At 74.1% G+C, this 44221-nt stretch carries 37 protein-coding genes and 2 pseudogenes; 12 read left to right on the forward strand and 27 right to left on the reverse strand.

Translation table 11 applies throughout. The features are described 5' to 3' along the window. A pseudogene (locus tag ACI2LW_RS00975) lies at positions 1 to 923 on the forward strand (hypothetical protein); the annotation flags it as partial. Here the strand turns inward: ACI2LW_RS00975 and ACI2LW_RS00980 are convergent. From ACI2LW_RS00980 to ACI2LW_RS01065, 18 genes are all read right to left on the reverse strand, one after another. Further along, positions 878 to 3193, reverse strand: a complete 2316-nt coding sequence (locus tag ACI2LW_RS00980; protein ID WP_404728983.1) for a beta-ketoacyl synthase N-terminal-like domain-containing protein — start codon at positions 3191 to 3193, stop codon at positions 878 to 880. The pseudogene ACI2LW_RS00975 and the gene ACI2LW_RS00980 overlap by 46 nt on opposite strands. After that, complete coding sequence (locus ACI2LW_RS00985) at positions 3193 to 4227, reverse strand: aminomethyl transferase family protein (protein ID WP_404728984.1); 1035 nt, start codon at positions 4225 to 4227, stop codon at positions 3193 to 3195. The genes ACI2LW_RS00980 and ACI2LW_RS00985 overlap by 1 nt, the downstream gene beginning before the upstream one ends. Positions 4228 to 4379: 152 nt before the next feature. Beyond that, on the reverse strand, positions 4380 to 6398 hold the full coding sequence (locus ACI2LW_RS00990; RefSeq protein ID WP_404728985.1) for a GNAT family N-acetyltransferase: 2019 nt from the start codon (positions 6396 to 6398) through the stop codon (positions 4380 to 4382). Positions 6399 to 6443: 45 nt separating this feature from the next. Next, on the reverse strand, positions 6444 to 6953 hold the full coding sequence (gene fabZ / locus ACI2LW_RS00995; protein ID WP_404728986.1) for a 3-hydroxyacyl-ACP dehydratase FabZ: 510 nt from the start codon (positions 6951 to 6953) through the stop codon (positions 6444 to 6446). A 2-nt stretch (positions 6954 to 6955) separates the two neighbouring features. Further along, positions 6956 to 7246 (reverse strand): phosphopantetheine-binding protein, encoded by a 291-nt coding sequence (locus ACI2LW_RS01000; RefSeq protein ID WP_247464076.1) that lies wholly within the window; start codon positions 7244 to 7246, stop codon positions 6956 to 6958. Positions 7247 to 7319: 73 nt separating this feature from the next. Then, positions 7320 to 8081, reverse strand: a complete 762-nt coding sequence (fabG, locus tag ACI2LW_RS01005) for a 3-oxoacyl-ACP reductase FabG (RefSeq protein ID WP_404728987.1) — start codon at positions 8079 to 8081, stop codon at positions 7320 to 7322. Beyond that, positions 8078 to 9106: a 2,3-diaminopropionate biosynthesis protein SbnB gene (gene sbnB, locus ACI2LW_RS01010; protein WP_404728988.1), complete on the reverse strand. Its 1029-nt coding sequence runs from the start codon at positions 9104 to 9106 to the stop codon at positions 8078 to 8080. The genes fabG and sbnB overlap by 4 nt, the downstream gene beginning before the upstream one ends. Beyond that, the gene (sbnA, locus tag ACI2LW_RS01015) at positions 9103 to 10161 is read right to left on the reverse strand and encodes a 2,3-diaminopropionate biosynthesis protein SbnA (RefSeq protein WP_404728989.1); all 1059 of its coding nucleotides are present in this window, start codon (positions 10159 to 10161) and stop codon (positions 9103 to 9105) included. The genes sbnB and sbnA overlap by 4 nt, the downstream gene beginning before the upstream one ends. Continuing rightward, positions 10158 to 12500, reverse strand: coding sequence for a lantibiotic dehydratase (locus ACI2LW_RS01020; protein ID WP_404728990.1), 2343 nt, complete (start codon positions 12498 to 12500; stop codon positions 10158 to 10160). The genes sbnA and ACI2LW_RS01020 overlap by 4 nt, the downstream gene beginning before the upstream one ends. Further along, positions 12500 to 13693, reverse strand: coding sequence for a PLP-dependent aminotransferase family protein (locus tag ACI2LW_RS01025; RefSeq protein WP_404728991.1), 1194 nt, complete (start codon positions 13691 to 13693; stop codon positions 12500 to 12502). Before ACI2LW_RS01025 ends, ACI2LW_RS01020 begins: the two co-directional genes overlap by 1 nt. Positions 13694 to 13698: 5 nt before the next feature. Further along, on the reverse strand, positions 13699 to 13977 hold the full coding sequence (locus ACI2LW_RS01030) for an acyl carrier protein (protein WP_404728992.1): 279 nt from the start codon (positions 13975 to 13977) through the stop codon (positions 13699 to 13701). Further along, on the reverse strand, positions 13958 to 15478 hold the full coding sequence (locus ACI2LW_RS01035; RefSeq protein WP_404728993.1) for a class I adenylate-forming enzyme family protein: 1521 nt from the start codon (positions 15476 to 15478) through the stop codon (positions 13958 to 13960). The genes ACI2LW_RS01030 and ACI2LW_RS01035 overlap by 20 nt, the downstream gene beginning before the upstream one ends. After that, positions 15465 to 16589: an ACP S-malonyltransferase gene (locus ACI2LW_RS01040; RefSeq protein WP_404728994.1), complete on the reverse strand. Its 1125-nt coding sequence runs from the start codon at positions 16587 to 16589 to the stop codon at positions 15465 to 15467. Before ACI2LW_RS01040 ends, ACI2LW_RS01035 begins: the two co-directional genes overlap by 14 nt. A 319-nt stretch (positions 16590 to 16908) precedes the next feature. Continuing rightward, positions 16909 to 17715, reverse strand: a complete 807-nt coding sequence (locus tag ACI2LW_RS01045) for an ABC transporter permease (RefSeq protein ID WP_404728995.1) — start codon at positions 17713 to 17715, stop codon at positions 16909 to 16911. Continuing rightward, positions 17712 to 18671, reverse strand: a complete 960-nt coding sequence (locus tag ACI2LW_RS01050) for an ABC transporter ATP-binding protein (protein ID WP_404728996.1) — start codon at positions 18669 to 18671, stop codon at positions 17712 to 17714. The genes ACI2LW_RS01045 and ACI2LW_RS01050 overlap by 4 nt, the downstream gene beginning before the upstream one ends. Before the next feature lie 457 nt (positions 18672 to 19128). Then, a complete protein-coding gene (locus ACI2LW_RS01055; RefSeq protein ID WP_404728997.1) occupies positions 19129 to 20028 on the reverse strand; it encodes a hypothetical protein in 900 nt (299 codons plus the stop codon). A gap of 165 nt (positions 20029 to 20193) precedes the next feature. Next, positions 20194 to 21477 (reverse strand): DUF6745 domain-containing protein, encoded by a 1284-nt coding sequence (locus ACI2LW_RS01060; RefSeq protein ID WP_404728998.1) that lies wholly within the window; start codon positions 21475 to 21477, stop codon positions 20194 to 20196. Between the two features lie 20 nt (positions 21478 to 21497). Beyond that, complete coding sequence (locus tag ACI2LW_RS01065; RefSeq protein ID WP_404728999.1) at positions 21498 to 21824, reverse strand: hypothetical protein; 327 nt, start codon at positions 21822 to 21824, stop codon at positions 21498 to 21500. Positions 21825 to 22026: 202 nt separating this feature from the next. Between ACI2LW_RS01065 and ACI2LW_RS01070 the strand changes: the two genes are divergently transcribed. The 5 genes from ACI2LW_RS01070 to ACI2LW_RS01090 are packed head-to-tail and all read left to right on the forward strand — an operon-like array spanning position 22027 to position 27460. Continuing rightward, the gene (locus ACI2LW_RS01070; protein WP_404729000.1) at positions 22027 to 22983 is read left to right on the forward strand and encodes an STM4015 family protein; all 957 of its coding nucleotides are present in this window, start codon (positions 22027 to 22029) and stop codon (positions 22981 to 22983) included. Between the two features lie 10 nt (positions 22984 to 22993). After that, a complete protein-coding gene (locus ACI2LW_RS01075; protein WP_404729001.1) occupies positions 22994 to 24163 on the forward strand; it encodes an STM4014 family protein in 1170 nt (389 codons plus the stop codon). A 50-nt stretch (positions 24164 to 24213) separates the two neighbouring features. Beyond that, entirely contained in the window at positions 24214 to 25029 is an 816-nt protein-coding gene (locus tag ACI2LW_RS01080; protein WP_404729485.1) for an STM4013/SEN3800 family hydrolase, read from the forward strand. Next, positions 25026 to 26450 (forward strand): STM4012 family radical SAM protein, encoded by a 1425-nt coding sequence (locus tag ACI2LW_RS01085; RefSeq protein WP_404729002.1) that lies wholly within the window; start codon positions 25026 to 25028, stop codon positions 26448 to 26450. Before ACI2LW_RS01080 ends, ACI2LW_RS01085 begins: the two co-directional genes overlap by 4 nt. Before the next feature lie 11 nt (positions 26451 to 26461). Then, on the forward strand, positions 26462 to 27460 hold the full coding sequence (locus ACI2LW_RS01090; protein ID WP_404729003.1) for an STM4011 family radical SAM protein: 999 nt from the start codon (positions 26462 to 26464) through the stop codon (positions 27458 to 27460). A gap of 158 nt (positions 27461 to 27618) precedes the next feature. Here ACI2LW_RS01090 and ACI2LW_RS01095 read toward each other — a convergent pair. From ACI2LW_RS01095 to ACI2LW_RS01105, 3 genes and pseudogenes are all read right to left on the reverse strand, one after another. Beyond that, positions 27619 to 29607 (reverse strand): annotated as a pseudogene (locus tag ACI2LW_RS01095) (DEAD/DEAH box helicase); the annotation flags it as partial. A gap of 10 nt (positions 29608 to 29617) precedes the next feature. Further along, positions 29618 to 31033, reverse strand: a complete 1416-nt coding sequence (locus ACI2LW_RS01100) for a M1 family metallopeptidase (protein ID WP_404729004.1) — start codon at positions 31031 to 31033, stop codon at positions 29618 to 29620. Positions 31034 to 31966: 933 nt separating this feature from the next. Beyond that, positions 31967 to 32140, reverse strand: coding sequence for a hypothetical protein (locus ACI2LW_RS01105; protein WP_404729005.1), 174 nt, complete (start codon positions 32138 to 32140; stop codon positions 31967 to 31969). Positions 32141 to 32186: 46 nt separating this feature from the next. On the opposite strand from ACI2LW_RS01105, the gene ACI2LW_RS01110 reads away from it, so the two are divergent. Then, a complete protein-coding gene (locus ACI2LW_RS01110) occupies positions 32187 to 32696 on the forward strand; it encodes a hypothetical protein (protein ID WP_404729006.1) in 510 nt (169 codons plus the stop codon). 407 nt (positions 32697 to 33103) lie between these two features. Here the strand turns inward: ACI2LW_RS01110 and ychF are convergent, their stop codons facing one another. Next, a complete protein-coding gene (gene ychF / locus ACI2LW_RS01115; RefSeq protein ID WP_404729007.1) occupies positions 33104 to 34192 on the reverse strand; it encodes a redox-regulated ATPase YchF in 1089 nt (362 codons plus the stop codon). A gap of 422 nt (positions 34193 to 34614) precedes the next feature. Here ychF and ACI2LW_RS01120 point away from each other — a divergent pair, with 422 nt between their 5' ends. Further along, positions 34615 to 35016 carry a DUF6542 domain-containing protein gene (locus ACI2LW_RS01120; protein ID WP_404729008.1) on the forward strand — a complete coding sequence of 134 codons (402 nt, stop codon included), beginning with the start codon at positions 34615 to 34617 and terminating at the stop codon, positions 35014 to 35016. A 306-nt stretch (positions 35017 to 35322) separates the two neighbouring features. Here the strand turns inward: ACI2LW_RS01120 and ppgK are convergent, their stop codons facing one another. Beyond that, positions 35323 to 36069 carry a polyphosphate--glucose phosphotransferase gene (ppgK, locus tag ACI2LW_RS01125; protein ID WP_404729009.1) on the reverse strand — a complete coding sequence of 249 codons (747 nt, stop codon included), beginning with the start codon at positions 36067 to 36069 and terminating at the stop codon, positions 35323 to 35325. 56 nt (positions 36070 to 36125) lie between these two features. Next, positions 36126 to 37136, reverse strand: coding sequence for a 4-hydroxy-3-methylbut-2-enyl diphosphate reductase (locus tag ACI2LW_RS01130; protein ID WP_404729010.1), 1011 nt, complete (start codon positions 37134 to 37136; stop codon positions 36126 to 36128). A 95-nt stretch (positions 37137 to 37231) separates the two neighbouring features. Between ACI2LW_RS01130 and xseA the strand changes: the two genes are divergently transcribed. Next, entirely contained in the window at positions 37232 to 38509 is a 1278-nt protein-coding gene (gene xseA / locus ACI2LW_RS01135; RefSeq protein WP_404729011.1) for an exodeoxyribonuclease VII large subunit, read from the forward strand. A 17-nt stretch (positions 38510 to 38526) separates the two neighbouring features. Then, a complete protein-coding gene (locus ACI2LW_RS01140; RefSeq protein ID WP_404729012.1) occupies positions 38527 to 38793 on the forward strand; it encodes an exodeoxyribonuclease VII small subunit in 267 nt (88 codons plus the stop codon). 95 nt (positions 38794 to 38888) lie between these two features. Here ACI2LW_RS01140 and ACI2LW_RS01145 read toward each other — a convergent pair whose 3' ends face one another. Continuing rightward, positions 38889 to 39413, reverse strand: coding sequence for a DUF4245 domain-containing protein (locus ACI2LW_RS01145; RefSeq protein ID WP_404729013.1), 525 nt, complete (start codon positions 39411 to 39413; stop codon positions 38889 to 38891). 127 nt (positions 39414 to 39540) lie between these two features. Here ACI2LW_RS01145 and glpX point away from each other — a divergent pair, with 127 nt between their 5' ends. Further along, entirely contained in the window at positions 39541 to 40575 is a 1035-nt protein-coding gene (gene glpX, locus ACI2LW_RS01150; protein WP_404729014.1) for a class II fructose-bisphosphatase, read from the forward strand. A gap of 78 nt (positions 40576 to 40653) precedes the next feature. Here the strand turns inward: glpX and ACI2LW_RS01155 are convergent, their stop codons facing one another. Together ACI2LW_RS01155 and ACI2LW_RS01160 are read right to left on the reverse strand one after the other, a co-directional pair. After that, positions 40654 to 41028 (reverse strand): WhiB family transcriptional regulator, encoded by a 375-nt coding sequence (locus ACI2LW_RS01155; RefSeq protein WP_404729015.1) that lies wholly within the window; start codon positions 41026 to 41028, stop codon positions 40654 to 40656. Between the two features lie 99 nt (positions 41029 to 41127). Further along, entirely contained in the window at positions 41128 to 41826 is a 699-nt protein-coding gene (locus ACI2LW_RS01160) for a DUF1707 domain-containing protein (protein WP_404729016.1), read from the reverse strand. A 170-nt stretch (positions 41827 to 41996) separates the two neighbouring features. On the opposite strand from ACI2LW_RS01160, the gene ACI2LW_RS01165 reads away from it, so the two are divergent. Continuing rightward, positions 41997 to 43664, forward strand: coding sequence for a fumarate hydratase (locus tag ACI2LW_RS01165; protein ID WP_404729017.1), 1668 nt, complete (start codon positions 41997 to 41999; stop codon positions 43662 to 43664). The last annotated feature ends 557 nt before the right edge of the window (positions 43665 to 44221 follow it).

Genomic DNA, 44221 nt, shown 5'->3' on the forward strand with positions numbered 1-44221 from the left:
TTGGGACCACCGAGGGCCCCATCGCCGGCGGCGGGACCGCCGGAGGTCCGGTCACCGCGGGTTCGGTCGCCGGTGGCGCCGGGGATCCGGTCACCGAGTGCCGGACCACCGGCTCGATCGCCGCAGGCCCCAGCGCCGGCGGCAGGCCCGCCGGAGGACCGAGTGCCGTGCGCCCGAGCCTCGGCGACGGGACCGCCGAGAGCCCGGTCACCGCGGGTGGGACCACCGAGGGCCCGGTCACCGCCATTGGGACCACCGAGGGCCCCATCGCCGGCGGCGGGACCGCCGGAGGTCCGGTCACCGCGGGTTCGGTCGCCGGTGGCGCCGGGGATCCGGTCACCATGTGCCGGACCACCGGCTCGATCGCCGCCGGCCCCAGCGCCGGCGGCAGGCCCGCCGGAGGACCGAGTGCCGTGCGCCCGAGGCTCGGCGGCGGAACCGCCGAGAACCCGCTCACCGCGGGTGGGACCACCGAGGGCCCCATCGCCGGTGACGGGGCCGCCGGCGGGCCGAGGGCCGGCGGCGGGGCCGTCGGGGGCCGGGCCGGCCAGGGCCCGGTCGTCGGCAGCCGGGCCGCCGAGGCCCGAGCCGTCGCCGGGTCGGCCACCGACGGCCCCCTCCCCCGCGGCCGCACCAGCCGGAGGCAGGCCGCCGGCAACCCCCTCACCCGCAACCGCACCACCCACGGCCAAGCCACCGGCAGCACCCTCGCCGGCGACCTGGCCCGGGCCGCCCAAGGGCGGGGTGGCCAGGGGCGGTTGCTCGGCCGGCGGGTGGGGTTCGCGGCGTCGCGCGGGGCGAGCGGCCCCGGTGCCGGCCGCCGTGCGGGGCGGCGTCACCGTGCCGGCGCCGAGCAGGAGTCCCCTCAGGCCGCCCATCACGCCTCCGTGTCGAACACGGCCGCCGCGTACGAGCCGCCGTAGGCGAAGCTGGACAGCAGCAGCCGGCCGAGCGGCCGGCCGTCGCCGAGCGCGGCGACCAGGCCGAGGGCGCCCGCGCTGCCGTAGGTCTCCCCCAGCAGCGCCTTCGGCGCGAGCACGGGGCGGCCGTCGAGGCCGGCCAGGCGCAGGGCGCGGGACTGGGCGAGGTCCACCAGGCTGTAGCCGGAGGCCGCGGACACCACGGTGTCGATCCCGTCGGGGCCGGTCCCGGCCTCGGCCATCGCCGCGCGCAGCGCACGCGCCCAGGCCTCGCCGTCCCGGCCGAGGCGGCCGATGCCGGCCGGTTCGCCGGAGGCGCCGTAGCCGCGGACGCGGGCGAGGACGTCCGCGCCCCGGGCGGCGGCCGACTCCCGGCTCTCCAGCAGGATCGCCGCGGCGCCCTCGCTGAGCACCATGCCGGTACGGCCGCCGGGGACCACCCTCGCGTCGCGGGCGTAGCCGGGGAGCCCGGCCTGGGTGGCCAGGGCCTGCTCGGGGAACTCGTCGGCGATCACGACCATGATCCGGTCGGCGGCGCCGCGCGCGATGACGCGGGCGGCCAGCTGCAGCGCCAGCACCGAGCTGGTGCCGCCGTTGGCGATGGTGGCGGTGTAGCCGCGGTAGCGGTGCAGCATCGCCACGTGCCCGGCGGCGGCGTTGACGACCGTGTTGGCGAACAGGGCGGGGTTGGCGCCGTTGATGCCCTGCCGCAGGACGCCCTTGTGGAACTGGAGGACCGAGGTGACCGGGCCGTAGCCGGTGGCGAAGACGATGCCGGTGCCCTCGGCCTCGGCCCGGGTGGGCTTGCCGTGCCGGCCGTACAGGTCGGCGACGGCGGCGGCGGCGAGCAGGCTGAGCGGGTCCATGCGGCGGGCGCGGCTGGGGTTGATGCCCCGGGCGGCGGCCCGGACGTCGATCCGGCCGACGGGCACCGGCCCGATGCCCTCGACGTGCTCGCTGCCGGTGAAGCAGGGTCGTTCCTCGGCCAGGGCGGCGAGCAGGCCGGCGGTGTCGCGGGCGGCGCCCGCCAGGCCCGCCGCGCCGGTCACCACCACGTCGTGCACGGACTCGGTGCGGCGGCGGGCCGAGCCGGGCCGGCCCGGCCGGTTGAGCACCACGGAGGCGTTGTTGCCGCCGAAGGCGAAGGAGTTGGACAGCACCACGTCGGGGGAGGCCGGGCGTCCGGTGTCCGGGACGATGTCCAGGCCGAACGGCTGCTCCACGCCCCTGGTGTTGATGGTCGGCGGCAGCGTCCCGCGGTCGATCGCCAGGGTGCTGACGACCGCCTCCACCGCGCCGGCCGCGCCGAGGGTGTGGCCGATGATCGACTTGGTGGAGCTGGCGGGCGGCACGGACGAGCCGAACAGCAGCTTGACCGCCTTGGGTTCGGAGGCGTCGTTGGCCGGGGTGCCGGTGCCGTGCAGATTGAGGTAGTCGACGTCCTCGGGGCCGTATCCGGCCGTGCGCAGCGCCTGTGCCATGGCGGCGCAGGCGCCCTTGCCGCTGGGGTCGGGGGCGGTCTGGTGGTAGCCGTCGCAGGACAGGCCGTACCCGCCCAGCTCGGCCAGCGCCCGGGCGCCGCGCGCGGCGGCCCGCTCCGCCGATTCCAGGACCATGAACCCGGCGCCCTCGCCGAGGGTCAGCCCGCTGGAGGCCGACATCGGCGAGCAGGGCTCGCCGTCCAGCGCGCCCAGCGCGCTGAAGCCGTACGCCGACAGGGAGGCCAGCGGGTCCACGCCGCCGCAGATGACGTAGTCGACGTCCTGCTTCCACAGCAGCTCGGCCGCGTAGCCGAGGGCGACTGCGCTGGCGGCGCAGGCGTTGGAGAGGACCACGCGCGGGCCGCGCAGGTCGAACTCGGCGGCGATGTAGTCGCCGACGCAGGGCAGCTGGGAGGCCGCCGCGGCCTCGGCGTCCAGCCTGCCCTCGTGGACCAGGCCGGCGTGCACGCCCTCCAGCGTCGGCATGGCGCCGAGGCTGGAGCCGACCACCACCGCGACCCGGTCGCGGTCGACGGCGTCGAGGTCCAGGCCGCTGGTGCGCAGGGCCTCGCGGATGGCGGTGGCGGCCAGTGCGTAGCAGCGGTCGAGGCCGGCGGGCTGCTCGGCGGTGACCATGCCCGCCCACTCGGTCAGCAGCTCGGAGGTGTCGAAGAGGGTGTTGGTGCGGATGCCCGAGGTGCCGGTGGTGATGGACGACCAGCCCTTCTCGGCGTCGTCCCCGGCCCCGGTGATCAGCCCCAGGCCGGTGAGGGCGATTCTCGGTGTGGTCATCAGGAGATCCTCGTGGTGAGCGAGCGGGCGATGACGCGGGGCAGGGTGACCGTGCGCAGCGGACGCTCGGCGCCCTGCTCGTCGCCGGCCGCCAGCTCCAGGCCCGGGACCCAGAAGGGGGCGTCCAGCAGGGCGAGGACCAGCTCCTCCTCCGGGTTGGCGGAGGGCGCCTGCCACAGCACGGTGCCGACGGCCTGCCCGGCGGCGGTGACCTTCGCGCCGGCGGCGAACCGGCTCTCGGCGGGGGCGGCCAGCGCCCCCAGCCGGGCGGTGCCGGTGGTCGGCTGCTCCAGGCCGTCGGAGCCGTGGAACTCGCCGACGCGGTTCCAGTCGATCATCCAGGACAGGTCGGCCTCGTTCACCGTCAGTCCGGCGAAGCCGGCCGCGTAGACCGCCATGCCGGCCTCTGCCTGCACACGGGCCAGGCCCTCGGGACCGACCGGCGCCCCGCCCTGCTCGGCGACGGCGGCCAGGACGGCCTCATGGGCGGCGCCGGGGGCGTTGCTCAGCAGCAGGTAGCCGTACTCCCCGGTGGTGCCGACGCGGGCCAGGTGGGCCAGGGCGGCCGGCTCGCCGGGCAGCGCGGCCTCGGTGACGGCGTGCAGGGTCAGCCCGGAGATGTCGAAGTCCACGAAGCCGGCGGCCACGGACCAGGCGGTGGGGCCCTCGAAGGCGCCGGCGCCCCAGCCCTCCGGCTCGACCTCGACGGTGACGTCCTCCGGGACCTCCAGCTCGGCGAAGTAGCCGCGCAGTTCGTCCGCGGTCACGGCGGTGCGGGGCAGCAGCCAGGCGTCGTCGCCGATCTCGAAGTGCAGCAGGATCGCGAAGGGGGTGCCGTCGGCGTTCAGCGCGAGCGCCTCGCGGACGGTGTCCGGCTCGACGAACTCGCCGGACTTGGCCAGGAAGCGGTCGAGGAAGGTGATCCGCTCGTCTCCGGTGACGCGGACCAGGGGCGCGGTGATCCGGTAGGCGCCGACGGTGGTGCGGACGGTGGTGTAGTCGTCCGTCTCGGTGCGGAGCGGGGCGGTGGTCATGGTGACGAGGTCCTTTCGGTAGGTGTCGCGGTATGGGTGCGGTATGTGCGTCGTGACGGATGTGCCGCGCGCTTCGGCGCGGTGTGCCGGGGCACCGTGTACCTGGGTGCCATGTGCCCGGGCACCGTGTGCCGGAGCTCCATGTGCGGCGGTCACACGCCCGGTGCGTGGCCCACGGACAGGTGCCAGGCGGTGTCCCCGCCCGCCGGTGCCACGCAGCCGACGAGCAGGCCGGACGGGGTGGTGCGCAGGACGATCTCCGCCTCGGCGGCGGGGACCGCGGGCCGGCAGGTCAGCCAGCTGCCGTCGGCGAGCCGGACGGCGGCCGCCGCGGCCCAGAGCTGCCGGAAGTCCGCGGAGTCCAGCTCCCACCGGCTGCCGGCGGAGTCGACGGCGACGGTGGTGCGGCGGGCGGTGTGCGGGGTGAGCCAGAGGACCGTCTCCTCCTCCGCCACGCCGGCGGGCGAGGAGAGGGCGACCCGGACGGGTGCGGCGGTGTCGCCGGGCGCGTCGAGCTCCCAGGCGATCCCCTCCTGCGGCCCGTACAGGCCGAGCGGGTGCTTGTGCTCCCAGGCGCCGGTGGAACGCACCCCCCAGCCGAGGCCGGTGGCGCGGCTGTGCCGGGCAGGCTCCGCGGTGACCCACAGGCCCGCGCTCCAGCGGGGGTTGTTGCCGAACGCCCGGACGCGCGGGTGGGGACTGCGCAGGACCTTGACCATGCCCTCCTTCCAGGAGGTGACGCCGGCCGCGGCGGCGTCCAGCTGGACGCGGCGGGGGCCTTCGAGGGGCCGTACCGCCGGCGCCGTACGTCCTCCGGGGGCGGTGCGGCGGTGGAACTCGGTGCGCAGCCGGGCCACGCCGTCCGGGCCGGGTTCGAGGCCGCGTTCCAGCAGCCCGCTGTGGATCAGCCGGACCGGTTCGCGCACCGGCGTCCGGACGGTCCACCCGGTGCCCGTCCAGGCCGGCTCGCTGCCGGGCGGGAGAACCCGTGCGGCGGCGACCACCTCGGAGGCGTCGCGGACGCCGAGGCCGAGGCCGAGGGGCCCGGGCTCCTCCCCGTCCAGGGCGAGGGTGCCCTGGCGGAGGCCGACCGTCTGGAAGAGGCGGCCGGGGCGGCGGGTGAAGGCGAAGTCCTGGCTCAGCACACCCCCGTCGAGGGTGACCGTGCCGACGACCTCGTCCTCGCCGCACCGCTCGGTGATCCGCACCCCGCCGGGCACGGGGACCAGCTCCAGGTCGCGGGGCTCGCCCTCGCGCCAGCCGGCCGGGCGGTCGGCGCGGCAGGCGGGCCAGGTGGAGACGAACACCGGACCGTGGTGGCCGTCGGCCAGCACCCGAACGGTGCCCTCGTCGCCGTCCACCTCGACCGCCAGGCCGCCGGAGGCGAACCGGTGCGGCGCCGGCCGGCGCGCGGCCCGGATCCGGTACGGCGGTTCGGCCACCCGCAGCTCGCGGCTGTCGCCGCCGGGCCCGGCCAGCTCCGCCCGCCGTACGGCGCCCCGGTCGACGTCGACGCTTGCGGTGAGCCGGAACTCCCCCACCGCCAGGCAGTAGTCGACCGTGCGGACGCCGTCGACCACGCGGACGTCGGAGCGCAGTTCGTCGTCGCGCGACTCGGTGACGGTGCCGAAGCTGTTGAGCCCCCCGAGGGCCGCCCTGACCTCCGGCCCGAGGTCGGCGAAGACGCTGCGCAGGATCAGCGGGATGTAGTTGTGCAGTTCGACGTTGCCGTCCTCGCCGGGCACGGTCTGCCCGACGGAGACGCAGCCCACGCGCCGGTACAGCCGGAACGCCACGGTGTTGGCCGGGTTGACGGTGAGCCGCAGCACGAGGCAGCCGGAGCGCACCATCCACTCCACGGCCTCGGTGAACAGCCGTCCGGTGATCACGCCGTTGCGGTAGGCGGGGGCGACGAAGAACATGTCGGCGATGAGCTCCCCGGCGCGGGCGGAGCGCCGGCCGGTGTTGTGGAACAGGCCGAAGGTGCCCACCACACGCCCGCCGTCGACCGCCACCAGGAACGTCGCGGTGTCCCGCTCGGCCAGTTCGCGCCGCAGTTCGTCCCCGGTGATGCCGCCGGCCACCGGGTTGGGGTTGTCGCGGTGGCGGTTGTAGAGCTCCGCGATGTCGTGCGCGTCGCCCTGCTCGTACGGGCGGATCGTGATGGACATTCCACACCTCCTTCTGCTGGGTGCGTACGGGATTGCGGGCGGCGGCTAGGACTTGCGGCCCGTGGTGACGATGAGCGAGCCGGCGGCGGCCAGTTCACCGCCGGCACTGGCCCGCACCTGGACCTGCCGCAGGCCGCCCAGGCGCTGGCCGAGCTTGGCGTCGAGGGTGAGCTGGTCGCCGGGGACCACCAGCCGGGAGAACTTCATGGAGCTGATGGAGCCGAGGTAGCCGACGCTCCGCGCGGGGTCGGCGTCGCCGGACGGCTCGGGGGACTCCAGCAGTTCGGCCACGTACACCACGGCCACCAGCTGGGCCATGGCCTCGACGATCATCACGCCGGGCATGATCGAGTGGTCGGGGTAGTGGCCGGCGAAGAAGGGCTCGTTGACCGAGACGCTCTTCACCCCGCGGCCGGACACGCCGGGCACGACGTCGTAGGCGCGGTCGATCATCAGCATGGGCCAGCGGTGCGGCAGCATCCGCTTGATGTCGTCCGAGGAGTAGCTCAGCTTCTTCTTCGCGGCCCGGGCCGGGGCATCGGGGGTGACCGTCATGCTCACACCTCGCGGGCTTCGACGAAGTCGACCAGGGCGTTGATGGAGCCGAAGGCCTCGAAGTCGTCGTCGCTGATCAGCACGTCGTACTCGTTGTTGACCATGACGACGATCTCGAGGGTGTCCAGCGAGTCCATCTCCAGGCCGCGGCCGAACAGCGGCTGGTTGTCGGAGACGACGGCCGGCTCCACGTCCAGCCCGAGCCGGTCGATGATCATCGACTTGACCTTCATGTTCTTCTCCAGGCGCGCTTCGGCCTGGCTGCGGATGTCCTCGTAGGTGGCGGTGGACATGGGTGTTCCTTTCGACGAGTGGGTGAGAGAGAAGACGGCGAGGTGACACATCGTCAGGCAGGGAAGTGCGTGGCTAGTTGGGGATCATCCCGCCGTCGACGGTGAGCACCTTGCCGGTGATGTAGGACGCGGCGGGGCTGGCCAGGAAGGCGGCGGCCTGGGCGACCTCGGCGGGCGTGCCCATGCGGCCCATGGGGATCGCCTGGAGGGCCTCCTTCATCTGCGCCGGCGGCACCTTCTTGACCATGTCGGTGTCGATGAAGCCCGGCGCGACCACGTTGACGCGGATGCCGCGCGGGGCGACCTCGTACGACAGGGTCTTGGCCAGGGAGATCACGCCGCCCTTGCTGGCCGCGTAGTTGGCCTGGCCGGCCCGGCCCGCGATGCCGCTGGTGGAGGCGATGAGGACGATCGCGCCGCCGCTCGCGTACATCTGCTTGGTCGCCTCGCGGGCGGTGTAGAAGGTGCCGGTCAGGTTGGTGCCGATGACCTCCTGCCACTTGGCGCCGCTCATGGCGGCCAGATGGCCGTCGGCGGTCACGCCGGAGTTGAGGACGGCGACGTCCAGGGAGCGCCAGGCCGCCTTGAGCTCCTTGTACATGGCGGCCACCTGGGCCTCGTCGGAGATGTCGGCCCGCAGCGGCAGGGCCTCGCGGCCCAGGGCGCGGATCCGCTCGGCGACCTCCTCGGCCTTGGTGTCGTTGGAGCGGTAGTTGAGGGCGACGTCGCAGCCGTGCTCCGCGAGCGTCAGCGCGATCGCCGCGCCGATGCCGCGGGAGGCGCCGGTGACCAGGGCCTTGGTGCCCGGGGCGAACAGGGTTCCCGGCGTGCTCACGCCGCACCTCCCAGCAAGGCGGCGGTCACCCGGTGGCTGCCCGGGTCGAAGCCCGCGGCCTCGGTGCCCAGGCCGGCCTCGGTGGCGGCCCGCAGGACCGCCTGCGCGACCGCGAGGTCCAGGACGCCCAGGCCGAACGGCGAGAAGACGACGGTGCGGCCGGTGGCCGGCGGCTCGGTGCAGCCGAGCACGGACGCGATCTCCGCGTGCACGAACTCCCGGTGCCCGGCCTCCTGTTCGGCCTTGTGCAGGGAGGTCTGCTCGCGTACGGCGTGCTCGATGTCGTCGACCACGTTGTACGCCTGGAGCACGGAGGCCGTGCTCAGGTCGCGCAGCGACAGGTGCAGGATCACCTGGCCGGCGGGCCGGGCGGGGTACCCGGCCAGGTCCAGCCAGTACGTGGAGTCGGTGGTCGCGATGGACACCGTCTCGGCGGCGAGCGCGTCGCCGACGTCTCCGGCGCGGAAGGCGATCCTCGGGTACTCGGACTCCAGTTCGGCGGCGAGGACGTCGGCGCGGCCCGGCACGACGTCCTGGAGCACGACCGTCTCCAGCTCCGGGTGGGTCAGGGTGAGGAAGGCGAGGACCCGCTGGTTGATCGTGCCGCAGCCGATCAGGCCGGCGGTGCGCACCCGCCGCCCGCCGTGCAGGGCGCCGGCGGCGAGGGCGGCGCTCGCGGCGGTGCGCGAGGCGGAGATACGGCTGCCCTCCATCAGGGCCGTCGGGTAGCCGGTGTGCAGGTCGTTGAGGATCTGCACCGAGGAGGCCCGCTGCAGGCCCCGCTCGACGTTCGCCGGGAAGGACGAGATCCACTTCAGTCCCATCACCGGCTCCGGGCCGCCCAGGTAGGCGGGCAGGGAGATGATGCGGGAGCCGGCCGGGGCCGGCGGGCGCAGGAAGCTGGAGAAGGGCACCTGCGAGTGGCCCTGGCCGTGCAGCACGTAGGCGGTGCGTACGGCGTCGAGGACGACGGGGTCGAGACCCTTCAGGGCGGCGTCGACGTCGTCCCGTCCGAGGATCCTCACGGCTCACTCCTTTCGTGGTCGGGGTCCGGCTGGGGGTGGGATTCCTGGAAACGGCTCTCGACCCAGGCGTCGCTGTAGATCGTGTCGAGGTAGCGGTCGCCGCCGTCCGGGAGCACCGCCACGCAGGTGGCGCCCGGCTCCAGCCACTCCGCGGCGCCCTCGAGCGCGGCGATCACGGCGCCGGAGGAGCCGCCCGCGAGGATGGACTCCTGGGCGAGCAGCCGGCGGCAGCCGCGCACGCAGTCGAGGTCGGTGACCTTGACGACCCGGTCGGCCAGGTGCGGCCGCAGCAGCGGCGGTACGACGGCGGCGCCGTGCCCGGGGATGGTGCGCCGGTGCGCCCGCTCCCACGGCTCCGGCGGGCCGAAGATCACGCTGCCCACCGCGTCCACCGCGACGACCCGGGTGGCCAGTCCCTGCTCGCGGGCGTACTCGGCGCAGCCGCGCAGCGTGCCGGTGGTGCCGGCCGCCAGGAACAGGTAGTCGGGGCCGCCCGGCAGCGCCTCGCAGATCTCGCGCATGGTGTGGTGGTGCGCGCGGGCGTTGTGCTCGTTGGCGTACTGGTTGGGCCAGTAGGCGTCCGGGACGCTCTCCAGCAGGGCGCGGACACGGGCGATCCGGGCCGGCAGGTACTCGCCGGTGGCCGGGTCGCGGTCGACGACCTCGACCCTGGCGCCGTAGGCCCGCATGATGGCGGTGTTCTGCGCGGTGGTGCGCGGGTCGACCACGCAGATCAGGCTGAGCCGGTAGAAGTTGCACAGCTGGGCGAGGGCGATGCCGAGGTTGCCCGAGGAGGACTCCACGACGGTGGAGACACCGGGGACGAGCTTGCCGGCCTTGATGGCGTGCTCGATCATCGACTTGGCGGCGCGGTCCTTGATGCTGCCGCCCGGGTTGAAGCGCTCGCACTTGGCGTACACCTGGAACCGCGCGGGCGGGAACAGCCGGTCGAGGGCGACGAGCGGGGTGGAGCCGATGGTGGCGACGATGTCGGGGTCCCGGGAGCGGGTGGCGTCGAGCGCCACTGCCGCCCCGTCGGAGGCGAGGACGGTCATTCCGGCACCTTTCTGCTGATCTGGAGCCGCAGTTCGCTGACGTAGCGCTCGCCGTCCGCGTCGGTCAGCCAGGAGTCGTCCGGGGCCGGCAGCGGTTCGCCGAGCGTCACGGCGGCCCCGGGGTCCAGGCGCCGCGCGGTGCGGACGAGGTTGGCGAAGGAGAGCACGAGGGTCGGGCTGGTGAAGTCCACGAGGGACGGCTTGGTCTCCTCGGGGAACTTCACGAACAGCTGGTCGGGCAGGGCGTGTTCGCTCACCCAGCGGCGTACGGCGAGGTAGTCCCGCTCCCGGTCGGCCTTGTCCGGCAGGGCGATCTGGGCGACCGGCAGCCGCCAGGTCTCCCGGAACAGGACCAGGTCGTCCAGCAGCACGCGCGGGGCGTGCTCCCGGTCGAGCCCGATCTTGAAGGCGTCGGCGGCGATGATGGAGACGGGCACCGCGAGCAGCTCGGCGAGGGACCAGCGGCGGCCGTCGGGGGTGGTCGCGGTGACCGTGCCGTCCGTCTCGGCGAGCGTGATCGCCGCCGCCGGGTCGACGCGGGTCCGGTCGTCGTAGGGCGCCCGGGTGAACCCGATCAGCCGGTCCCCCGCCCCGATCGGCGCGGGCACCATGCGGCCGCTGTTGCGCTTCCACTCCACCGGCAGCAGCGGCACGAGCCGGGGCGCGTCGATCGCCGCGTTGACCTTGTCCCGCAGCGAGCCGCTGTCGCAGGTCCAGTCGAGGAAGGGCAGGTCCAGGGTGGCGAGGCAGGCGTGCAGTTCGCCGAGTACGACGGTGTACGCGCCGGCGTCGAACGCCTCCGGGGAGGCGGCCACCACCTGGAGGTCCGGGCTGTGCACGGCCAGGTGCGGGGAGCGCACCGGGCCGGTGGCGAAGACCGCGCGGGCCCGCCCCTCGACGTCCGCCGTCCTCAGCCGCACCGGCAGGGAGGCCGGGGCCGCCGGGTCCAGGTCGAGCACCTGCCGCCACTTCTCGGCCAGTTCGCGGGTGGCGGTGTGCACGGGGGTGGCCCGCTCGCCCCAGAACAGGCCGAGCACCTGCGGCCACACGTCGGCGAGGGCGACCTGTCCGCCGGGGCGGCGGGCCGCGGCCCGGCGCACGAGCGCGGCGACCTCCGTCTCCACCAGCTCGGCGAGCCGGTTGCCGAACCAGTCGGCCGCGTCCGCGACCAGGGCCAGCGGGCGGGCGATCGCGTCGAGGAAGTCCCCGCCGAGGTCCACGCGGCAGTCGCGCAGGCTGTCCTGGTAGCACAGCGTGCGGCCGGCGTAGGCCTTGCCCTCCTCGCGGGAGGCCGCCTGTCCCGTCGTGGTGACGAAGAAGTCGTCGAGCCGGTCCAGGGCCGCGACCAGTTCCTCGGCGCTGCCGGCGCGGTCGATCTGCGCGCGCAGCCGGTCCAGTTCGGTGAGGACCGCCTCGCAGCGGACGAACAGCTCCGGGTCGCCGATGCCGGCCACCCGGCGCCGCAGCACCTGCTCGGCGCGGACGTCGACGGGGATGTTGGCGTCCCAGGTCAGCACCCGCTGGGCGAGCAGCCGGGTGAGGACCTTCTCCACGCGCCGCCGGGCCGTCGCCGCCTCCCAGCCGGCCGTGGCCGTCAGCTCGTCGGTGATGGCCTGGCCGCCGCGGTCGCCGTCGGCCAGGCGCAGCACGGCCACGTCGTCCTCGCGCAGCCGCAGGGTGCGGCCGCCCGGCAGGAGGAGCCGGTCGCCGTCGAGGTGGACGTCGGGCCGCAGCACCGGCGGGAACCACCAGCGGGCGCCGGGCTGCGCCGTCATCCAGTCGGCGAGGGCGGCCACCGTCCAGCGTTCGAAGAAGGTACGGCTGCCCGCGGTGAGCGAGGGGCCGTGGCTGAGGTCCAGGGCGCGCCGCCGCTGCCCTACGGAGATCCACGCGCCGGGCCCGAAGAAGCCGATGGTGTCGGCCTTCGCGCAGTACCGCAGCCAGTACATGGCCAGGGTGCGTTCGCGCTGCCGGCGTTTGGACTCCTTGCCCTTGCGGGCGGCGAGCGAGTCGAGGATGCGGTAGACGGTGCGGTTCTGCCAGGCGATGGCGGTGCGCACCCGGTCGTCGGTGGCGAGGCGGGCGAGCCGCTCGGACTCGGCGTCGGTGTCGGCGCGGTAGGCGGCGCGGAAGGCGTCGCGGGCCGCGTCGCCGGTGTCCGCCAGGGCCGCCGCGCGGGCCGCCCGCGCACCGCCGAGCAGCTTCAGCCCGGAGACCGGGAAGCCCGCGCTGCGCAGCAGGCCGACTCCCCACACCTGCCAGTGGCTGTCGCCCAGCCGGTACGCCGGCGCGAACGCCGACCCGTCGAGGCCCTGCCGGGTGTCCAGTGTCGTGGTCATCAGGCCGCTCCGCGCAGCGGGGAGGCGGGCGCGGACAGCGCGGCGGCCAGACGCGTCACGCCCTCGGCGATCCGTTTGCGCGGCACGTTGCTGAAGCACAGCCGCAGTGCGTCGGCGTGCCCGCCGTCGATGCCGAAGTGGCTGCCGGGCACGTAGGACACCCCGTGCTCGGCGGCGGCAGCGGCGAAGCGGGAGGTGTCCACGCCGTCGCGGTGCCGCAGCCAGAGGTAGAAGCCGCCTCCGGGCCGCTCCCACTGCCAGGGTCCCCCGGTGCCCAGTTCGGCCTCGAGCGCGTCGGCCATCAGGGCGCAGCGCTCCCGGTAGCTGCGGCGGTAGGCGTCGAGCAGGTCGTCCCAGCCGGCCCGGGTGTGGAACGCGGCGAGCGCCGCCTGGGCCAGCGCGGACGGCGACAGGGCCATGACCTCGGTGGTACGGCGCAGGGTCCGCGCGACCGGTTCGGGCGCCGCGATCCAGCCGCAGCGCAGGCCGGGCGCGAAGACCTTGGAGAAGGTGCCCAGGTACACCACGCGCTCGGGGTCGAGGGCGTGCAGGGCGGTGGTGGTCGTGCCGTCGAAGGAGAGCAGCCCGTAGGGGTTGTCCTCGACGATCAGCAGGTCCAGCTCGCGGGCCGCGGTGAGCAGTTCGTGGCGGCGGGCCACGGACAGGGTGGCGCCGGTCGGGTTCTGGAAGGTGGGGTTGCAGTACAGCAGCCGTACCGTGCGGCCGGCGGCGCGCAGGTCCGCGACCGTCCGCCGCAGCGCGGCCGGGTCCAGTCCGCCGGCGTCCTCCGGCGCGGCGTGCGGGGTCAGTCCGGCGGTGCGGAAGGCCGCCGCGGCGCCCGGGTAGGCGGGGGTCTGCACCAGGACCGTCTCGCCGGGCACGGCGAGGCCGAGGCCCACGGCCATCAGGCCCATCTGGGAGCCGCCGGTGGGCACCAGGTGGGCGGCTTCGGCGGTGGTGCCCTCACGGCCCATCAGGTCGGTGATGGCCGGGACGAGGGTGCCCGCCACGTGCGGGGTCGTGTACTGGAGGGTGAGCCTGCCGCCGAGCCGGACGAGCCGGGAGAGCTGGGCGGAGATCGTCTCCAGGGGCAGGACGTCCAGGTCGGGCAGTCCGCCGGCGAACGAGATGACGTCACCGCCCCGTTCGAACAGCCGCGGCATCTCCACCGCGGGGCGCATGTCGGTCCACATGGCGGTCAGCTCCCGGCTCTGGCCGGCAGCGCGGCGGCCAGCTGTTCCTGGACGGAGCGCCACAGCCCGGCGGAGGAGGTGAGCGAGGGGTCGCCGATCACCTCGGGGTCGATCTCGATGCCGTACTGCTCCTCGACCGCCATCACCAGGGCGATGGTGTGCAGCGAGTCGACGCCGAGGTCCACGAGCGGGGTCTCCGGGTCGGTGACGGTCACGGCGCAGACCCGCTCGACGAGCTGGTCGAACTGCGACTGGGCCGGCTGGTCAGACTGCGACTGGTTCATGGGTGGTCCTCGTCGGGTCGGAGGGGAAGGTCGGGGTGTGCGGCGCCGGCGGCTCCACCAGCCGCCGGGCGGCCGCGCGGTCTGGCTTGCCGTTCCTGGTGAGCGGCACGGTGTCGATGAGGGTGATCCGGTCGGGCAGCCGGGCCCGGTCGAGCCGCAGGGCCAGGTGGGCGCGGATCTCCTCCGGGGCGAGGGCGGACTGCACGGCCAGGTGCAGCGGTCCGTCCTCGGGTTCGGGGCGCAGGGCGACCGCGGCGGTCACGCCGGGGATGCGTTCGGCGGCGTCCTCGATCTCGGTGAGGCCGAGGCGGATGCCGCGCCGTTTGATCATGTCGTCGTCGCGGCCGGTGAAGTAGAGCCGGCCGTCCTCGTCGAGCCGGCCCTGGTCGCCGGTGCGCAGTTCGAGCGTGCCGTCGGGCAGGCGGACGTAGCGCCGCTGCTCCTCCAGGGGCACTCCCCAGTAGCCGGCCATGACGGTGGCGCCCCGGACGACGATCTCGCCGGTCTGTCCCGGGGGCAGGGTGGTGCCGTCGGGGCCGATGATGCGGACCTGGTCGCCGGGGATGGGCCGGCCCACGGAGTCGGGGTGGGCGGCGTACTCGGCGGGGTCCAGGATGGAGATGCGCTTGCACTCGGTCATGCCGTACATGGAGGCGAAGACCGATCCGGGGAAGGCGTCGAGGAGTTCGGCGGTCACCGCGCGGCCCGGGCGGGCCCCGGTGTTGGTGAACAGCCGGACCCGGGTGGGCCGCCGGTGCTTGCGCTGGAGCAGGGTGAGGATCTGGGCGAGCGAGGGGACCAGCGGGACGACGGTCACGCCGTGCTGTTCGATCACCCGCAGCAGGCCGACGTCGCCGGCGCGTTCGGCCAGCACCAGGGTGCCGCCGGTCAGCGCGCACAGCAGCGCCTGGTAGAGGCCGTAGTCGAAGGAGAGGGGCAGCCGGCACAGCACCACGTCGTCGGCGCGGTAGCCGAGGCAGGCGTTGATGGCGTCCAGGGAGGCCAGCATCTGCCGGTGCGGGCAGATCACGCCCTTGGGGCGGCCGGTGGTGCCGGAGGTGTAGATCAGCACGGCCACGGCGTCGTCGCCGGTGCGGGCCGTGAAGTCGTCGGCGGGGGTGCCGAGGACCTCCTGCCAGGCGCGGGCCGGCTCGACGGTGCGCCGGGCCCGCCGGCCGGCGCCGGGCGGGCAGATGGCGAGGGCCGCGGAGCAGTCGCCGACGATGTGGTCGAGCTGGATGTCCGTCAGGCCGGGGTGCACGGGAACGAAGACCGCGCCGATGCGCAGGGTGGCGTAGAAGAGGGCGAGAAACGAGCGGTCGTTGCCGCCGGCGTGGACGACCCGGTCCCCGGGCGTGACGCCCTGGGCGCGCAGCCAGCCGGCGGCCCGGTCCACGGCCAGGCCGAGTTCGCGGTAGGTGACGGGGCCGTCGGAGTCGACGACGGCCGGGTGGTCGCCGCGGTCGGCGCGGCGGTGGGCGAGGAGGTCAGACACCGGCATGGGCGGGTTCCTCCTTCCGGGCGGCCGGGGCGGCCGGGGCCGCCGGGGCCTCGGTGTCCGCAGCGGGGGTGGTCGGGGCGGTGGCGGTCGGAGTGACGGGGGTCGGGGCGGTGTGAGTCGGGGCGGTGGCGGTCGGGGTGGCGAGGGTCGGGGCGGTGTGAGTCGGGGCGGTGGCGGTCGGGGTGGCGAGGGTCGGGGCGGTGGTGGTGAGCCGGGCGTGGACCTTGCCGATGTCGCGGGCGGAGCCCACGGGCAGGACGGCGAGCTCGGGGTGTTGGCGGCGGAGGATGGCGGTGAGGGTCTTGGCCGGGGGCAGGGACACGGTCAGCCCGGGCGCGAGCCGGGCGAGGCCGAGCAGGCACAGGTTCCAGCGCACCGGCCGTACCACCTGCTCGACCAGCCGGCGGCGGATCACCTCGGGGGTGGCGAGCACCTCGCCGTCCGCGTTGGACAGCAGCAGCCCGCGGGGCGGTGCGAAGCGGGTGGCCTCGGCCGCGGCGGCGAAGGCCTGCCGCGCGGACTCCATGTACGGGGTGTGGAAGGCGCCGGCGACCGCCAGCGGCTTGACGGTGGCGCCGGGCGGGGGCGCGGCGGCCAGCCGTTCGAGGTCCGCCGTGAGCCCGGCGGCGACGATCTGGCCGGGGCCGTTGAACGTGGCGGCGGTCAGGCCGAGTCCGGCGATCCGGGCCAGCACCTCGGCCTCGGTCCCGCCGACCACGGCCGCCATCGAGGTGGGCGCCTCGGCGCAGGCGGCGGCCATCGCACGGCCGCGGATCGCCGCCAGCCGTACGGCGTCCACGGGTGTGAGGACGCCGGCGTACACGGCCGCGGTGAGTTCGCCGACGGAGTGGCCGGCCGCCACCACGGTCCGGCCGGCCGCGGCCGGGGCCAGCGCCTCGTGCGCCAGCACGCCCTGGGCCACCAGCAGGGGCTGGGTGTGCTCGGTCCGGGCGATCTCGGCGGCCGGGGCCCGGGTGCCGAGGTGGACCAGGTCCACGTCCGCGGCCTCCGACCAGGCCCGTACGCGCTCGGCGTACACCGGGTCGCGCAGCCAGCCGGCCAGCATGCCGGGGGTCTGGGAACCCTGGCCCGGCGCGATAATTGCGAACATATGTCCTATCCCCCTTTCGTGTCGAGTACCTGTCGCGCGGCGCTGGGCCGGAGGGCGGCGGTACGGCGGTGCGGTGTGAGCGGTGCGAACGGTGCGGTGTGGGGGGAGGCGGGCGGTGCGGGCGGTGCGGTGGTGGGGGCGGTGCGGTGGTGAGGTGAGCGGTGGGCGGTACGGGCCCGGACGGGTGCGGGTCCCGACGCGTGCGGGCGCGGACGGGTGCGGGACCCGATGACGTGCGGGCGCGGACGGGTGCGGGACCCGATGACGTGCGGGCGCGGACGGGTGCGGGACCCGATGGGCGCGCGGCCCCGGGCGGCCGTTACTGCCGGCCGGTGCTCTTCGCGAACCGGCGGACCGCCATGAAGGAGAAGCCGGCGAACCAGGCGACGATGTTGACCACCGCGCCCGTCAGGCTGCAGTGCTCGCCGCTGAAGGTGTAGCCCTCGGTGAGCCAGTAGCGGGCGAGGGTGGAGACGCCGTACATCGGCGTGTACCGCGAGATCTCCAGCATGGTGCCGCTGAGCGGGATGAAGAGGTTGCCGAGGAAGGCGAGCGCGGTCATGGTCAGGCCGGGCATGTGCATCACGACCTCGGGCTTCAGGGCGAGACCCAGCGCGATGCCGAGCGCGGCGAACACCCCCGCCCCCAGCCAGGCCACCAGCAGGGACGTCACCCACACCTTGGCGTCGGCGTGCGCCCCCGTGACGGCGCCGAGGACCCCGACGATGGCGACCGGCACGGCCGCCATGACCACCGAGCACACCACCTTGACGAGCAGGTACCCGGGCGGGGCGAGCGGCGTCAGCGCGATGGTGCGCATCCAGCCGGCGGACTTCTCCACCGAGATGGTGGCGGCCGAACTGGTCGCGGCCATCGCCGCGCCGTACACGGCGAGGCCGATCATCATCCAGGCGGCGAAGTTGCCGTGCGGCACGGACCCGTGGGCCGGCGCGGTGCGGAACAGGGCGAGGTAGAGGACCGCCGGGAGGAGCAGGGTGAAGATCGTCGTCTGGCGGTTGAAGCGGCGGCGCAGCTCGTAGCGGACGAAGGTCGGGTTGACGCCGCTGAAGGCCGAGGTGCGCGGGGTGCGGGCGGGGGCGGCGGCCGGCGCGGTCGCGGTGGTCATCGCGGGCCCTCCTGGGCGGTGGTACGGCCCTGGTGGGTGAGGGCCATGAAGGCCTCCTCCAGGCTGCGCGGGGCGACCTCGATCTCGGTGGCCGAGGTCCGCGTCACCAGCAGCCGCAGCAGGGCGTCGGAGTCGGTGGCGTCGAAGTAGTGGCGCTCGCCGCGGACCGTGCAGGAGCGCACCTGCGGGGAGGCGGCCACGGCCTGGGCGTCGTGCGGGCTGATCAGGGCGGAGACGGTACGTCCGCTGATGGCGGCGCGCAGGGACGAGGCCGAACCGTCGGCGACCACCCGGCCGCGGTCCACCATCACCACACGGTCGGCGAACTGGTCGGCCTCCTCCATGTAGTGGGTGGCGAACATGACGGTCATGCCGCGCTCGGCGTCCTCCCGGACGGTGGCCCAGAACTCCCGGCGGGCGGCGACGTCCATGCCGGCCGTCGGCTCGTCCAGCACCAGGAACTCCGGGTCCGACAGCAGCGCGACGGCGAACCGCAGCCGCTGCTGCTCACCGCCGGAGCACTCGGCGACCCGCCGGTGGCGCAGTGCGGTGATGCCGGCCCGGGCCATGACCTGCTCGACGTCGGCGCCGGAGTGCAGCGAGCCGAGCATGCGCACGGTCGCCTCGACCGTCAGGTCGGGCAGCAGCCCGCCCGACTGCAGCACCGCGGCCACCTGCCCGGCGCGCACCGCGAGCTGCGGCGCCCGGCCGAACAGCTCCACCTGGCCGGAGTCGGGACGGGTGAGTCCCAGCAGCATGTCGATGGTGGTCGTCTTGCCGGCGCCGTTCGGCCCGAGGAAGGCCACGACCTCGCCGCGCCGGATCCGCAGATCGAGCCCGTCGACGGCGGTGAACTCCTCGCCCTTGGCGTTGGTGAAGCGCTTGACGACCGAGCTGAGCACGGCGGCATCCGGGGACGTCACCTCCCTCGCTGCCGGCCGGGATTGCGTGTCCATCAGCATCTTGAGTCCTCACCATGTCCGTGGCCGCTTGGCGGGCCGTGTATCTGGCGAGAACCAATCTCCCGTGCCGCACTATCGCCGCGGCCCGGCGCCGCTACGGGCCGGCTATCGAAGACCTATCGGGGGCCGCGCGGCCTACGCGTTCCGGGCCGCCCGACGCCTCGGGGGCGGCCACCGCCGCCCGGGCCGGCGCCCGCCGCGCACGGCGGGTACGCCCTCGCCCGCGCCGCCGCTCTGACCGAAAACCCGCGGCGCACACGCGGCGCACCCCGGCGCGTCATGGGGGCTCCCGGGTGCGCCATGGGTGCGCCAGGGTGCTCCCGGGCGCGGGCGCACGCGGGGATCGTAGGGGGCCCGCACGTCGGGGGGTGGTTCCTGCTCGCGGCCCGGGACGGCGCGTCCGTGGCCTCGCGGGTACGGTTCGGCACGTCCGCGACCTCGCGGGTGCGGCTCAGGGAGCGTCCGCCACCTCGCGGGTGCGGCTGAGCGCGTCCGCGACCTCGCGGGTGCGGGGATGGGCGGCGCCCTGGACGCGGGCCATGTCGGCGAGGAGGGCGGTGAGTACGGCGGTCGCCTCGGCCTCGCGGCCGACGTGGTGCAGCAGTTCGGGCCGCTGCTGACGGGTGCGCAGCGCGCGGGGGTGATCGGGGCCGAGGACCCGGTCGACGGCGGGCTGGAGCGCGGCCAGTTCCGTCGACGCCGCGGCCGCGTCGCCGGCCGGCCCGTGCCAGTAGGCGAGGTTGACCCGGTACGTCAGCGTGGTCGGATGGTCGGCGCCGAGCGCCCGCTCCGCCTCCCGCGCCGCGAGCGCGAACTCCTCGACCGCCCGCCCGCGTTCCCCGGCCGGCCCCTGCCAGTAGGCGAGGTTGACCCGGTACGTCAGCGTGGTCGGATGGTCGGCGCCGAGCGCCCGCTCCGCGTCCCGCGCCGCGAGCGCGAACTCCTCGACCGCGCGCCCGCGTTCCCCGGCCGGCCCCTGCCAGTAGGCGAGGTTGTGGCGGGCCACCAGGGTGTCCTGGTGCAGCCGGCCGAGGGCGGCCTCCAGCCCGGCCACCGCCCTGGCGTGCGCGTCGACCGCGGCGGTGTCACCGGCCTCGCCGGACCAGCGCCCGAGGTCGGCGAGGGCGTTCAGGGTGACCGGGTGCGCGGGGCCGAGCCGCCGCTCCAGCGCCACGACGAGCCCGGTGCAGGCGTCCCGCGCGCCGGCCGCGTCCCCGGTCAGACCACGGCACAGGGCCGCGAGGCCGCGTGCGTCGGTGACCAGCGGGTGGTCGGGGCCCAGCTCCCGCGCCGCCCGGGCGGCGGGTTCCGTCAGCCGGTCCCGGGCGGTGGCCGCGGCGCCCGCCTCCATCTCGCAACGGGCCCCGTGCAGCCGCGCCCTGATCGTGAACCTCCCCTTCCTGCTGTGACCGCCCGGGCCGGCCCGGCGGCCAGGACCGTCCCGACGCCGCGGCGGCCCGGGGGCGCGCGGCCCGGCGGCCCCGCGACCCAGCGGCCTTGCCGCCCGGCGGCCCGCTCAGGTCTCCCTCTGCGGCACGTACTCCGCCTCGGACAGTCCGAAGGTCCAGGCGACGCCCTCCTTGGCCGTCCGGGTCCGGGGCGGCACGCGCAGCCAGTAGGTGCGATGGGTGCCGTCCGGCTCGGGCGTGGAGTTGACCACCTCGACCATCACCAGCGGCTCGTCCCCCTCCAGTTCGATCCGCCACAGCACCCCGGCCTCGTCGCGCTGCACGGGCTCCGCGCCGGACTCCTCCAGATACCGCTCGTAGCCGTAGTGCTCGAGCATCACGCGGCGCAGCTCGGCGTTCTCCTCCTCGCGTATGCGCCGCGGGGTGAGGGCCGCGAGACCGCCGAGGAACTCGCCGGGCACCGGCATGCCGTGCCAGGCGTGCAGCGCGAAGCCGTCCGGGAAGGCGAGCGCGGGTCCGTCCCCGCGGTGCAGCCGCCCGGCCTCGTCACGGCGCAGTTCCACGGGGCGTTCCGCGACGATCGCCGTCCTCTCGTACGGCCACCACCAGCCGGCCGCGCGGGCGACCGCGGCGATGCCCCGCAGTTCCTCCCAGCCGTCCCGGCCGTCGAAGGCGGCCAGCCAGGCGGCGTCGTGCTGGCCGAGGACCGCGTCGAGGAGCACGAGCCGCACCGCCTCCTCATCCGCCGCGCCCGGCCCGCTCGCCGTACCCGCTCGGTCCACCGCGCCCGGCCCGCTCGCCGTACCAGCCGCATCCCCCGTCTGCGCACCGTCCCCGGTACGCGTCTCGTCCCCTGCACGCGTCCCGTCCCCCGGCGCGGCGGCCACTGTCTCGACCACGCCGGTCCGGATGCGTTCGGCGAGCGCGGTCGTGCCGGGCCACAGCGCCGCGCCCGTCAGGGCCCAGTGCCCGGCCCAGCCGGCCGGCCCGAGCCCGGCGCAGACACGCTCCCGCGCGGCGGCCCACGGCCGGGAGCGCACCTCGTCGCGGACGCTGCGGCCGGCCCTGCCGTCGGCGGTGAGCCGTGCGGCCAGCAGCGCCCCCGCCCGGGGCGAGCCCACCCAGACGATCTCCCCCGGTTCCGGCAGGCCCGCCAGCCGGTAGGCCAGGCGCACGCCCTCCTCCGCCGCCGCGCGGTCCGCCGGGCCGGTCGCCGCGGCCACCTCGCGCCACGCCCCCGTCACCTCCGACGCCCCCGCCGCCTCCGCCGCCTCCGCCTCCGCCGCCTCCGCCGCCTCCGCGTCCGTCGCCGTACCCGCCGGCGCCGTCCCCACGGTCGGCGTCCCCACGGTCGGCGTCCCCACGGTCGTCGTCCCCACGGTCGTCGTCATCGTCGCTCTCCCCCGATTCCTCAGTCCGCCACGACGCGTACCGCGCCGGGCACGTACTCGCGCTGCCGCACCACCCGGTACCAGCCCTTGGGCAGCGGTATCGCCGCGTGCTCCTCGTGCACCACCCGGCCGCCGTCCGGGAGATGGAGGTAGGCGGCGCCGAACGGCCCGGTCTCCCGGACCAGCGTGCCCGGTCCGACCACCGCGTGGGCGTGCCCGGTGACCTCGCCGAGCGCCAGGACGAGCCGCCCCCGGGCGTCCCGCGGCCGCCGCGGCAGCCGGTCGGTGCCCGGTGGCACGGCCGCCTCGGCGACGGGCACGATCAGGACGTCCCCCTGCCGGTACATACGTGTCTCCCTCCGCCGTCGGCATCGCGCCGACCCGATGCCCACGAAGCTACGCGGGGGGTCTGACAACGCCCCCCACCAGGCGTTGTGCCGCCGTGACCACGGCATCGGCGGTCCCCGGACGGCCCGTTGTCGGTGGGGCTTGGTACAACTCTTCGCGCGAGCACAACGCCGCGACCGCCCACCTCAGGAGGCCCACGACATGTCCGACGTCGCTGCCCATCTGCGCGAGCTGCACGGCCTCCCGGCCTTCGACTTCCCGCCGCCCGGGGACGGGCGGGAACTGCCGGAGGCGGGCGCCGTGGCCTGGCGGCTGGCCGTCGACCCCTACGGCGACGGCCCGGAGGAGTTCGGCGACCTCTGGGACCGCTTCTTCGGCTCCGTGGACCCCGCCGGCGTCCGCGCGCTGATCGTGGGCCAGTGGGGCGAGCCTTACGACAACGACTCGCGCGTCGTCGTCCAGCGCCTCGTGGACGCCCGTGACCGGCTGACGAACCTTCGGGCGGTGTTCATCGGCGACCTGGAGCAGGAGGAGGCGGAGATCTCCTGGATCGAGCAGGACGACGTGACACCGGTCCTCGACGCCTATCCGCGCCTGGAGGAGTTCGGCGTGCGCGGTGGCACCGGGCTGCGCTTCCCCGCCGTGCGCCACAAGCACCTGCGCACCCTGTGCTTCGAGGCCGGCGGCCTGCCCGGCGAGGTGGTGCGCGGAGTGGCGGCCAGTGAACTGCCCTCGCTGGAGTACCTCGAGATGTGGCTGGGCGTCGAGGAGTACGGCGGTGACGCGACCGTGGCCGACCTCGAACCGATCCTGGCCGGCGGCCGGTTCCCCGCCCTGCGCCATCTCGGCCTGCGCAACAGCGAGATACAGGACGAGATCGCCGCCGCCGTGGCCGCGGCGCCGGTGGTCGCACAGCTGAAGTCGCTGGACCTGTCCCTCGGGGTGCTCACCGACGAGGGGGTCGCGGCACTGCTCGGCGGGCAGCCGCTCAGCCACCTCACCTGGCTGGACCTCCACCACCACTTCGTCAGCGACCCGGTGGCCGACCGCCTGCGGGCGGCGCTCGAGCCCTCCGGCGTGGAGGTCGACCTGTCCGAGCGGGGCGACGAGGACGAGTGGGACGGCGAGATCCACCGCTACACCGCCGTGGCCGAGTGAGCGGCGCGCGATGACCCTCGCGGAACCCCCCGGCAGCGGCGCGCGGTTCGCCGTCGTCGGCAACCCGGAGAACCGGCGCACGACGCTGTTCGCCCGCGCCGTGCGCGCGGCGGGGCACCCGGCGCCGCGCGTGCTCGCCTGGCGGGAGGTGCTGCGCGGCCGGTACGCCTTCGCGCCCGGCGAGTTCGTACGCATCGACTCCCCCGGCGAGAACGCGGAGGTCGACCGGCTGCTGCGGGGCGCCGACGACCCGGCCCGGGTGGAGGGCACGGCCCTGTGGTACCGCCGCTTCACCGCGGCGGTCCGCGAGGTGGCGGACGCGGCCGGCCGGGCGGGCGCGGTGGTGTCGGCCGATCCGGAGGACGTCGCGGTGATGTTCGACAAGCGGCGCTGCCACGCCCGGCTCACCGCCGCGGGCGTCCCGGTCCCCCCGGCGCTGACCGGGCCGGTCGGCGGCTGGACGGACCTGCGGCGGCGACTGGCCGAGGCGCGCCTGGCGCGGGCGTTCGTGAAGCCCGCGCACGGTTCGTCGGCCTCCGGGGTGGTCGCGCTCACGGTGGCCGGTCCGGGCCGGGTCAGGGCCACGACCTCCGTGGAGCTGACGCCCGACGGCCGGCTGTTCAACTCGCTGCGGGTGCGCCACTACACCTCCGAGCGCGAGGTGGCCGCCCTGGTGGACCGGCTGGCCCCGGACGGGCTGCACGTCGAGCGGTGGCTGCCCAAGGCCGCGCAGGCCGGCCGGGCCGCCGATCTGCGGGTGGTCGTCGTCGCCGGGCGCGCCACGCACGCCGTCGTACGGACCAGCCGGCACCCCATGACCAATCTGCACCTGGGCGGCGCGCGCGGTGACCTGGACGCGGCCCGCGAGGCGATCGCGGCGGCCGGCGGCAGCCTCGGCCAGGCGCTGGAGACCGCGGAGCGGGCGGCGGCCTGCTTCCCGGGCACGCCGTGCGTCGGCGTCGACGTGCTGCCCGGCACCCGCTGGCGGCGCTTCACCGTCGGCGAGGTCAACGCCTTCGGCGATCTGCTGCCCGGCCTGACCGGCCTGCCCGGCAGCGGCGCCGAGGGCCTGGACACCTACGCCGCGCAGGTCGCCGCCGTACCGGCCGTGACCGCGTCCGTGACCACGGCCGAGGCCCGCCCGCACCCCGCACGAGGAACACGAGGAACACCCGCATGACCGCGCCGACCGACATGCACATCGACACGAGCATCGACGTGGACATCGACATGAACGAGGTCGTGGGCAGCCACGACATCCTGCTGGTCACCCTGGACACCCTGCGCTACGACGTGGCGCAGGAGCTGGCCGCGGCCGGCCGCACCCCCCACCTGGCCCGGCACCTGCCCGGCGGGCGCTGGGAGCGCCGGCACGCCCCCGGCAGCTTCACCTACGCCTCCCACCAGGCGATCTTCGCGGGCTTCCTGCCGACCCCGGCCTCGCCGGGCCCGCATCCGCGGCTGTTCGCCGCCCGTTTCGCCGGCAGCGAGAGCACCGCGGACGGCACCTTCGTCCACGACACCCCCGATCTGGTGTCGGGGCTGGCCGCCGCCGGCTACCGCACCGTCTGCATCGGCGGCGTCGGCTTCTTCAACAAGCAGGGGCCGCTGGGCTCGGTCCTGCCCGGACTGTTCCAGGAGAGCCACTGGGAGCCGGAGTTCGGCGTCACCTCGCCCACGTCCTTCGAGGCCCAGGTGGCCCGCGCCGAGAAGGTCGTCGCCGGACTCGGCCCCGAGCAGCGCCTGTTCCTCTTCGTCAACGTGTCGGCGCTGCACCAGCCCAACTGGTTCCACCTGCCCGGCGCCACCCGCGCGGCGGGCGACTCGCGGGACACCCACGCGGCGGCCCTGGAGTACGTGGACCGGCACATGGGGCGGCTCCTGGAGGCCGTCGCCGGCCGCGGCCCGTCCTTCGTGATCGTCTGCTCCGACCACGGCACCGCGTACGGCGAGGACGGCTACACCGGTCACCGCATCGGCCACGACGTCGTCTGGACCGTGCCCTACGCCCACTTCTTCCTCGACTCCTCCCGCGAGGCCCGATGACCCTCACCGAAGCGGCGGCCCCGCCGGCCGTCCGCCCCTACCAGCACTACGTCTACGCCTATCCGCACAAGACGGCCTACCGGCCGCTGCGCCGCGCGGAGGCGTCCCTGCGCGCGCTGTGGGCCGGCGAGCCGAAGGACGCCCTGTCCCTCTACTTCCACATCCCCTTCTGCGAGGTCCGCTGCGGCTTCTGCAACCTGTTCACCCGCATCGGCGCGCCGGACGGCCTGACCACCGCCTACCTGGACGCGCTGGAGCGGCAGGCCACCGCGGTCCGCGACGCGCTGGGCGACGGCGCGCACTTCGCCAACGCGGCCTTCGGCGGCGGCACTCCGACGTTCCTCGAGGCCGCCGAGCTGGAGCGGCTGTGCGACCTGGCCGAGCGCGGCCTGGGCGCCGACCTGGCCGCGATCCCGCTGTCCGTGGAGGCCTCGCCCGCCACGGCGACCGCCGACCGCCTGTCCGTGCTGGCCGCGCGCGGCACCACACGGCTGAGCCTGGGCGTGCAGAGCTTCGACGACGCCGAGGCGCGCGCGGCGGTCCGCCCCCAGCGGCGGCAGGACGTCGAGGCGGCCCTGGCCCGGATCCGCGACACCGCGATCCCCGTCCTCAACATCGACCTGATCTACGGCATCGACGGCCAGACCGAGGACTCCTGGCGCCGCTCCCTCGACGCGGCGCTCGCCTGGCGGCCCGAGGAGCTGTACCTCTACCCCCTCTACGTCCGCCCGCTGACCGGGCTCGGCCGGCACCGCGCCCCCGAGACCGGCGCCGCACCGGCCGGACAGGCGACGGGGCGCGCCCCGCAGACGAACGCGCAGAGGAACCAGCGGGGCGACGCGCAGTGGGACGAACAGCGGCTGCGGCTGTACCGCCACGGCCGCGACCACCTCCTCGCGCACGGCTACGAGCAGGTCTCCATGCGCATGTTCCGCCGCGCGGACGCCCCCGCGACCGGCGGGGAGGACTACGCGTGCCAGACCGACGGCATGGTCGGCCTGGGCTGCGGCGCCCGCTCCTACACCTCCGCGCTGCACTACTCCTTCGACTACGCCGTCGACATGCGCCGCATACGCGGCATCGTCGACGACTACACCGCCCGCGGCGCCGAGGACTTCCGGCACGCCGACTTCGGCTGGTGGATGGACGCCGACGAGGCCCGGCGCCGCCATCTGCTGCAGTCGCTGCTGCAGGCCGAGGGCATGTCCGTGGCGGACTACCGGGCGCGTTTCGGCAGCTCCCCACTGGAAGACTTCGCCGCCGAGCTGGGCCGGTTCGGCGACCGGGGCTGGCTGGACGGCTCCGCGGGCGAGGACGTGCTGCGGCTGTCCCCGGAGGGGCTGGCGTACTCCGACGCGCTGGGCCCGGAGCTGTTCTCCGCCGCCGTGCGCACGCGTATGGCCGCCTACGAACTCAAGTGACGGAGCCCCGCATGGACCTGACGATCCTCTACCGCGGCCCCCTGGCCTCGTGCGACTACGACTGCCCGTACTGCCCCTTCGCCAAGCGCCGGGACAGCCGCGCCGAGCTGACCGCGGACCGCGCCGCGCTGGAGCGCTTCGCCGGCTGGGCGGCCGCGCAGCGGGAGGACCGCCTGTCCGTGCTGTTCACCCCGTGGGGCGAGGGCCTGGTGCGGTCCTGGTACCGGCGCACGCTCACGGAGCTGAGCCGGCTGCCGCACATCGGCCGGGTGGCGATCCAGACCAATCTCAGCTGCCGTACCGACTGGCTGTCCGGCGCCGACCTGGACACCCTCGCCCTGTGGTGCACCTTCCACCCGGGGCAGACGCCCTACGACCGCTTCCTGGCGAAGTGCCACGACCTGGCCGCCCGCGGCGTCCGCCACAGCGTCGGCGTCGTCGGCCTGCCCGGACACCTGGAGCACGCCCGCCGGCTGCGCGCCGACCTGCCCGCCCACGTGTACCTGTGGGTCAACGCGGCCGAGGGGCACACCTACACCGACGCCGAGGCCGGCGAGTGGACGGCGCTCGACCCGCTGTTCCCGTACAGCCGCCACCCGCACCGCAGCGCCGGCCTGCCGTGCCGGACCGGCGAGTCCGTGGTCTCCGTGGACGGCGACGGGACCGTGCGCCGCTGCCACTTCGTCAAGGCGGAGCTGGGCAACCTCTACGACGGCTCCTACCGGCGGGCCCTGCGCCCCCGCCCCTGCCCGCTGGCCGTGTGCGACTGCCACATCGGCTACGTCCACCTGGAGACCCTGCCCCTGTACGACGTGTTCGCCGGCGGAGTGCTGGAACGCGTCCCCGCGGACCCGCCCGGCGCCGCTCACTCGGACACCGTGAGCCTGTCCTCCGCCGTCCGCACCCCGAGCCGTTCCTGCTCCTCCTCGACGATCCTGCGGGCCAGCTCCGCGTCGGACACGTCGACGGCGTCCGGGGTGGCCTCGGCGACGGCGCTGCGGCGGGCGTAGGCGTCGAACAGGCGGGTCTTGTCCTCCAGCAGCCGCAGCAGCCGCTCGTCCACTCCCCCGGTGGACAGCAGGCGGTGCACGCTGACCGGCCTGACCTGTCCCATGCGGTGGGCGCGGGCCACCGCCTGGTGTTCCAGGGTGGGTTTGATCTGCGGCTCGCACAGGACGACCACGGAGGCGGCCTGCAGGTTCAGGCCGATGCCCGCCGCCTGGATCTGCGCCAGGAGCACCGCGGGACCGTCGGCGGCGGCGAAGTCGTCGACGATCCGCTGCCGCCGCCCGGCGGGCACGCTGCCGGTGAGCGGGCCGAACACCGCGGGTGTGCCGGCCGACGGCCCGGCGAGTGCCTCCCCCACCGTGGACAGGACGTCCCTGAAACAGGAGAAGACCACGGTCTTCTGCCCGTTCTCACCGGCCTCCCGGACGATCTCCCGCAGCCGTTCCAGCTTGGCCGACTTGCCGGGACGCGCGTACGCGGCCCGGCGCATCGCCATGAAGTTGCCGGCCCGCACGGCCTCCCCGTACGCCTCCTCGTCGGACGCGCTCGGCTCCTCCCACTCGTCGGTGTGCTGGAGCGTGGGCAGTTCGGTCAGCACGTCCACCTGGTTGCGCCGCAGGTAGACGGGGGCGACGGCCTTGCGGAAGCCGACCGGCCCGGCGGGCGCCTCCCGCTCGTCCAGGGCGGCCGCCACCCGGGGATCGAGCATCCCCACCAGGTTGCGGAACTCCACGACCCTGTTCTCCATCGGGGTTCCGGTCATGAACAGCGCCCGCTCGCAGCGCTCCGCCCAGACGGCGACCGCCTGCGACCGCTTGGCCTTCGGGTTCTTCACGCAGTGGGCCTCGTCGACGACGAGCAGCCCGACCTCCCCCGCGCCCGGTGCGGGAAAGCCCCGCAGCGCGTCGAACGTGGTGACGGCGACCCCGCCGCGCCGCCGCCACTCGGCGAACGCGTCCTGCCGGCCGGGACCGTGCAGCACCGCGACGCGCAGGGCGCTGCGGGCCTCCACCTCCCGTGTCCAGTTCACCAGGACGCTCGCCGGGCAGACGACCATGAAGCGGGTCAGTCCCCGCGCGGCCAGATGCGCCAGCACGGCGATCGCCTGGATCGTCTTGCCGAGACCCATCTCGTCGCCGAGCATCACCTTGCGCTGCGCCAGCGCGAACCGTGCGCCAAAAGCCTGGTAGCCGCGCAGGGAGACCCGCCGCCGCGAGTCGTCGAGGTGCTGGCCGCGCACCCGCTCGGCGACCTCCTCCGGCAGGAACCCCTCGGAGGCGGCGGCGTCCGGCCGCCGCCCGGAGACCTCCGCGAGCAGGCTGTAGTACTCGGCCGAGCGGAGTTCGAAGTCCACCCAGGCGGCGATGTCCCCGGCGGGCCCCCGCAGCAGGTCGACCGACGCCTGGGCGAACAGCCCGGGCAGGTCCGCCCGCTCCGCCTCGTCCACGAGCGCCCGGATCTCCGCGACCGCCGCGAGCGCCCGGGCGCGTCTGCTCCCGACCGCCACGGCCATCCGCAGACGTCCGGCGGCGGGCCTGGCGTCGGCCAGCAGCGGCACCAGCCGCTGCGACAGCGCGACGGCCCGGTCGACCGCGCGGCGGGCGTCCGGACCGGCCTCCACCAGCACGTGCAGCGCCCTGACCAGCGCGGTGGTGTCCGGCTCGGGCCGGTCCACGTCGATGTGGACGGCCACGGTCTCGTGCGCGGCCTCCTCGAGCCGGCGGGCGGCGGCGAGCATGTGGTCGGCGGTGCGCTGCCCGACCCCGGGGATCTGCCGCAGCCGGTAGGCGCCCGCGTCGAGCACGCTGCCCACCGTGCGCAGCCCGCTCCGCTCGACGCTCGCGAGCCGCAGCCGTCCCTCGGTGACGTCCTGCAGCCGGGCGACGGGAATGGCCTCCAGCTCGCGCCGCACCGCCGCGTCCTGGATCGGCCGCAGCGCCTCCCGTACGGCCTCGACGACCCGTTCGTGGTCACCCACCAGCGCCCGAGCGGCCTCGTACAGCAGCGTTCCCCCGGCGACCGCCTCCCGCTCCGCACGCCCCACGCGCCCACCCCTTCCTGCCCGTCCCCGCATACTGCCACCACCCGCCCGGTCCGGGCGGTGGCTGTCCGTCCCTTCAGGGGCCACAGGTTGCGGGCACCTCCGCATCGCACCCTCGTCACCCGCGCGCCGGCTTCCGCCTGCCGAACAGCCAGGCGTCGAAGAGCCCGGTCAGGTCCTTCCCGGACCTGGCCTCGCACAGGGCGATGAACTGCCGGGTGTCGGCGTTGCCGTGCCGGTGCTGCCGGGTCCAGGCCCGGAGAATGCCGAAGAAGGCCTGGTCGCCGACGGCCTCGCGCACCTTGTGCACGACCATCGCGCCCCGTCCGTAGACGGGCGGATCGGAGAGGCGCTGCGCGCTGGGCGGATCGGCCGGCGGGAAGGCCCAGATGCCCTCGCTCTCGGGGTCCGTCCCGTCGTAGAAGTCCTCGAAGATCTCACCGGCGCTCCTGTCGCCCCGCTCCTCCTCCCAGAGCCACTCCGCGTAGGTGGCCAGCCCCTCGCTGAGCCAGATGTCCTTCCACGCGCGCGGGGTGACGGAGTTGCCGAACCACTGGTGCGCCAGCTCATGCACGAGCAACGGCGCGTCGGGCGCCTCGCCGAAGTAGGGCTTGGTCTGGGTCTCCAGGGCGTAGTCCAGCCCGGGCAGGTGGTCGACGACGGCACCGGCCGAGGAGAAGGGGTAGGGACCGAACTTTCCGCTCGCCCAGTCCACGATCTCGGGCACCAGCTCCGGGACGCGGGCGGCGTCCTCGGACTCGTCCGGGTCGACGGCGACGTGGACGGGCAGGCCGTCGTGGGTCCGGCCCTTGTGGATTTCGAAGTGCCCGACGGAGACATGGGCGACGTAGCCGGCCATGGGCTCCGCGGTGCGCCAGTGCCGGGTCACCGTGCCGCCGTTGTCCTCCTCCTCGACCAGCTCACCGTTGCCGACCACGTCGTAGGCGTCGCCGTCCTCGTCCTTGGGCACCGTGACCGTGATGTCGTAGGTGGCCTTGTCCGAGGGGTGGTGGTTGCCCGGGAACCAGGTCATGGACCCGCTCGGCTGGCCCAGGGCCGCCGAGCCGTCGTCGGTCTCGATCCAGCCCTCCCGGCCGCCGTCGTCACTCCCGAGGGTGCGCGGGGTGCCGTCGTAGGTGACGACGGTCCTGAACGTCTCGCCGTCGCGCACGGTCGCCGCCGGCGTCACGAGCAGCTCGTCCCCTTCACGGGCCACTTGGGCCCTCTCCCCCTGCACCGCGGCGGTGCGCACCCGCAGCCCCGACAGATCGAGGTCGAAACGGCTCAGGTCCTGGGTGGCCCGCGCCGTGATGACCGCCGTGCCCTTCAGGTGGTTGGTCTCCGGCACGTAGTCCAGCGTCAGCCCGTAGTGCGCCACGTCGTAGCCACCGTTGCCGAGGCCCGGGAAGAGCCGGTCGCCCACGCCGGCCGCTCCGTACCGCGCGTCCTCGGCGGCACGCTCCCCCGAGGTGCAGCCGGCGCAGGACGTCGCCATGACCAGGAGCAGGGCAGTGACCGGAGCCCAGCGTCTCATCTCGTGTCTCCCCTCGATCGCACGACGCGAGAGGTCAGAAAGCCTGGGCCGCCTTTCGGTTGCCTCAGAACCGGTCAAACTCCGTCTCCCGCGACCGGTCACGGTCCGTCTCCCCTGCGGCATGAACCCGACGCGCGGGCGCACTTCTGAAGGACGCGGGTTCATGGTGCTGCTGACCGCGCACCGGCTGTCCACCGTCACCTCGGCCGACCACCTGGTGCCGCTCGCGCACGGCAAGGTCAGGGACCGCGGCCGGCGTGCGACGAACTGCTGGACTGGGACGAGCTGTACCGGGATCTGTCCGCCACCCAATCGGGCGCCCCGGGCGCCAATGAGCCGCGCCGCGCACCTGTAGCGGTGAGCGTCCGCTGACGGCGACCCCACGCGCCCCCACGGCAGCGGCCCCCGCGGAGGACACCGAGGCCGGCGAGCACATCCCGGTGGGGACGCGGGACGGCAGCCGGCTCACGCTGACCGTGGACGGCGAGGAAGCCGTGATCGACCCGGCGAAGGGCCGGCTGACCCGCCGCTCGTTCCGCGTCGACGTACGGCACGGCGGCCGCTCGTGGCGGCTGGTGCCGGACTCCATCCCCGGCAGCCGGCTGCTGCGGGACGAACAGCACATCGGCGACTTCACCTCCGACGGCGACGGGCGGGTCGGGGCGGAGTGGCGGGAGGACACCGAACCGGAGCCACCGCGGCACATATTCGGCTCGGTTGGAAGGAGTCGCGCGGCCGTACCGGACCAGCGCGGAGCAGAGCGCCCCGAGGCTGAGCACGCACAGCACCGTCCGGAGGACGTTCACCGGCACCCAGAGCCAGCGAGGGAAAACGCCGTGAAGACCATGACGAGCAGAGATGCTGCCTCCGCTGGCGTGAGCGTGGCCGAGGTCTTCCACTCCCAGACCGAACCGGTAGGCGCGGCCCGCGAGTTCACGCGTCGAGCCCCCCGCCGACGCCGCCTTGGAGATCGACGACATCGCGCTGTGCGTCTCCGAGTTGGTCGCGAATGCGGTGCAGCACGACACCGTTCTGCCGGATTTCCAGGAATTCGTTCGGACGGTCCGCCCGGACACTGGGGCGGTGTCCTAGCGTTTCCCACTGCACCCGGAGATCTCACGTTGAGCGACAGACGTTCAAAGGTAATGGTTTCATGAGCTTTTTCGACATATTCACCGGTACCAAGCGTCCAAAAGGCGGCGTCGCGCCGCGATCCGTCGACGAGGTCCGGGCGGCGTTGCTCGAAGTCAGCGGGCCGGACACGCCTTATGTTGTACGCGGCGGTGACGCTGAGGGGGCCGATCTGGTTGCGGAATGGCGTATCCGGGATCCGGCCTGGCACACCTTCTTCGCTCGGACCCAGGTGAGCCGGACCCTTCAGATCAGGATGCGCCTGGTCCCGGAGGGCCACGAAGTCCGCGCTGTCGACCGCGAGTGGGAAGTCACCTGGATCGGAAGTATGCCCAGGTTGGCGCTGCCGGCAGAGCAGTCCCGCGGGCAGGTGAAAACGGTCTCCCGGCGCTGGACAGTGGAGCGGGGGGCCGACGGCCGCCTCCAGAGGACGGAGGAGTTCCTCTTCGATTCCGCGGAGCTGAAGACACCCCTGCAAGAGGCGGTCCTCGGCGCGGGGTGGACATGGCGCGGGGTCCTGTTCAAACTGTGACCGCCCCCGCCTGCAACTCAACCTGGCTCCGCCAAGCCTGACCGGGCCGGAGCCCGGCCGCAGCCATCGCCGGGGCGAAGTCCTGTGCCTGACGAGGCAAGCCCCCGAAAGGCCGGAAAGGGCCTCCGACGCAGCCTGAGGCCCTTTTCCAGGCAAAGCCTCAGGTGGCGGCAGACGCGTCGGCTGCAGGACTCGAACGTGCGGCCCAGGCACGCCCGCGGGACGCAGTTACGTCCAGCCGCGATCCAGCCGGCGTGCGGCGAACGACGGATGACGGCAGGTGACGAAGCGTCAGACCATCCAGCGAAATCCAGCCACGGGCACGCGAACGGGGTCGACCCGAATCCGAGCCGACCCCGCCTGACCTGGCGTTTTGCTAATTCGCCGAATCCACGGTAATGCGTGGCTTATACATTGAACCGGAACTCCACCACGTCGCCGTCCTGCATGACGTAGTCCTTGCCCTCCATGCGGGCCTTGCCCTTGGCTCGGGCCTCGGCTACGGAGCCGGTGGCCAGGAGGTCCTCGAAGGAGATGACCTCGGCCTTGATGAAGCCCTTCTGGAAGTCGGTGTGGATCACACCGGCGGCCTCGGGGGCGGTGGCGCCCTTCTTGATGGTCCAGGCGCGGGCCTCCTTGGGGCCGGCCGTCAGGTAGGTCTGCAGGCCGAGCGTGTTGAAGCCGACGCGGGCGAGGGTCGCCAGACCCGGCTCGTCCTGGCCGACGGACTGCAGCAGCTCCAGGGCGTCCTCCTCGTCCAGCTCGGCGAGGTCGGCCTCCAGCTTGGCGTTGAGGAAGATGGCCTCGGCGGGGGCGACCAGGGCGCGCTGCTCGTTCTTGAAGTCCTCGTCGATCAGCTCGTCCTCGTCGACGTTGAAGACGTAGAGGAAGGGCTTGGTCGTGAGCAGGTGCAGGTCGTGCAGGAGTTCCGCGCGCTCGCTGCCCTGGACGATGCCGTGCGCGAAGAGCGTGTCGCCCTTCTCCAGGATCTCCTTGGCCTCCTCGACGGCCTTGACCTTCGGCGCGACGTCCTTCTTGATCCGGGACTCCTTCTGGAGCCGGGGCAGGACCTTCTCGATGGTCTGGAGGTCGGCGAGGATCAGCTCGGTGTTGATCGTCTCGATGTCGTCCTTGGGCGAGACCTTGCCGTCCACGTGCACGACGTTCTCGTCCTTGAAGGCACGGATGACCTGGCAGATGGCGTCGGACTCGCGGATGTTCGCCAGGAACTTGTTGCCCAGGCCCTCGCCCTCGCTGGCGCCGCGCACGATGCCGGCGATGTCGACGAAGTCCACCGTGGCCGGCAGGATCCGCTCCGACTTGAAGATCGAGGCGAGCTGGGCGAGCCGTCCGTCCGGAACGCCCACGACGCCGACGTTGGGCTCGATCGTGGCGAAGGGGTAGTTGGCCGCGAGCACGTCGTTCTTGGTCAGGGCGTTGAACAGGGTCGATTTGCCGACGTTCGGCAGACCGACGATTCCGATCGTGAGCGACACGTTGCGACTTCCCGTACGTGAGGAGACTGGGGGCCAGGCGGCCGATCCACCAGTCTACGGCGTGTCGCGGACCTCCCTCCTCGACGGTTCGCCGTCCGGGCGGGCCGCACGGCCCGGCGTGTCAGATGGCCTATTCAGCACATAAGCAGACCTAGGTTGGTCCAGTGGAGGAACACAGGACGCGACCTCAGCAGCACGGACCGCGACGCGGGCAACGCGGTGAGCGCGGTGGGCCGCCGGTGCCCTCCCAGGGCGCCCGGGCCGCGCCCCGCGGCGCCCGTCCGCCCGCGCGGCCCGCGGAACGCCGCCCCGCCCGGGCAGGGCGCCCGTCCGCCGCCGGTCCAGCCGCCGCCCCGGGGTCACGGCGGCCGGCTCGGCTGCCCAATCCGCGGCTCACGGGGCTCGGGGCGGGGCTGTTCTGCATGGCGGCGATGCTGGGGCTGGGCTGTGTGGACCTGCTGCTGTTCGGCGGGTCGCCGACGGCGTACGGGGTGCTCTTCCTGCCGGTGTGCGTGCTGACCGCGGTGTGGGTGCGCCAGGCCGACCTGCTGACCGCGCCCGTCGTGGCGCCCATCGGTTTCGCCGTCGGGCTGGTCCCGGTGGCCGACGGCGGCGAGGGATTCCTGGGCGAGGTGATGGGCCTGGTCACCACGCTCGCGACGCAGGCCCTGTGGTTGTACGGGGGGACGCTGGCCGCGGGTGCGACGGCACTGGCGCGCCGGGTCGCACTGGGAAGCGTGGACAGGGGGGACGGCAGGCAGGGCAGGGAGGGCAGGACCAGGCGCGGCGGCCCGCCCCAGCGCGGTCGCGACCGGACGCGGTGACCGTCGGGTGGCGGGGACGCCTGGGGCGGGGACACCTGGGCGGGGACGCCGGTCCCAGGGCCGCGCGGCCGACGGTCCCAGGGCCGCCCGGCCGCCGGTCCCAGGGCCGCCCGGCCGCCGATCCGAGGGCCGTCCGATTGCCGATGCCAGGGCCGTGCGCCCGCCGGTCCCAGGGTCGCGCGGCCGCCGGTCCCCGGGCCGCGCGGTGGGCGCGGGCGGGCACGCGGCGGAGCCCGTCGCCCCCGCCGCACCGCCGCCCCGCGCGGGACCGTGTCACCGCCGCGCGAGGCGGCCGCGCCCAGGGGGCTACCGGTGCTCCGAGGCCCGCATCGCCGCTCCCACGATGCCCGCGTTGTTCTGCAACTGGGCGGGGACGATCTCCGCTCTGATGCCCTCGATCAGCGGCAGGAACTTGTGGGACTTGCGGCTGACGCCGCCGCCGATGATGAACAGCTCCGGGGAGAAGAGCATCTCGACGTGGGCCAGGTACTTCTGGACGCGGCGGGCCCAGCGCTCCCAGGTCAGCTCGTGGTCTTCCTTGGCCTTGCTGGAGGCCCGCTTCTCCGCCTCGTGGCCGTCCAGCTCCAGGTGGCCCAGCTCGGTGTTGGACACCAGGACGCCGTCGGTGAACACCGCGCTGCCGATGCCGGTGCCGAAGGTCAGCAGGATCACCGTGCCCCGGCGGTCCCGGCCGGCGCCGAAGTGCATCTCGGCGACGCCCGCCGCGTCCGCGTCGTTGACCACCGTCACCGGCAGGCCGCCCAGCCGCTCGCCGAACAAGGCGCGCGCGTCGGTGTCGATCCAGCTCTTGTCGACGTTGGCCGCCGTGCGCACCGTGGAGCCGCCGGTGACCACGCCGGGGAAGGTCAGGCCGACCGGGCCCGTCCAGCCGAAGTGCTCGACGACGTCCTTCACGCCGTCGGCCACTCCCTGGGGGGTCGCCGGGTGCGGGGTGAGCACCTTGTACCGCTCCTGGGCCAGGTCGCCCTTGTCGAGGTCCACCGGGGCACCCTTGATCCCGGATCCGCCGATGTCCACGCCGAAGATCTGCATGGCTATACGTTACGACGTACGACTGACAGTCACGCTCCGGGCGTGGTCGGCCGGGCTCAGGCCTGCGCCGTTCCGGAGCCGCCGCGCTCGGCTACCAGGGCCGCCGCCTCCTCGCGCAGATCGCGGCGGAGCTCCTTCGGCAGGGAGAAGGTGATGGACTCCTCGGCCGCCTTGACGATCTCCACGTCCTCGAAGCCGCGCTCCGCCAGCCACTCGAGCACCTGCTCGACCAGGACCTCCGGCACGGACGCGCCCGAGGTCACGCCGACCGTGGACACGCCCTCCAGCCAGGCCTCGTCGATCTCGTCGGCGAAGTCGACCAGGTACGCCTGGTCCGCGCCCGCGAGCTTGGCGACCTCCACCAGGCGCTTGGAGTTGGAGGAGTTGCGGGAGCCGACCACGATCACCAGGTCCGCCTGGGCGCCCATCTGCTTCACGGCGAGCTGGCGGTTCTGGGTGGCGTAGCAGATGTCGTCGCTGGGCGGGGAGATCAGCTGCGGGAACTTCTGCTTCAGCGCGTCGACGGTCTCCATGGTCTCGTCGACGGAGAGGGTGGTCTGGGACAGCCACACGACCTTGGACGGGTCGCGGACCTCGACGCCGGCGACGTCCTCGGGGCCGTCGACGAGCTGGATGTGCTCGGGGGCCTCGCCGGTGGTGCCGATGACCTCCTCGTGGCCCTCGTGGCCGATCAGGAGGATGTCGTAGTCGTCCTTGGCGAAGCGGACGGCCTCCTTGTGGACCTTGGTGACCAGCGGGCAGGTCGCGTCGATGGTGGAGAGCCGGCCGCGCTGGGCCTCCTCGTGCACGACGGGGGCCACGCCGTGCGCGGAGAACATCACGATGTTGCCCGGCGGCACCTCCTCGGTCCGCTCGACGAAGACGGCGCCCTTCTTCTCCAGGGTCTGCACCACGTACTTGTTGTGGACGATCTCGTGCCGGACGTAGATCGGGGCCCCGTACTGCTCGAGGGCCTTCTCCACGGCGATCACGGCGCGGTCCACGCCGGCGCAGTAGCCACGGGGGGCGGCGAGCAGGACGCGGCGGCTGCCAGGCGAAGCGGTCATGGCTCCATCGTAAGGGTGGGGGACCTCACGGCGGGGAGGGTGGGGCGGGCCCGCTCCACGCGGCGTTGTCGGTGCCGCGGGCTACCCTCGCGGACATGGCTCTCTCCACGTCCCCCGACACCCCCCTGCCCGTCGGCGAGGTCTCCCGGCTGATCGGCGGGTGGATCGACCGGCTCGGCGCGGTGTGGGTCGAGGGGCAGATCACGCAGCTGTCGCGGCGGCCCGGCGCGGGCGTGGTCTTCCTGACGCTGCGCGACCCGTCGTACGACATCTCCGTCAGCGTCACCTGCTACCGCCAGGTGTTCGACGCGGTCGCCGACGTCGTGGGCGAGGGCGCCCGCGTCGTGGTGCACGCCAAGCCCGAGTGGTACGCGCCGCGCGGGCAGCTGTCGCTGCGGGCCGCCGAGATACGGCCCGTGGGCGTGGGAGAGCTGCTGGCCCGGCTGGAGCAGCTGAAGAAGACGCTGGCCGCCGAGGGGCTGTTCGCCCCCGCGCGGAAGAAGGCGCTGCCCTTCCTGCCGCAGCTCGTCGGCCTGGTGTGCGGGCGCGCCTCCGCGGCCGAGCGGGACGTGCTGGAGAACGCCCGGCACCGCTGGCCCGCCGTCCGCTTCGAGGTGCGCAACGTGGCGGTGCAGGGCGTGCACGCGGTGCCGCAGGTCGTCCAGGCGGTCAAGGAGCTCGACGAGAGCGACGACGTGGACGTGATCATCGTGGCGCGGGGCGGCGGCAGCGTGGAGGACCTGCTGCCGTTCTCCGACGAGCAGCTGGTCCGCGCGGTCGCGGCCTGCCGCACGCCGGTGGTCTCCGCGATCGGGCACGAGCCGGACACGCCGCTGCTCGACTACGTCGCCGATCTGCGCGCCTCCACCCCGACCGACGCCGCGAAGAAGGTCGTACCGGACGTCGGCGAGGAGTACGAGCGGGTACGGCAGCTGCGGGACCGGGCGCGCCGGTGCGTGCACTCCTTCCTGGAGCGGGAGGAGCGGGGTCTGGCCCACGCGCTGGCCCGGCCCTGCATGGAGGACCCGCACCGCATGGTCGACGAGCGGGCGGACCACGTCGCCGCGCTGCTGGAGCGCGGCCGGTACACGCTGCGGCACCTGCTGGACCGGGCCGACTCGGAGCTGTCGCACACCCACGCGCGCGTGGTGGCCCTGTCCCCCGCCGCGACGCTGCGCCGCGGGTACGCGGTGCTGCAGCGGGCCGACGGGCATGTGGTCCGCGACCCGGCCGAGGTGACGGCGGACGAGGCGCTGCGGGCGCGGGTGGCCGAGGGGGAGTTCACGGTTCGGGTCGACGCGCCGGATGCGGCGGCGTCGGACGCGTCGGCGTCCGGGGCCGCGGCATCGGGGACGCCGGCATCAGGCGCATAGGCGCATAGGGTGGGCGGATGACGAGCAAGGCGGCACCGGGCGGGGAGACGCTCGGCTACGAGCAGGCACGGGACGAGCTGATCGAGGTCGTACGGCGCCTGGAGGCGGGCGGCACGAGCCTGGAGGAGTCCCTCGCCCTGTGGGAGCGGGGCGAGGAGCTGGCCAAGGTGTGCCGGCGCTGGCTGGAGGGCGCGCGGGCCCGGCTGGACGCGGCGCTGGCCGAGGAGGCGGAGCGGGAGGACGGGAACGGGAACGGGGACGACGGGCCCGCGCCCTCCGTGTGAGGCCCCGGGCGGCTGCCGGCGGGAGCCCCCCGCGGCATCCGCCCCTCAGGGCAGGCGCCCCTCAAGGGCGGGCGACCCTCAAGGGCGGGCGACCCTCAGGACATCTCCAGGGCGTCGGCCATCGCCGTGAGGCGGTCGAAGGACGCCGTGCCGGCCACCACCGTCGTGGAGCCCTTGGTGCCCTCGAGCACCAGGGCGTCGTAGCGGCCCCCGGTGTACCGGGTCCAGGTGCGGCCGTCGATCTTCTCGGTGGTCTTCGTGGCGTGGGAGCCCTGACTGGCGTCCTCGATGAACTTCGGGCGCTCCTGAGTGGACTGCTCGATCGCCACGTACTGACCGTCGGGATCCTGGAAGCCCAGGTGCCAGCGGTCGTACCGGTCGCCCTGGAACCGTACGGAGGTGGCCTTCCACTCGCCGGGCAGGCCCTCGGGCGCGGCCACCGGGTAGGACGCCGCGCGGCGCGCCGTGAGCAGTTCCACGCGGTAGTCGACGCGCTTGATGTCGGGAGCGTGATCGTCGTGCGGGACGAAGAGGTAGACGACCCCTGCCGCGAGCGCGGTCACCCCCAGGGAGAGGACCATGCTTCGGACTGACTTCTGCTTGCCGTTCGAACCTGCCACGTCCCCTATCGTCGCAGGTGTCACGGCCGCTCATCCGTGGGGTCCCCTGCTCATTCTGTCCACTCGGCGATAGAGTCGGGCTCTACACCCTCATCCGGCCGTCGTCGTATCAGAAAGGTGCGCTCCGATGACCGAACACCATCACCTGCCGTCCGAGCTGGAAGTTCCCGAAGAGGCCCCCGACCGCAACATCGCCCTGGAGCTGGTCCGGGTGACCGAGGCCGCCGCCATGGCCGCGGGCCGCTGGGTCGGACGCGGCGACAAGAACGGCGCCGACGGCGCCGCGGTGCGCGCCATGCGAACCCTCGTCTCGACCGTGTCGATGAACGGCGTCGTCGTCATCGGCGAGGGCGAGAAGGACGAGGCCCCGATGCTGTTCAACGGGGAGCGCGTCGGCGACGGGACCGGGCCGGAGGTCGACATCGCCGTCGACCCGATCGACGGCACCACCCTGACCGCCAAGGGCATGCCGAACGCGATCGCGGTGCTGGCCGCCGCGGAGCGCGGGGCCATGTTCGACCCGTCCGCCGTGTTCTACATGGACAAGCTGGTCACCGGCCCGGACGCGGCCGACTTCGTCGACATCGACGCGCCCGTCTCGGTGAACATCAAGCGGGTCGCCAAGGCCAAGCGGTCCACGCCCGAGGACGTCACCGTCGTCATCCTCGACCGGCCGAGGCACGAGGGCATCATCAAGGAGATCCGGGACACGGGCGCCCGGATCAAGCTGATCTCCGACGGTGACGTGGCCGGCTCGATCCTGGCGCTGCGCGACGGCACCGGCGTCGACCTGCTGCTCGGCATCGGCGGTACGCCGGAGGGCATCATCTCGGCGTGCGCCGTGAAGTGCCTGGGCGGCACGATCCAGGGCAAGCTGTGGCCGAAGGACGACGAGGAGCGGCAGCGGGCGGTGGACGCCGGGCACGACCTGGACCGCGTGCTGACCACCGACGACCTCGTCTCCGGGGAGAACGTGTTCTTCGTCGCCACCGGCATCACCGACGGCGAGCTGCTGCGCGGGGTGCGCTACCGGTCGGAGACGGCGATGACCGACTCGATCGTCATGCGCTCCAAGTCGGGGACGGTCCGCCGGATCGACTCCGAGCACCGGCTGCGGAAGCTGCGGGCGTACAGCGCGATCGACTTCGACCGCGCGAAGTAGCCGGCGCGCGGCAGCACGGAGGCGCCCCCTGTGCGGAGGGGGCGCCTCCTTCGCGTGCGGGCCGGCCCGGGGTCCGGGTCAGCCCGCCTGGGCTATGCGGCTCGCCCGGGCCGTCTTCTTCAGCTCCAGCTCACGGCGGCGGCGCCGGGCCAGGACCACCCGGCGTTCGGCCGCGGTCAGGCCGCCCCAGACGCCGTACGGCTCGGGCTGCACCAGCGCGTGCTCGCGGCACTCCACCATCACGGGACAGCGCGCACAGACCCGCTTGGCGGCCTCCTCCCGGGAGAGCCGGGCGGCGGTCGGCTCCTTCGACGGCGCGAAGAACAGGCCGGCCTCGTCGCGCCGGCACACGGCCTCGGTGTGCCAGGGCGCGTCTTGGTCCCGGTCTCGCGCTGGCACCCGCTGGGCCGGAACGGCAGCTACCTGCAGGGGCGAATGCGGCGGTTGCAGCACGGTCTTCTCCTGACGACGGCTTCGCGAGCGAGAGACGATGCGTCAAGGCCTACCCGCTGTGCGCGCGCCTATGCACTGAGTCGTGGACCGCGCGGCGGGTCAGAGGTGTTTGCGCAAACCCCTGTCGACCTTGCGCTGCACCCGGTCGAGGATGTCCGCGACGAGCTTGCCGCGCCTGGGCCGCGCCTCCACGTTGCCCAGCACCGCCCAGCCGTCGACGTAGACCACCGGGGCGTCGGGCTCGGCCGAGTCGAGCGGGCTCACCTCGAAGTTGCCGAGGACGCCGCCGCCGGTGCCGCGCAGCGACACGTTCTCCGGGACGCGTATCTGCACGTCGCCGAAGACCGAGACGGCCTTGATCACGACCTGCTGGTACTCGAAGAGCGCCTCGCTGAGGTCGATCTCCACGCTGCCGAAGATCGCGTACGCGTGCAGCCGGCGGCCGGCCCGCCAGCGGCCCTTGCGCATCGCGGCGCTGAACACCGCCACCACGTTGTCGTCGGCGTCGGGGGGTATCAGGCCGGCCGGGGGGCGGTTGGGCGCGGCCGTGCAGCCGGGCGCCGCGCCGGCGCGCCGTCCGGCGGGCAGGTCCCGGATGAAGACCTCCAGTTCGCCGACCGTCTTCGCGTGCAGCACCCCCTCGACGCGCTCGGCGTGCTCGTCGGCGGTCAGCCGGCCCTCGGCGAGGGCCTCGCGCAGGATGTCCGCGACGCGGTCGCGGTCGGCGTCCGAGGCGCGCAGCTCGCTGACGCCGACGGGGGCGGCCGAAGGCTTTTCGGTCTGCTTCTGAAGGTCCACGGCAGCAGCGTACCCAAACGCGATAGATCGCGACCAGGGGTGGGGACGACCCGGGCCCCGGCGGACGGTGAGCGGGACCTCACAGGTTCGCTGTCGGCGGCAGGTTCTACGCTGGTCGGTGCCCGCCAATGGAGGCGGGCAGTCGTCTGCCGAGTGAGGAATGGGCTGAGATGCCTGAATTCGCGTACACCGATCTGCTCCCCCAGGGTGAGGACACCACCCCGTACCGGCTGGTGACGTCCGAGGGCGTCTCCACGGTCGAGGGACCCGACGGGCGTACGTTCCTCAAGGTCGAGCCGGAGGCCCTGCGCAAGCTTGCCGAGGAGGCGATCCACGACATCCAGCACTACCTGCGCCCGGCCCACCTCGCCCAGCTCCGCCGCATCATCGACGACCCGGAGGCCAGCGCGAACGACAAGTTCGTCGCCCTGGACCTGCTCAAGAACGCCAACATCGCCGCCGCCGGCGTGCTGCCGATGTGCCAGGACACCGGCACCGCGATCGTCATGGGCAAGCGCGGCCAGAACGTCCTCACCGAGGGCGGGGACGAGAAGGCCCTCTCCCGCGGCATCTACGACGCCTACACCAAGCTGAACCTGCGCTACTCGCAGATGGCGCCGCTGACCATGTGGGAGGAGAAGAACACCGGCTCCAACCTCCCCGCCCAGATCGAGCTGTACGCCACCGACGGCGGCGCCTACAAGTTCCTGTTCATGGCCAAGGGCGGCGGCTCGGCCAACAAGTCCTTCCTCTACCAGGAGACCAAGGCGGTCCTGAACGAGGCCTCCATGATGAAGTTCCTGGAGGAGAAGATCCGTTCGCTGGGCACGGCCGCCTGCCCGCCGTACCACCTGGCGATCGTGGTGGGCGGCACGTCCGCCGAGTACGCCCTGAAGACCGCCAAGTACGCCTCCGCGCACTACCTGGACGACCTTCCCGCCGAGGGCTCCCCGCTCGGCCACGGCTTCCGCGACAAGGAGCTGGAGGAGAAGGTCTTCGAGCTGACGCAGAGGATCGGCATCGGCGCGCAGTTCGGCGGCAAGTACTTCTGCCACGACGTGCGCGTGGTCCGCCTGCCGCGGCACGGCGCGTCGTGCCCGGTCGCCATCGCGGTCTCCTGCTCGGCGGACCGCCAGGCGGTCGCGAAGATCACCGCCGAGGGTGTCTTCCTGGAACAGCTCGAGACGGACCCGGCGCGTTTCCTGCCCGACACCACCGACGAGCACCTCGAGTCCGAGGGCGAGGTGGTCAGGATCGACCTGAACCAGCCGATGGAGTCGATCCTCGCGGAGCTGACCAAGTACCCGGTCAAGACCCGGCTGTCGCTCACCGGCCCGCTGGTGGTGGCCCGCGACATCGCGCACGCGAAGATCAAGGAGCGCCTCGACGCCGGCGAGGGCATGCCGCAGTACCTCAAGGACCACCCGGTGTACTACGCCGGCCCGGCCAAGACGCCCGAGGGCTACGCCTCCGGTTCCTTCGGCCCGACCACGGCCGGCCGCATGGACTCCTACGTCGAGCAGTTCCAGGCGGCGGGCGGCTCCAAGGTGATGCTGGCCAAGGGCAACCGCAGCAAGCAGGTCACCGACGCGTGCCACGCGCACGGCGGCTTCTACCTGGGCTCCATCGGCGGCCCGGCGGCCCGGCTGGCCCAGGACTGCATCAAGAAGGTCGAGGTCCTCGAGTACGAGGAGCTGGGCATGGAGGCCGTCTGGAAGATCGAGGTCGAGGACTTCCCGGCGTTCATCGTCGTCGACGACAAGGGCAACGACTTCTTCACTTCGCGGGAACCCGAGCAGCCGACGTTCACGTCGATCCCGGTGCGCGCCAACGGCTGACGCGGCGGGGCGCGGGGCGCGGGGCCGGTGGCCGGCCCCGCGCGGGTGCGTGTGAGTGCGGGCCCCTGGCCCCCGATCCGTCGGGGGCCAGGGGCCCGGTTCGTCGAGGGCCAGGGGTGCGGTTCGTCGAGGGCCAGGGGCCCGGTCCGTCGGGGGCCAGGGGCCCGGTCCGTCGGGGGCCAGAGGCCCGGTCCGTCGGGGGCCAGAGGCCCGGTCCGTCGGGGGCCAGAGGCCCGGTCCGTCGGGGGCCAGAGGCCCGGTCCGTCGGGCGCCAGAGGCCCGGTCCGTCGGGCGCCAGAGGCCCGGTCCGTCGGGCGCCAGAGGCCCGGTCCGTCGAGGGCCAGAGGCCCGGTTCGTCGGGCGCCAGGGGCCGGTTCGTCGAGGGCCAGAGGCCGGTTCGTCGAGGGCCAGAGGCCCGGTTCGTTCGGTGGGGGCCTGGTTCGTTCGGTGAGGGCCAGGGGCTGGTTCGGTCGGCGGAGGCGGGGGCTCGATCCGTTCGGGGCGGAAGACTGATTCGGGCCCACGAAGGCCGGGAGCCCGATCCGCTCGGGACGGCA

This window comes from Streptomyces sp. NPDC004065, assembly GCF_044903565.1.
Classification (GTDB): domain Bacteria; phylum Actinomycetota; class Actinomycetes; order Streptomycetales; family Streptomycetaceae; genus Streptomyces.

What these genes read in the sequence shown, in the direction of transcription:
- xseA (WP_404729011.1), top strand. Translation starts at nt 37,232, where the DNA reads ATGGCTCTCTCCACGTCCCCCGACACCCCCCTGCCCGTCGGCGAGGTC.
- ACI2LW_RS01060 (WP_404728998.1), bottom strand. Translation starts at nt 21,477, where the DNA reads ATGACGACGACCGTGGGGACGACGACCGTGGGGACGCCGACCGTGGGG.
- ACI2LW_RS01040 (WP_404728994.1), bottom strand. Translation starts at nt 16,589, where the DNA reads ATGTTCGCAATTATCGCGCCGGGCCAGGGTTCCCAGACCCCCGGCATG.
- ACI2LW_RS01120 (WP_404729008.1), top strand. Translation starts at nt 34,615, where the DNA reads ATGGCGGCGATGCTGGGGCTGGGCTGTGTGGACCTGCTGCTGTTCGGC.
- ACI2LW_RS01035 (WP_404728993.1), bottom strand. Translation starts at nt 15,478, where the DNA reads ATGCCGGTGTCTGACCTCCTCGCCCACCGCCGCGCCGACCGCGGCGAC.
- ACI2LW_RS01130 (WP_404729010.1), bottom strand. Translation starts at nt 37,136, where the DNA reads ATGACCGCTTCGCCTGGCAGCCGCCGCGTCCTGCTCGCCGCCCCCCGT.
- ACI2LW_RS01070 (WP_404729000.1), top strand. Translation starts at nt 22,027, where the DNA reads ATGTCCGACGTCGCTGCCCATCTGCGCGAGCTGCACGGCCTCCCGGCC.
- ppgK (WP_404729009.1), bottom strand. Translation starts at nt 36,069, where the DNA reads ATGCAGATCTTCGGCGTGGACATCGGCGGATCCGGGATCAAGGGTGCC.
- ACI2LW_RS01030 (WP_404728992.1), bottom strand. Translation starts at nt 13,977, where the DNA reads ATGAACCAGTCGCAGTCTGACCAGCCGGCCCAGTCGCAGTTCGACCAG.
- fabZ (WP_404728986.1), bottom strand. Translation starts at nt 6,953, where the DNA reads ATGACGGTCACCCCCGATGCCCCGGCCCGGGCCGCGAAGAAGAAGCTG.
- ACI2LW_RS00990 (WP_404728985.1), bottom strand. Translation starts at nt 6,398, where the DNA reads ATGTCCATCACGATCCGCCCGTACGAGCAGGGCGACGCGCACGACATC.
- ACI2LW_RS00980 (WP_404728983.1), bottom strand. Translation starts at nt 3,193, where the DNA reads ATGACCACACCGAGAATCGCCCTCACCGGCCTGGGGCTGATCACCGGG.
- ACI2LW_RS01065 (WP_404728999.1), bottom strand. Translation starts at nt 21,824, where the DNA reads ATGTACCGGCAGGGGGACGTCCTGATCGTGCCCGTCGCCGAGGCGGCC.
- ACI2LW_RS00985 (WP_404728984.1), bottom strand. Translation starts at nt 4,227, where the DNA reads ATGACCACCGCCCCGCTCCGCACCGAGACGGACGACTACACCACCGTC.
- ACI2LW_RS01055 (WP_404728997.1), bottom strand. Translation starts at nt 20,028, where the DNA reads ATGGAGGCGGGCGCCGCGGCCACCGCCCGGGACCGGCTGACGGAACCC.
- ACI2LW_RS01165 (WP_404729017.1), top strand. Translation starts at nt 41,997, where the DNA reads ATGCCTGAATTCGCGTACACCGATCTGCTCCCCCAGGGTGAGGACACC.
- ACI2LW_RS01045 (WP_404728995.1), bottom strand. Translation starts at nt 17,715, where the DNA reads ATGACCACCGCGACCGCGCCGGCCGCCGCCCCCGCCCGCACCCCGCGC.
- ACI2LW_RS01000 (WP_247464076.1), bottom strand. Translation starts at nt 7,246, where the DNA reads ATGTCCACCGCCACCTACGAGGACATCCGCAGCCAGGCCGAAGCGCGC.
- ACI2LW_RS01110 (WP_404729006.1), top strand. Translation starts at nt 32,187, where the DNA reads ATGAGCTTTTTCGACATATTCACCGGTACCAAGCGTCCAAAAGGCGGC.
- ACI2LW_RS01100 (WP_404729004.1), bottom strand. Translation starts at nt 31,033, where the DNA reads ATGAGACGCTGGGCTCCGGTCACTGCCCTGCTCCTGGTCATGGCGACG.
- ACI2LW_RS01140 (WP_404729012.1), top strand. Translation starts at nt 38,527, where the DNA reads ATGACGAGCAAGGCGGCACCGGGCGGGGAGACGCTCGGCTACGAGCAG.
- ACI2LW_RS01085 (WP_404729002.1), top strand. Translation starts at nt 25,026, where the DNA reads ATGACCCTCACCGAAGCGGCGGCCCCGCCGGCCGTCCGCCCCTACCAG.
- ACI2LW_RS01090 (WP_404729003.1), top strand. Translation starts at nt 26,462, where the DNA reads ATGGACCTGACGATCCTCTACCGCGGCCCCCTGGCCTCGTGCGACTAC.
- ACI2LW_RS01020 (WP_404728990.1), bottom strand. Translation starts at nt 12,500, where the DNA reads ATGACCACGACACTGGACACCCGGCAGGGCCTCGACGGGTCGGCGTTC.
- glpX (WP_404729014.1), top strand. Translation starts at nt 39,541, where the DNA reads ATGACCGAACACCATCACCTGCCGTCCGAGCTGGAAGTTCCCGAAGAG.
- ACI2LW_RS01080 (WP_404729485.1), top strand. Translation starts at nt 24,214, where the DNA reads ATGAACGAGGTCGTGGGCAGCCACGACATCCTGCTGGTCACCCTGGAC.
- sbnA (WP_404728989.1), bottom strand. Translation starts at nt 10,161, where the DNA reads ATGACCGTCCTCGCCTCCGACGGGGCGGCAGTGGCGCTCGACGCCACC.
- ACI2LW_RS01050 (WP_404728996.1), bottom strand. Translation starts at nt 18,671, where the DNA reads ATGGACACGCAATCCCGGCCGGCAGCGAGGGAGGTGACGTCCCCGGAT.
- ACI2LW_RS01025 (WP_404728991.1), bottom strand. Translation starts at nt 13,693, where the DNA reads ATGTGGACCGACATGCGCCCCGCGGTGGAGATGCCGCGGCTGTTCGAA.
- ACI2LW_RS01075 (WP_404729001.1), top strand. Translation starts at nt 22,994, where the DNA reads ATGACCCTCGCGGAACCCCCCGGCAGCGGCGCGCGGTTCGCCGTCGTC.